The organism is Streptomyces sp. NPDC005925 (assembly GCF_040638805.1).
GTDB lineage: Bacteria > Actinomycetota > Actinomycetes > Streptomycetales > Streptomycetaceae > Streptomyces.
This window is the reverse complement of record NZ_JBEXVL010000004.1, coordinates 171,704-228,635: the sequence shown is the minus strand read 5'-3', so window position 1 is coordinate 228,635 and position 56,932 is coordinate 171,704. Positions and strand designations below refer to the sequence as shown.

Below are 56,932 nucleotides of genomic sequence, written 5' to 3'. Positions count from 1 at the left end.
GCGCGCCCGCCTCGTGGACGGGGACGAGTGGGGGGTCGACTGCACGCCGGGCCCTGTCGGCACACTCCCGTCGTCCCCGAAGGGCGGCCTCGCGGCGTCGGGCACGTGCTCTCGGCGGGCCCCGGGCCGTGCCCCCTTTCCCGTACGGGGCGTACGCGGGCCGGGGCCCGGTGCGGCGAGGGGGGACCTCCCCGTCCCGGGGCTGCGGGGGAGCGTGCGGGGCGGACGGGTGTGTCACGGGCAGGGCCTAGGGTGGTCGCTGCCCGTCGTGCGGGAGAGGCCGGCGGGCAGGGGCACCGAGCGGGCAACCAGGGGTCGTACGAAGGACGGGCAGGCAGTGGGGAACAGAAGACGCGTCGCCGAGCGGCGGTCCACGCGGTACAGGCAGTACATGAGGCAGCCGGCCGTGCTCGGCGGTGCCATCGCGGTGGTGGTCGTCGGCGCGGGCGCCGGCGGCTACGCGGTCTGGGCCAAGCACAACGAGCAGCAGACCGTGGCCGTGTTCAGGCCGGGGCCGGTGTCGCACGAGGAGGTCACCACCGTCGCGCGGCGCTTCCTCACCGCCTGGCAGGGCGGCAGGGTGGCGGAGGCAGCGGCGGTCACCGACGACCCGGAGGCGGCCGGCGCGATGCTGACCGGGTTCACGAAGGACGCCCACGTCAAGAACGCCGCGTTCACCACGGGCCGGGCCGCGGACGACACGATGCCGTTCAAGGTGAGAGGCACGGTGTCGTACCAGGACATCAGCAAGCCCCTCGGGTACGACAGCACGCTCACCGTCGTCCGCGCGAAGAACGGCAAGCCGGTCGTGGACTGGCACGCCTCCGTCGTCCACCCCGACCTGAAGGACGGCGACCGGCTGGCCACGGGCGAGGCCGGAACCCCGCCGGTCAAGGCTCTCGACCGGAACGGCGACGAGCTGACCGCCAAGAAGTACCCCTCGCTCGGCACGATCCTGGACGGCCTGCGGGAGAAGTACGGCAAGACCGCGGGCGGCAGCGCCGGCATCGAGCTGCGGGTGCTGCGCGGCAAGGCGTCCAAGGCAGCCGAGCTGGCCGACAAGACGCTGCTGGAGCTGAGCAAGGGCACACCCGGCACGGTGAAGACCACGCTCAGCCCGGACCTGCAGGCCGCGGCGGAGAGGGAGGTCGGCGAGCGCAAGCGCGCCTCGGTGGTCGTGGTGCGGCCGTCGACGGGCGAGATCCTGGCGGCGGCGAACTCCTCGCACGGCTTCAACGTCGCCTTCCAGGGCTCCCTGGCCCCCGGCTCCACGATGAAGGTCATCACGTCGTCGCTGCTGATCGACAAGGGCCTGGCGGCGGCGGACAAGAAGCACCCGTGCCCGAAGTACTTCACGTACGGCGGCTGGAAGTTCCAGAACGACGACAAGTTCGAGATCAAGGACGGCACGTTCACGGCGAGCTTCGCGCGCTCCTGCAACACCGCCTTCATCAGCCAGGCCCCCGAGCTGGAGAACGGCGACCTGACGAAGCAGGCCCAGGAGGTCTTCGGCCTGGGCCGCAACGACTGGGCGATCGGTGTGCCGTCGTTCGACGGGGCCGTGCCGGTGCAGTCGCAGGCGCAGATGGCCGCGTCCCTGATCGGCCAGGGCGGCGTCCGGATGAACCCGCTGAACATGGCGTCGGTGTCGGCGACCGTCCAGTCCGGCAGCTTCCGGCAGCCCTACCTGGTCTCTCCGGACGTCGACCACCGCACGCTCGCCACGGCCTCGCGCAAGCTGTCCGGGGACACGCTGCGCCAGTTGCGCGCGCTGATGGCGTATACGGCGTCGTACGGAACGGCCGCCGAGGCGATGGCGGGGATCAGCGGCGGTGGCGCCAAGACGGGCTCGGCGGAGGTCGACGGCCAGGAGAAGCCGAACGGCTGGTTCACCGCGTACCGGGGGGATCTCGCGGCGGCGGGCGTCGTCGAGCAGGGCGGGCACGGCGGCTCGACGGCGGGCCCGATCGTGGCGGCGCTGCTGAAGGCCGGCGGCTGAGCCGCCGGCCGCCAACCGCTCAGCCGGGCACGGGGTGCGCGGGTGGGGACGCGGGCGTCGGCGCGGTTTCGGCGACCGCGGGTTCGGCGACCGCGGGTTCGGCGACCGCGGGTTCGGCGACCGCGCCTTCGGTGGCCGCGTCCGCCAGGTGGGTGCGCCGCAGGAACCGCGTCAGCGTCTTCGTCTCGAACTGCACGACCGAGCACCCCTGCCCGGCGTGGAACTCGACCACGGTCTGCACGCGCCCGCAGGGCCACACCCGTATCGCTCCGCTCCGCGCGGGGGCGCGCAGGCCCCTTTCGAGGAGGGCCCGGGTGAAGGTCCACTCCCGGGTGCCCGGTCCCGGCGGCAGCGCCACCTGTACGGCGCGGGCGGCGGTCTCGGGGTCGTAGCGCAACGCCACCCGGACGGCGCCGCGTTCCTCACGGTCGTCGACGTTGGTGACGATGCGGGCTCGTGCGTACTGTTCGACTACCGGCATCGGACGGCCCTCTCACGCTGTGCCACCGCTGTGGATCTCCCTGAACTCCCGGATGGTTCCCGGGCGTCCCGGAGGGCGCTCCACCCTCCGCCCCTATCCAATGTCCCATATTTCCCAGAACATGCCCTCCTGTGCGGGGTCGATCCCCCACCCTCGGGCGGGACACCGCTCGACGCCGGCTTGATTGATGACTTCTCGCTCTTGCAAGAGGTTCGCAACAAGCCACTATCATCGAACGGTGCACGTACCTGACGGATTCATCAACGCGCCCACGTCCGCCGTGACCGGTGTCCTCGCCGCCGGCGCCGTCGCCGTGAGCCTGCGCGGCGCGCGCCGGGAACTGGACGAGCGCACCGCCCCGCTCGCGGGCCTGGTGGCGGCGTTCATCTTCGCGGTGCAGATGCTCAACTTCCCCGTCGCCGGGGGGACCAGCGGCCATCTGCTCGGCGGCGCGCTCGCGGCGATCCTCGTCGGCCCGTACACGGGCGTGCTGTGCGTGTCCGTGGTGCTGCTGATGCAGGGCATCCTGTTCGCGGACGGCGGTCTGACGGCCCTCGGCGTGAACATCACGGACATGGCGATCGTGACGACGGTCGTCGCGTACGCCCTGTTCAAGACACTGGTGAAGGTGCTCCCGCGCTCGCGCCGGTCGATCACCACCGCCTCCTTCGCCGCCGCCCTCGTCTCCGTGCCGGCGTCCGCGCTGGTCTTCACGCTGATCTACGCGATCGGCGGCACCACCGACGTGTCGATCGGCAAGGTCGCCACCGCGATGATCGGCGTGCACGTCCTCATCGGCCTGGGCGAGGCCGCGATCACCGCGCTGACCGTGGGCGCCGTCGTCGCCGTACGCCCGGACCTCGTGCACGGGGCGCGCGGGCTGGAGCAGAGGCTCAAGCTGCGGGTGAACGGCGAGCTGGTGGACGCGCCGGACACGGCCGGCGCCGGGCCGGCGGTGCCCGTGGCGGCCCGCGCCTCGCGCCGCACCTTCTGGATCACCGGCCTGGTGACCTCCCTGGTCCTCGCCGGATTCGTCAGCTTCTACGCCTCCGCCGACCCGGACGGCCTGGAGAAGGTCGCCGCCGACCAGGGCTTCGACAGGGGCGCCGAGGAGCACGCCGCCGCGGACTCGCCGCTCGCCGACTACGGCGTCAGGGACATCGAGGACGCCCGGCTGTCCGGCGGCCTCGCGGGCGTGATCGGCGTCGGCGTGACGGTCGTCGCCGGCACCGGCGTGTTCTGGACGGTCCGCAGGCGCCGTACGGCCGACCGCACGGGAGCCGTTTCCGCCGCCGCGAACACCGACGTCTGAGGCCGCTGCCATGGGCGCCGGACACGCGCACAAGCTCTATCGGCACGGGCACTCACCGGTGCACGCGCTGCCGCCGCACACCAAGCTCGCCGCCGTGTTCGCCTTCGTGGTGGTCGTGGTGTCGACGCCGCGCGAGGCGATGTGGGCGTTCGGTCTGTACGCCGCGCTCCTCGCGGGTGTCGCGTACGCGGCGCGCGTCCCCGCCGGCTTCCTGCTCAAGCGGCTGCTGATCGAGGTGCCGTTCGTGGCGTTCGCGGTGCTGATGCCGTTCGTGGCGGAGGGCGAGCGGGTCGGGGTACTGGGCGTGTCGCTGAGCGTCGGCGGACTGTGGGGTGCCTGGAACGTGCTGGCCAAGGGCACTTTGGGCATCGCCGCCTCCGTCCTGCTCGCCTCCACGACGGAACTGCGGGAACTGCTGCTCGGCCTCCAGCGCCTGAAGCTGCCGCCGCTGCTCGTCCAGATCGCGTCCTTCATGATCCGCTACGGCGATGTCATCACGGACGAGATGCGGCGCATGCGGATCGCGCGGGAGTCACGGGGGTTCGAGGCGAGCGGCGTCAGGCACTGGGGTGTCCTGGCGAAGTCGGCGGGCGCGCTGTTCATCCGCTCCTACGAACGCGGCGAGCGCGTGCATCTCGCCATGATCAGCCGCGGCTACGCCGGTTCGATGCCGGTGATCGACGAGGTGACCGCGTCCCGGGCGCAGTGGTCGTACGCCCTCACCCTGCCCGGTGCCGCCCTCGTCGTCTGCCTGTTGGGATGGGCCCTGTGACTGCTTCCCTGGAGGTCTCGGGCCTCGCGTTCGCCTACCCGGACGGGCACCAGGCGCTGTTCGGTGTGGACTTCACCGTCGGCCGCGGCGAACGGGTCGCGCTGCTCGGCCCCAACGGCGCCGGCAAGACCACCCTCGTACTGCACCTCAACGGCATCCTGTCCGGCGGGGCGGGCGCGGTGCGGGTGGCCGGGCTGCCCGTCGGCAAGCAGCACATGGCGGAGGTCCGCCGCCGGGTCGGCATCGTCTTCCAGGACCCCGACGACCAGTTGTTCATGCCGACCGTGCGGGAGGACGTGGCGTTCGGTCCGGCGGCGGCCGGGCTGAAGGGCCCGGAGCTGGAAGCCCGGGTGGACCGGTCCCTGGAGCGGGTCGGGATGCTCGACTTCAAGAACCGGCCCCCGCACCACCTGTCCTTCGGGCAGCGGCGCCGGGTGGCCGTGGCGACCGTGCTCGCGATGGAACCGGAGATCCTCGTCCTCGACGAGCCGTCGTCCAACCTCGACCCGGCCTCCCGCCGCGAACTCGCCGACATCCTGCGCTCGCTGGACGTGACGGTGCTGATGGTCACGCACGACCTGCCGTACGCGCTGGAGCTGTGCCCGCGTTCCCTGATCCTCAGTGACGGCGTGATCGCGGCGGACGGCCGGACGGCCGCGCTGCTCGCCGACGACGAGCTGATGCGCGCGCACCGGCTGGAGCTGCCGTTCGGGTTCGATCCCCGGTCTGTGACCATGGGTGCGTGAACGGGACCGTAAGAACGGTCGCGTACCGGGGGCAAGACCCAGGAATCGCAGGCGGGCGGGCGGTGTTGCACGCACTGTCGCAGGCGGTGGGTCGTGGGGCCCGGGCCGTGAGCCGCGGGAAGGGGCGTGGGACGTGAGTGTGGACGTGGGCGTGAGGGTGGACGTGCGCGGCACGGTGGCGGAGGGCTTCGAGCCGGTCCGGGAGGCGTTCGCGCGGAACTTCGCGGTGCTCGGGGAGCGGGGCGCGGCCGTCGCCGTGTACCGCGACGGGCGGCGGGTGGTGGACCTGTGGGGCGGCGCCAAGGACGTGGCCGGGGGCTTCCCCGAGGACGGTGACCGCGGCGGGGCGTGGCAGCGGGGCACCGCGCAGGTCGTGCGCTCCGCGACGAAGGGCGTCGCCGCGGCCGTACTCCTGCTGCTGCGTCAGCGCGGGGAGCTGGACCTGGACGCGCCGGTCGGCGAGTACTGGCCGGAGTTCAAGGCGCACGGCAAGGAGCGGGTCCTGGTCCGGCACGTGCTGAACCACCGGGCCGGGCTGCCCGTGCTCGACCGGCCGCTCACACCCGCCGAGGCGCTGGACCCGCTGCGCGGCCCCGAGGCGGTGGCCGCGCAGGCACCCGTGTGGGAGCCGGGCACCGGCCACGGCTACCACGCGCTGACGTACGGCTGGATGCTGGACGAGCTGGTACGGCGCGTCACCGGCCGCGGCACGGGCGAGTGGATCGCCGCCGAGATCGCCGCGCCGCTGGACCTGGACCTGTGGCTGGGGCTGCCCGCCGCGGAGGAGGCGGCGGGCCGCGCGGGACGGGTCGGCGACGTCGGGACGCCCGAGCCCGCCTCGCCCTCGTCCTCCGGGGTGCTCCGCGCCCGGCCCAAGCGCTCGGTCACCGAGGCCTACCAGGACCCGGACTCCCTCACGCGGCGCGCGTTCGCCGCGATCACGCCGTTCCCCGACCAGAACGACCCGGCGTACCGCGCGTCGGTCATGCCCGCGACGAACGGCATCGCCACGGCCGACGGGCTGGCCCGCTTCTACGCCGCGCTGATCGGCGACGTGCGCGTCGACGGCAGGGGCGGGCGCGGCGGGGTGCGGCTGTTCGACCCGGCCACGGTCGAGCTGGCACGCGCCGAGGAGTCGGCGGGTCCCGACCGGGTCCTGGTCGTGGGCACGCGCTTCGGCCTCGGCTACATGCTGCACGGAAGCGCCTCTCCCTTCCTCGGCCCCGGTTCCTTCGGCCACCCGGGCCGCGGCGGCACCCTCGGCTTCGCCGACCCGGAGACGGGCATCGCCTTCGGCTACGTCACCAACGGTTTCCGCAGGACGGTGACGGCGGACCCGCGGGCGCAGGCACTGGTCCGGGCGGTGCGGGGGTCGCTGGGCCGGTAGCCGGCACGGCCGTACGGGAGGAGGCGGTCCGGGAACCGGGCCGAACGCGCGGACGGCCGGGGGGACGGTCCGGGATGCCGCTACGATCGGAACAGTCGGACAAAAGCTACGTTTCGCTCAATGCTCATGAGTGATCACCACGGCCGGTCTCGGGCGGTCACCATCACCCCCACGGAGCGATCGATGTCCCGCAGGCGTCAACGTCAGGCGGACGACGGCGAAGCGTTGCTGGCCAGGCTCAGTTCGCTGACGGCCCAGGCACGCGAGCAGGCGGAACAGCAGCGCTCCCGGGTGGAGCTCGCCATCGCGCTCCAGCGCGGCATGCTCCCCAACGAGATGCCCACCGTGCCCGGCATCCACCTGGCGACGCGGTACTCCCCCGCCTTCTCCGGGCTGAACGTGGGCGGCGACTGGTACGACGCGTTCCGGCTGCCGGACGGCCGTATCGGGCTCTCGGTCGGGGACGTGCAGGGCCACACCATCGACGCGGCGGCGTTCATGGGACAGGTCCGGGTGGGCCTGCGGGCGCTGGCCTCCGTCACCGGCGACCCCGGGGACCTCCTCGGCCGCATCAACGACCTGCTGATAACGCTCGGCGGCGACCTCTTCGCCACCTGCACCTTCATGCGCCTCCACCCGACGACCGGGGTGCTGGAGAGCGCACGGGCCGGACACATCCCCTGCGTGTGGGCCACGGGCGACGGCGAGTCCGGCGTCTTCGAGGACGAGGGCGGCCCGCCGCTGGGCATCCTCGCGGACACGACGTACCCGGTCACCCGGTACCGGCTGACCACGGGCGGAGTCCTCGTCCTGGTGACGGACGGGGTGGTCGAGGGCCCGGCGCTGAGCATCGACGAAGGCCTCGGCCAGGTCGTACGCCTCGCCGGCACGGCTGCCGTGACCGGCCTGACGGCGGACTCGCTGGCCGCCGCCGTCATCAAGAACGCCGAACGCATCGGGCACGAGGACGACGCGGCCGTACTCGTCGTGGCGCACGACGGGTGAAAGGTTCAGCCGTAGGGCGGGACCCGGCCCCCTCCCGCCTCGCCGTCCCGGCGCCACCGGGGTCTGATGGCTGCTGTGGCGGGCATTCGAGCGTGGCCGCGGCCGGTCGTCCTCGCGCTGGAGACACTGGCCGTCGCGGCCGCGTACTACGCGAGCGGTCGACTCGGCCTGCTGCGGCAGCTGGAGGTCGAGGGCGGCGTCGTCACACCCGTCTGGCTGCCCGCCGGGCTGGCCGTCGCCTTCCTGCTGGTCCTCGGGCTGCGCGCCGTACCCGGCATCGTGCTCGGCGCCCTGTTCGTGATCATGTCGGTCACCTCGCTGCACGCGGGCGTCGTCCTCACCCTGTTCGCCAACGCCGCCGGGCCGGTCTGCGCGCTGTTGCTGCTGCGCCGCTTCGGCTTCCACACCGACCTCGGCCGGCTCCGCGACGCACTCGCCCTCGTCTTCCTCGGGGCACTGGCCGGCATGCTGATCACTGCGACCGTCGGCGTCGGCTACCTCCTCAACGCCGGCAAGATCGACGCGGACGGCTTCTGGCCGGTCTGGCTGGCCTGGTGGGTGGGCGACGCGGTGGGCGTCGTCATCGTCACGCCCCTGCTCCTGCTGCTCCGGCGGGTGCGGTGGCCTCCCGGCCTGCCGCGACGCTGGGTACAGGCGGTGGCGCTGCCGCTGATCACGGTCGTCCTGGTGTGGCTGGCCATGCACCGCTCCGAGAGCATGCTGTTCCTGGTGTTCCCGCTGCTGGCCTGGGGCGCCCTGACCTTCGAACACGCGGGCGGCATGCTGTGCGCGCTGTTCGCCTCCGTCATGGCGACGGTCGCGGCCACGGACCGCGTCGGCCCCTTCGCGAACCTGACGGACACCGAGGTGATGCTGAAGCTCCAGGCCTTCAACGGCTCCATGGCCCTCACCGCGCTGCTCCTGTCGACGGTCATCGCCGAGCAGCGCAACACCCGGCGCTCCGTGGAACTGGCCTGCCACGAACTGGTCGAAGTCCTCGAGCATCTGACGGGCACGGCGCCCGAGCGCGGCGCGCGGGACGGCCTGCCGGGGGACGGCGGGCCGTCGGTCTGAGGGGGCGGCGGGCGAGGGCCGGGTGCCCGCCCGAGCGGGCGGGCACCCCACGATCCCACCGGGTACGCGGTCGCCGAGGGCGAGGACCGGCGCGGGACCGGCTCACACGTGGATGGGGTGGGACGTCCGCCCGGACGCGGTGTCGATCTCGTCGTGCGCCTTGGTCAGCAACCGCATGGCCAGCTCGTTGAGGGCCCGGGCCCCGGCGATCTCCTCCCCGACCCGTGGCTGATTGGAGTCGGAGCCATGCCGGCTGGCATGCCCGTGCGCCCGTACCTCACTGCCGTCGGGCAGCCGGACCATGGCCACGGCGCGGGTGCGCTGGTCGTCCTCCTGGAACTCCATCTCGACATGCCATCCCACAGCGGTGCGCATCATGACGTTCACCTCCGGATTGCCTAGTTCCAGGGTGCGCCCCGGGCGGGGCAAACGCACGGCTGGCGGTGGCCGGGGGCCGGCCCCGCACGGGTGCTCCGCCGGCCGCCCGCCCGGAGCACAGGGAGCTGCGTACGGGTGGGTCTACGGCCTACGGTCTACGGCAGGAGGGCCACCCCCGGCCGGCCCGTGCCGCGCGGCGCACCCGCCCGGCAGGCTCACGGCCGGCGGGAGGCCACCGGAGTGGGCCCGTGTCCTCCCGGCGCGCCCACGGCTCCCACCCGCGGCCTAACCGGTGTGCAGCATCAGCCCGATCCCCGCCACCACCAGCACCGCCGCCGCGACTCTCGGCGCCCCGAAGCGCTCCCCGAAGAAGATCGCCCCTATCGCCGCGCCCACCACGATCGACGTTTCGCGCAGCGCGGCAACCGGGGCCAGGTCGGCCCTGGTCTGTGCCCACAGCACCAGCGCGTACGCGGTGACGGACATCGCCGCGCCGAGCAGGCCCAGCCGTGCGTGGGGCCGCAGTACCGCACCGGTCCGGCCGCGCAGGCGCCACAGCGCGCAGGCCGGGAGGATCGCGCCCTGGATCGTCATGAGCCAGGCGATGTAGCCGAGGGAGGTGCCGGAGGCCCGTACTCCCAGGCCGTCCACGACCGTGTACGCGGCGATGGTCAGGCCCGTCGCGAGGGCCGCGCCGACCGCCGCCCAGTCCGGACGGCGACCACGCAGGCCCCACAGGGCGACGCCCGTCAGCCCCGCGCAGGACACCGCGACGCCGGCCGCAGCCCACGCGTCGGGCACCTCGTGCGCGAACACGGCCGCGAGCACCGTGACGACCAGCGGTGCGCTGCCCCGCGCGATCGGATAGGCCTGGCCGAAGTCGCCCAGCCGGAAGGACGTCATGAGCAGCGCGTAGTACGCCATGTGGATCGCGGCCGACGCGAAGAGGTACGGCCACGCCTCCGTCGCCGGGAAGCCCGCGAACGGTGTCAGTGCCAGCCCGATCAGCAGTCCGCCGCCGGAGATCAGCGCGAAACCGGTGAGCTTGTCGGTGATGTGGTGGGCGATGGCGTTCCAGCCGGCGTGCGTCACGGCCGCGAGGAGGACCGCCGCGGTGACCAGGGGTGTCACGCGGTGCGCTCGCGCACGTCCACCACGGTGCCGCCCGCGTGCACGATCAGGTCCCGGGGCGCCACGGGGAAGACCGCGCGCGGGTTTCCCGCCGCCGCCCGGATCTCCTCGTGCTCCGGCAGGCCCCGGCCGTCCGGCACACGTGTCCTCGTCAGGTGCCCCCGGTCGTTGACGTCGTCCAGCCCCGACGTGCGGAGGGCTCCGGTGAGGCGGGGATGATGCGCGGCCGGCTCCCCGCCGGTCCCGGACCTCGTGCCGGCCCTGTCACTCGTGGTCATGCCCCGCACCGTAGCCGGGGTCCGCAGGGCGGGCCAGCGAGTTGGGGACGGGGAAGAACCATGGGGCCGGCGGGGCGCCCGCCCGCCCCCACAACGCCCGAAGAAGTGCCGCCGCCGGGAGGCGGAGCGGGCCGGGTGTGCGGAGGGCCGAGTGTGCGGAGGAACGTGGCCGCGAGGGCGTTCTCCCGGCCGGTCGTGGGTTCTTCGGGTCGGGGTGATCAGCCCGACGCGTGAGCGGTGACGTCAGGTGGCACGGGGCGGCGCGGGGAGCGTCAGCGAGCGGGTGAGGGGACGTGGGCGCAGAGCGCGGGGAGGACCACGGCGTCGACGTACGAGGTGAGGAAGTCCTGCGTGGGCGGCCGGTCCTCGATCAGCGCCCGCGTGGCGAACGCGCCGGGCAGCATGTGCGCCACGTCGGTGAAGACGTGTGGGGCGCCCGGCCGGAGACGGCCGCCGGGAGCCGTCCGCCCCGGGCCCGCGGGAGGCCGCGTGCCCCACGAGTTGCTGCGCCCCCGCCCCCGGCAAAGCATGGGGAGAGTGAGTTATCTGCGCCTGCCGCACCTCCAGGACGACTGGTTGTGCTTCGTGGCCGAGGACGACCTCTGGCTCGCCCCGCTCGACGGGCCGGGCCGTGCCTGGCGGCTCACCGTGGACCGTACGAAGCTCGGCCACCCGCGCTTCTCCCCCGACGGCCGCGGCATCGCGTACACGAGCTGGCGCAGCCTGGTCCCCGAGGTGCACCTCGTGCCGGTGGACGGCGGACCCGGGCGGCAGCTCACCTACTGGGGCAGCGCGGACACCCGGGTGTGCGGCTGGACCCCGGACGGGGACATCCTCGCCGTCGCCTCGCACGGCGCGCCGTTCTCGCACTTCACCTCGGCCTACAAGCTGACCACCGCCGGCGACCCGGGCCGCAAGCTGCCGTGGGGTCCGGTCAGCGACCTCCAGGTCGCCGACCCGGCCGGGGAACGCAGGACGCTGCTGCTCACCGGCACCCCGCCGCACGAGCCTGCCTCCTGGAAGCGCTACCGGGGCGGCGCCACGGGCCGGCTGTGGCTGCACGGGCAGCGGCTGCTGGCCGGGCTCGAAGGGCACCTGGACGCGCCCATGTTCGTCGGCGGGCGCGTCGCGTTCCTCTCCGACCACGAGGGGATCGGCAATCTGTACTCGTGCGCGTACGACGGCACTGACCTGCGGCGGCACACCGACCACGACGCCTTCTACGCCCGCAACGCCTCCAGCGACGGCACGCGCGTGGTGTACCAGTGCGCCGGTGAGCTGTGGATCGTCGACGATCTCGGGCCGGGCTCCGCACCCCGGCGGCTCGACGTGCGGCTGAGCGGGGCGCAGTCCGGGCGGCGCCCCTACCAGGTGCCGGCCGCGCAGCACGTGGGCGGTGTCTCCGTGGACGAGACGGGCCGCGCGAGCGCCGTCGTCGTACGCGGCAGCCTGTACTGGCTCACCCACCGGGACGGCCCGGCGCGCACCCTCACCGACACTCCGGGCGTGCGGGTGCGGCTGCCGGAGATGCTCGGCGCGAGCGGGCGGGTGGCGTACGTGACGGACGCGGAGGGCGAGGACGCCGTCGAGATCGCCCACCTGCCGCGGGCCTCCGGCGAACGGGAGCCGCGGCGGCCGGCGGCCGGGGGGCTGGGCCGGGTGCTGGAGATGGTCGCGGACCCGGAGGGCGAGCGGCTCGCGGTCGCCTCGCACGACGGGCGGCTGCTGCTGATCGACGCGACGGAGGACTCCGGCGGCGGGGTGACGGAGCTGATCCGGTCGGTCAACGGGCCGGTGCACGACCTCGCCTTCTCCCCCGACGGGTGCTGGCTGGCCTGGGCGCATCCCGGGATCGGCCGGTCGCTGCGGCAGATCAAACTGGCCCGGATCAAGGACCGGTTCGTGGTGGACGTGACCAACGGCCGGTTCGAGGACGAGAACCCGGTGTTCACCCGGGACGGCCGCTATCTGGCGTTCCTGTCCTGGCGCGGCTTCGACCCGGTGTACGACGTGCACACCGGGGACCTCTCCTTCCCGCTGGGATGCCGTCCCTACCTGGTGCCGCTGTCGTCGGCGACGCCGTCACCGTTCGCCCTCAGCCCGGAGGGCCGGCCGGCCGCGGGCGGACTCGACCCGGCCGAGGACGAGCCCGGCAACGGCGGGGCGGGTGCCGAGGGCAGCGCGGTCACCGTCGAGGTGGAGGGGCTGGAGAGCCGGGTCACGCCGTTCCCGGTGGCTGCCTCCAAGTACTCGGCGCTGCACCCGGTCGCGGGCGGTGGCCTGGTGTGGCTGCGCTGGCCGATCTCGGGCGCGCTGGGCGAGACGTTCGCCAACCCGGACGACACCAGCGGACGGCCGACCCTGGAGCACTTCAGCATCGTCAAGGCGAAGAAGTCCGAACTGGTCGAGGACCTCGACGCGTTCGCGGTCAGCGGGGACGGCAGCCGGCTGGTCGTGGTGGACGAGGGGGAGCTGCGGGCGGTGCCGTCCACCGAGCCGGGCGACAGCGACTCCACGGTGTGGATCGACACGCGCCGCATCCTGCACGTGGTGGACCCGGGCGCCGAGTGGCGGCAGTCCTACGCGGAGGCGGGCCGGCTGACCCGCGCCTACTTCTGGGACCCGGGCATGTGCGGCGTCGGCTGGGACGCGGTGCTGGAGCAGTACCGGCCGCTGGTCGACCGGGTCGCCTCCCCGGACGACTTCGCCGACCTGCTGCGCGAGGTGCTGGGCGAGCTGGGTACGTCGCACGCCTACGTGTCGGCGGCCCGCCGCAACGAGGGGCCGCCGCACTACCGGCGCCGGCAGGGCCTGCTGGGCGCCAACCTGGTGTGCCGGAACGGCGGGTGGACGGTGAAGCGGATCCTGCCGGGCGAGTCCTCCGACTCCAAGGCCCGCTCGCCGCTGGCCGGCGCCGGCATCCGCGAGGGCGCGGTCCTCACGCATGTCGACGGCCGCCCGGTGGACCCGGTGGCGGGCCCGTTCCCGCTGCTGGCCGGCGCGGGCGGGACGACCGTGGAGCTGACGTTCGACCCGGTCGGCGGCGAGGCCGGACGGGCCCGCCGCGTCGCCGTCGTCCCGCTCGCCGACGAACGGCCGCTGCGCTACCAGGACTGGGTGGCCAAACGCCGCGAGGTGGTGCGGGAGTTGAGCAGCGGCCGGTGCGGCTACCTGCACATCCCGGACATGGGCGGTTCCGGCTGGGCCCAGTTCAACCGCGACCTGCGCATGGAGGTCTCCCGGCCCGCGCTGATCGTCGACGTGCGGGGCAACGCGGGCGGCCACATCAGCGAACTGGTCATCGAGAAACTGACCCGCACGATCCTCGGCTGGGACCTCACGCGCGACGCGCAGCCGGTGTCGTACACCTCCAACGCGCCGCGCGGGCCGGTCGTGGCGCTCGCCGACGAGGCGACGTCGTCCGACGGCGACATGATCACGGCGGCGTTCAAGCTGCTGCGGCTGGGCCCGGTCGTCGGCCAGCGCACCTGGGGCGGAGTGGTCGGCATGACCGGCCGGCACCGCCTCGGGGACGGCACGGTCATCACGGTGCCGATGAACGCGGCCTGGTTCGACGCGTACGGGTGGTCGGTGGAGAACCGGGGCGTCGCCCCCGACCTGGAGGCCCTGCGCACTCCGCTGGACTGGGCGGAGGGCCGGTACGCCCAGCTGGACGACGCGGTACGGCTGGCGCTGGAGTTGCTGGTGACGACGCCGCCCGCGACCCCGCCGGACCACAGCGGTGTACCGGACCGGTCCCGGCCCGTGCTGCCGCCGCGGACGGCGGACTGACGGCGCACGGTGGCCACCCGCCCGCGCCGGAGGCGGGAACTGACGGTGCACGGTGGCCGCCCGCCCGCCCGCCCGCGCCGGAGGCGGGCGGGGGCACGACGAGAAGGGGTGCCCCCTCGGCCGCGGGGGCACCCCTTACGCGATACGCGACGTCAGGCACTCCGGGGAGGGCCGGCGTCCGAGCGCGAGGTCACCGTCGGTCAGGACTCGTAGTCCTGGTCGAAGCGCTCCTCGTTCTCCTGGTCCTGGCGCGAGCGCTCGGTGTCCTCGTCCTGGCGGCGGCCTCGGTTCTGGAGCTTGTCCTTGCCCTGCTCCATCCGCTCCTTGCCCTGCTCCATTCGCTGCTTGCCCTGCTGCTGCTGGAACTGCTCGGACTTTTCCTGGAACTGGTCCTTCATACCCATGCGGGTTCACTCCCGGTCAGGTAGGGAATCGGGCTCGACCAGATTCACACGCCCGGACATACTTCGCATGTCGAACCATCACGGGGCGTAATCCCGCCTGCTCAGCCCCACTTCCCGCAGTCCCGTCACCGCCCGCCGAACCCGTCCCGCCCGCCGCCCGGCGCCCGGCCCCGGCCACGTCCCGCCCGTCACGAGCCCGCCGTCGCCGGTCCCGCCCGCCGCTCAGTCGCGCCCGTCGGACGTCCGCGCGGCCGTCCGGCTCTGCTCGTCGGCCGCGCCGCCCGCCCCGACCAGGCCCGTGCGCATGCCCGCGAGGCGGTCCGCGAAGCGCCGCATCTCGCGCTGCCCCACGGTGCCGATGACGCCGGGCAGGTAGCCGCGGATGCCCTGCATGCCGCGCAGCCACCGCTGTCCGTACACGTGCGCGGCCCGCCGCTCGATGCCCTCCACGAAGCGGTCGACGGCCGGGCCCAGCGGGTACGTCTTGTTCGCCGGCCACGGCAGCCGCTGCCGCAGCTCCCGCATCACGTCGTCCTGGTCGGCGCCGCGCACCATGTCGGTGTCGGTCCACGACAGGTAGCCGACGCCGACCTTCACACCCCGGTACCCGACCTCGGCCCGCAGGCTGTGCGCGTACGCCTCGACACCGGACTTGGACGCGCAGTACGCCGTCATCATCGGCGCCGGGGTGACAGCGGCCAGCGACGCCACCTGGAGGAGGTAGCCGCGGCTTTCGATCAGCGCGGGCAGGAAGGCGCGGGCGGTGACCGCCGAGCCGATCAGGTTGACCTCGATGACCCGCCGCCAGGCCTGCGGGTCGGAGTCGACGAAGGGGCCGCCGGTCGCGACGCCCGCGTTGGCGACCACGATGTCCACCCGGCCGAAGCGCTCCTCGACCTCACCGGCCACCCGCGCCATGACCTCGGGGTCGGTGACGTCGGCGTGCCAGTGCCCGCTCTCGCTGTGCAGCCGCGCCGAGACCTTCTCCAGCTCGTCCGGTTCGAGGCCGACGAGGGCCACCTTCACGCCCCGCGCGGACAGCTTGCGGGCGAGCAGCTCGCCGACGCCACGCGCGGCCCCGGTGACGACCGCGACCTTGCCCTCCAGGCTCACCCTGCTCATGCGCCCTCCTTCACCTGACTGTTCGAACGGATGTACGTGTCGACGAGTTCCCGTATCTTCCCGCTGATCAGCTCGGGCGCCTCGACGGGCGTCATGTGGCCGATGCCGGGCAGCTCCGTCAGCCCCAGGCTCTCCGGCAGCGCGTCGGTCACGGCGCGCGCCGTGACGGGCGGGGTGAGCCGGTCGGCGGTGCCGACGACGACCGCGGCCGGCACCCGCAGTTCCCGCACCCCGTGGTCGAGGTCGAGCATCGCCAGCACCTTCGACCAGGTGTGCCGCACCCGGCGCGGGCAGGCGTGCACGATGCGGGCGCACGCCTCGACCATGTCCGGCTCCGAACCGGGGCCCATCGTCGCGTACTTGAGGATCCGTCGGGCGGCCGGGGTGACCGGGCCGAGCGGGGCGCGCGAGGCCAGGATCTTCCCGGTCAGCCAGGTGCGTATGCGCCCCGGACGCAGCGGCAGGACGGTGGAGGCGGCGACCAGTCCCGAACTGCCGGTGCTGCACAGCAGGACGGCCGCCGCGTGCTCCCGGAACGCGGCCCGCCCGGAGGCGGCCATGACGGTCATGCCGCCCATGGAGTGCCCCACCAGCACCGCCCGTTCGCCGGGCGCGAGGGTCGCGCCGAGGACGGCCTCGATGTCGTCGGCGAGCGCGTCGGTACTGCAGGCGGGGCTCGCGGCACTGCGGCCGTGGCCGCGCTGGTCGTAGGCGATGACGCGGTGGTCGGCGGACAGGGCGCGTATCTGGGCCGCCCAGAAGGCGGTCGAGCAGGTCCAGCCGTGCGAGAGGACGACGGCGGGCGCCGACTCGGGTCCGTGCACCTCGACGTGCAGCCGGGCGCCGTCGGCCGACACCGCGGTCAGCTCACGGGCGGGGACGGGCGGCGCGTACGGCCCGGACTCGACATGGGTCGGGCGGCTCACGCGCCCACCTCCAGCTGCGACTCGTTCACGGATGCGGCGGCGGGTGCCCGCAGCACCTCGTACTCGGCGAGATCCACCCGCCGGGTGGCCCGCCGGAACTCACTGGTCGTACCGGGCCAGATGGTGGTGTTGCGGCCGGCGGCGTCCAGGTACCAGCTGGTGCAGCCGCCGGTGTTCCACACGGTGCGCTTCATGCGCTCCTGCACGCGGTCGTTCCAGGCGTCGACGGCGGCGGGCCGGGCGTCGAGGGCGACGCGCCCGCCCAGGACAGTCAGTTGCCGCAGGTAGTCGGCCATGTAGTTCAGCTGGGACTCGATCATGAGGATCATGGAGGAGTTCCCCAGGCCGGTGTTCGGCCCGATGATCGTCATCCAGTTGGGGAACCCGGCGGCGGCGGCGCCCCGCAGCGCGGCCATCCCGCCCTTCCAGGCCTCGGCGAGGGTGTGCCCCCCGGCGCCGACGACCCGCTCGGCGATCGGCATGTCGGTGACATGGAAGCCGGTGCCGAAGATGATGGCGTCCACCTCGGCCTCGGTCCCGTCGGCGGCGACGAGCGTGGACCCGCGCACCTCGCTCAGTCCGCCGGCGACCACGTCGACGTTGGGCCGGGCGAGCGCCGGATAGTAGGTGCTGGACAGCAGGATCCGCTTGCACCCGATCCTGTAGTCGGGGGTCAGCCTGGCGCGCAGCGCCGGGTCCTTGACCGCCCGGTACATGTTGCGCCTGGCCAGTCGCTCGACGAAGCCGAGCTGGTCGGGATGCTTGGTGAACGCCTGGACCTGCAGCTCGCGGATGCCCCACAGCAGTCCGCGCCGCACCTTCGTGGTGAGGGGCAACGCCCGGTGCACCGACCGCTCCAGGCCGCTGACGGCCCGGTCCATGCGGGGCATCACCCAGGCGGGCGTGCGCTGGAAGAGGGTGAGCCGGCCGACCTCGGGCTGGATGGACGGCACGATCTGGATGGCGGACGCGCCGGTGCCGATCACGGCGACGCGCTTGCCGGTCAGGTCGTAGTCGTGGTCCCAGCGGGCGGAGTGGAAGACCTTGCCGGGGAAGGAGTCGAGCCCCTTGACGTCGGGGATCTTCGGATCGGACAGCGGCCCGGTGGCGGACACCACGACGTCGGCGGACAGCGACCCGCTCGCGGTCTCGATGTCCCACCGCAGCCGCTCGCGGTCCCACCGCATGACCGTGACCTCGGAGTTGAGGCGGATGTGCGGCCGGAGCCCGAAGGTGTCGGTGACGTGCTCCAGGTAGGCCCGGATGTGTTCCTGCCCGGAGAAGGTGCGCGGCCACTCGGGATTCGGGGCGAACGAGAACGAGTACAGATGGGACGGCACGTCACATGCGCACCCCGGGTAACTGTTGTCCCGCCACGTACCGCCCACGCTGTCGGCCCGCTCAAGGACGACGAAGTCGGTGATTCCCTCCCTCCGCAGCCGCACGGCGGCCCCCAGCCCACCGAACCCGGACCCGATCACCGCCACCCTGACATGCTCGTGCTCGGCCATCCCGACGCCTCCACGCATCACGACTCCGCCAGTGAACACTGGCGCAATGGGGAGAGTAGAGGAGGAACGTACCGACCGGTAGGGGCGGGGAAAGGAAAGTTACCGCCGGTACGCCCTAGGCTTCCCACGTGGCAGAAGACGGCGAGCGGCACGGACGGCGCGAATACCGCATGGAGGAACTGGCCGAGCTGGCCGGCATCACGGTGCGCACCCTGCGCTTCTACCGCGAGCGCAAACTGATCCCGCCACCCCGCCGCGAGGGCCGCATCGCCTGGTACGACGACCACCACCTGGCCCGCCTGCGCACCATCGCCGCCCTCCTGGAACGCGGCCACACCCTCAACGGCATCGCCGAACTCGCCGACGCCTTCGACCACGGCCGCGACGTCGGCGACCTCCTCGGCCTCGGCGAACCCACCGAGGAGGAACCGGTCCGCCTCACCCCCGAGGAACTCGCCGCCCACTTCGAGGGCGAGGTCACCCCGGAGAACCTGGCCGCCGCGATGGACCTCGGCTACCTCGGCACCGACGGCGAGCAGTTCGTCCACATCAGCCGCCGCCTGCTGGAGGTCTCCTCGGCCCTGGTCCGCGAGGGCGTCCCGCTCGCGGAGGTCCTCACGGCGGGCCGCCGAGTCCGCGACCACGCCGACGCTCTCGCCGAACTCTTCGCCGACCTGATCCTCCGCCACGCCCCGGAGGAAGACCTCCCCCGCCTGCGCCCCCTGGCCCGCAGCGTCGTGGAGGCGGAACTCTCACTGGCACTGGACCGACGGCTGCGGAAACGGGGCTGAACGGGCCGGCGTCGACCGGCGGCAGCGGAGGCAGGGCGGAACGGCGAGGCCCCTACCGCTCGTACACCACCGTCACCGGCGCATGGTCCGACCACCGCTCGGCATGTGCGGCGGCCCGCTCCACGTACCCCTTGACGGCGCGGCCGGCGAGCCCGGGCGTCGAAACGTGGTAGTCGATGCGCCATCCGCTGTCGTTGTCGAAGGCCCTCCCCCGATACGACCACCACGAGTACGGCCCCTCGACGTCCGGATGCAGACCGCGGACGACATCGACGTACCCCCCGTCGGCCGGGTCGAAGACCCGGTCCAGCCAGGCCCGCTCCTCCGGCAGGAACCCGGAGTTCCTGGTGTTGCCGCGCCAGTTCTTCAGGTCGGCCGGCCGGTGGGCGATGTTCCAGTCGCCGCAGACGAGGACCTCGCGCCCGTCGGCGGCGGCGCGCTCGCGCAGATCCTTTAGGTAAGCCAGGAACTCGCCCATGAAGCGGACCTTCTCGTCCTGCCGCCCGGTGCCGACCTCACCGGAGGGCAGGTAGAGGGAGGCGACGGTCACACCCGGCAGGTCGGCCTCCACATACCGTCCGCTCCCGTCGAACTCCGCCGACCCGAAGCCGATCCGGACCCGGTCGGGTTCGCGGCGGGTGTAGAGGGAGACGCCGGCGCGGCCCTTGGCGGCGGCGGGGGCGTGCACGACGTGCCAGCCGCCGGGCGACCGGACGGGCTCGGGCAGCTGCTGCGGCTCGGCGCGCACCTCCTGGAGACAGAGCACGTCGGCGGAGGTGTCGGCGAGCCACGGGACGAAGCCCTTCTTCGCGGCGGCCCGCAGTCCGTTCACATTCACAGAGGTCACAGTCAGCACCCGGGCACGATACCGGCACACTGGACAGGATCCTGTCCTGGAACGACTTGAATGAATTGATATACGGTGCCCAGCATGAACATTCGCCGCGTCGCCTTCGATCACCCCGACGCCGTCAAGCTGAACGACGAGGTTCAGTCCGAGTACGCCGCCCGCTACGGCGACGAGGGCGACGCCACCCCGCTCGCCCCGTCCGACTTCGCCCCGCCGAACGGGCTCTACCTGATCGCGTACGACCCGCACGACTCCCCCGTCGCCACGGGCGGCTGGCGTGCCCAGGACGCGAGCGAGGAGGGCTACCTGGACGGTGACGCCGAACTGAAGCGGATGTTCGTGATCGAGGTGATGCGCGGGCGCGGCCTGGCCCGGCGCATCCTGGCCGCCCTGGAGGAGGACGCCCGCGCGACCGGCCGCACCCGCATGATCCTGGAGACCGGCACCAGACAGCCGGAGGCGATCGCCCTCTACACCTCCAGCGGGTACGAGCCGTGCGAGAAGTTCGGCTACTACCGCTTCCACGAGGACAGCCGCTGCTACGCGAAAACCCTCTGAGCTGCCGCCAGCTAGCTAGACCTCTTTCAGGAACTCCAGCAGAACGGCGTTGAACCGGCCGGGCTGCTCGGCCGACGGCAGGTGACCGGCGTCGTCGACCACGCGCAGCACGGAGTGCGGGACGAGCCGGCAGATGTCCTCCGCCTGAGCGACCGGCGTGTACGCGTCGTCGGCGCCCACGACGACCAGCGTCGGTACGCCGACGGCCGGCAGGCTGTCCCGGTAGTCGGGGCGTTCGGCCCGCCCGCGCACGGCGGCGGCGGCGCCGCGCGGGTCGGTGGCGCGCATCATGGCGAGGACCCTGGCGGCCACCTCCGGCAGGGCCGTGACGTTGTAGGCGGCGAGCATCTTGTCGATGACCTCGTCGGCGTAGCCGCCCATGCCCTCGGCGAGCAGCCGGTCGGCGAGGCGGTTGCGCGACTCCCGGCCCTCGGCGGTCTCGGCGGGGGCGGAGGTGTCGGACAGGACGAGCGCCCGGACCCGCTCCGGGTGGCAGCGGTGGAACTGCATGGCGATCTGCCCGCCCATGGAGACACCGCCCACGACGGCGCGTGCGACGCCCAGGTGGTCCAAAAGGGCGGCGAGGTCGTCGGCGAAGCCGGACAGGAAGACCTTGCCGGGGGTGACATCACTGTCTCCGTACCCGCGCAGATCGGGCAGCACCACCCGGTACCCGGCCGCCACCAGCGCCTCGGCCTGCGGCGCCCACAGGCTGCGGTCGAAGGGATGGCCGTGGACCAGGGCGACCGGGACGCCGTCGGAGGGGCCGAGGTCGTCGTAGTGCAGCGTGGCGCCGTTCACGGTCGTACTGCTCATCTCGGCTGTCCCTCGTGTCGTCGTCGGGCGTGACGGGTGGAGTACTGCGACCCCTGGGGAACAACAAAGATCCCGCCCGATCTTCCGATCGGACGGGATCTTCTCAACTGCCTCGGCAGTTGTTGCGGTGGACCTGAGGGGATTCGAACCCCTGGCCCCCTCGATGCGAACGAGGTGCGCTACCGGACTGCGCCACAGGCCCTTGCAACGAGTGGAACTTTAGCACTCCCGTCGGCCTGCTTGGAAATCCGTTCTCGGCGGGCCGGAAGGGAAGGGGCGCTGGTGGGGCCTCTGCGGCTTCACCGGGCCGCACCGTCCGAGGGCTACTCGTTGGCTGCGCGCGGCCGGCGGCCGCCGTCCTCGTACTGGTCGAACAGGGGCGTCCGGCCCCGCTCGCGTGCCCGGCGGGCGGAGGCGGCGCGGCGGGCGTCGCTGCGGTCGTGGCCGTCGCCGCGGTCCTCCGCGGGAGGGTCGGCGTCCGGGGCCGTGGTGCGGGCCGGGGGGTCCTGCGGGTCGGCGGCGGCGTCCGGTGCGGCGGGGTCGTCCTCGGGTTCCCGGGCGACGGTGCTGGAACGGGCCGAGCTCCACGCGTCCGGCCCCGTCAGGTCCACGTCGGCCGTGGCGCGCGGGGCGACCGGCGCGGTGACGTACGTCGGCAGGGGCACCGGCACCGGGTCCCAGCTCTCGCCCTGACCGGGCAGCGGCTGCCGCTCGCGCTGCTGGTCGACCCACTCGGCGTGGTCGGTCTGCTCGACGAGGGCACGCCGGTCGGCGGCCAGCGCCGACAGGCCCGGGTCGGGTGCCGCCTCCGGGGCGGGGCCCTCTTCCGGTTCGTCGGCCACGGACTCGGCGGCCGGGCGGCGCCGGGGCTGGCGGTGCCGCTCGCGCAGCCGCTGCGCGGCGGCCTCGGCGCGGCGGCGGTCCATCTGGTAGGTGAAGCGGCGGCGCTCCTGCGAGCGCAGGTAGGCGATGTAGCCGCTGAGCAGCAGGGCGGGCACGGCGGGCGCCCAGAGGAACGCGAGGCCACCGACGGCGGCGACGATCGCGCCCAGGGTGAAGGCGAGGAACAGCATGACCGTGGTGCGCCGGCGACGCGCGAGGACCTTGGAGCGCCGGGCGCGTGCGGCGGCGGCCTGTGCCTGCGCCGACGCTGCGCGTCGGTCGGCCGGGACGCGTCCGCGGGGCGGGGCGGTGGTGACCGGGTCGGGTGCCTGGGCAAACGCGCGTTCGTGCACCGGTCCGGGTGGCGGGGCGGACGCGTGTTCGCGCGCCGGTCCGGGGGTCCGTTCCCGCTTATCCCGGGCCGGTTCCGGCCGTTCGGGGGCGTGCGGGGGTACGGGCACCTGGGTCTGCGGGCGCGTCCTGGACACGGCGAAGGCCCGGACGTCCACCGAGTCGGTGACGGCGTCCGGGTCCACGACGTCGTACTCCACCTCCTCGGCGGAGCGCGCCTGCAGGTCCTTGGCGTACCGGCGCTCCATGGCCGCCCGTCCGGACAGCAGCCGGATGGCGGTACTGAAGCGTTCCGTCGGACGGGCCTCGTTCAGCTCGTCCTGCCTACGGAGCCACATGGGCACCAAGTAGGCGGCCCAGGCCCCGACGATGACTGCGTAGATGAGGCCGCTGCTGCTCACGCCTCACACGGTAGAGGGGTTTGCACGAGGGCATCCGCCAATTGCGCCGGTGTGTCGCACGATCTGGCTGATATTTCGAACATTTTTTGTGAGGCGTACGATCAGCCGACCTCACGAGACACGAATTTCCCGCCCCGAGCCGGTCGTCCGCCGATCACATCGATCCCAGCGGCCAATTTCGAACGTGTATTCACATACCGGGTCCCCGGGTGATTCCCGGGTTGTGCGGCTCGTTCCGCGAGCGTGTGCGGTGCCACCGTCTGAGCAGGCCTTCCGGTACCTCTTCGGTGGTGAGGGCGAAGACGAGATGGTCGCGCCAGGCCCCGTCGATGTGGAGATATCGCGGACGGAGGCCTTCTTCGCGGAATCCGAGTTTTTCGACGACCCGGCGGCTGGGCGCGTTCTCCGGGCGAATGCAGACCTCGACGCGGTGCAGGCCGACGGTGCGGAAACAGTGGTCCACGGCCAGTGCCACGGCGGTCGGCATCACCCCGCGGCCGGCCACCGCCCGGTCCACCCAGTAGCCGACGTGGCCCGAGCACATCGAGCCCCAGGTGATGCCGGCGACCGTCAGCTGCCCGGCCAGCCGCCCCCGGTACTCGATGACGAACGGCAGCATCCGGCCCGCGTTCGCCTCCGCGCGCAGGTGCCGGACCATCTGCCGGTAGGTCGGCCGGTGCGTGTACGGGCCGCCCGGCATGGGCGGCGGTACGGTCGCCTCCCACGGCCGCAGCCAGTCCCGGTTGCGCCGGTTGACCTCGCGCCAGGCCCGCTGGTCGCGCAGCTTTATCGGCCGCAGACGGATGTCGCCGTCCACCAGCTCGGCCGGCCAGGAGGGCCTGTTCAGCTCGCACCCCCCAAGGGCCTGGGGTGGTCGCCGCCGCGGATCTGGTCCACGGCGTGGATCAGCAGGGGCTCCAGGACGGCCAGACCGTCCTTCACGCCGCCGGTGGAGCCGGGCAGATTCACGATCAGCGTGGCGCCGGCCACTCCCGCCAGGCCCCGGGACAGCGCCGCCGTCGGCACCTTGTCCCGGCCGTACGCCCGGATCGCCTCCGCGATGCCCGGGACCTCGCGCTCGATCACCGCGCGCGTGGCCTCGGGGGTGCGGTCGGTGGGTGAGACACCGGTGCCGCCGGTGGTGACGATCGCGTCGTAGCCTGCCTCCACGCCCGCGCGCAGCGCGGCCTCCACGGGATCACCGTCCGGCACCACCCGCGGGCCGTCGACCGCGAGGCCGAAGCGCCCGAGGGCCTCGGCGATCAGCGGGCCGCCCTTGTCCTCGTAGACACCGGCGGCGGCCCGGTTGGACGCCGTGACGACCAGAGCCCGGTACGGGGCGCGGCCCGTCGGCGGGTCCTGTGTCATGACCGGCTCCAGGCGCCCGACGTGCCGCCCGTCTTCTCCTCCACCCGTACGTCCGTGATGACCGCTCCCTTGTCGACCGCCTTCACCATGTCGATCACGGTGAGCGCGGCGACCGAGACCGCGGTGAGCGCCTCCATCTCGACGCCCGTGCGGTCCGTGGTCCTCACCGTGGCCAGGATCTCCACGGCGTCGTCCGCGACCGACAGGTCCAGTTTCACACCGGACAGCGCGAGGGGGTGGCACAGCGGGATCAGGTCGGGGGTCCGTTTGGCGCCCATGATGCCCGCGATGCGCGCCGTGGCGAGCGCGTCGCCCTTGGGGACGCCCTCGCCGCGCAGCAGTTCCACCACGCGGGGCGAGACCAGGACGCGGCCGGAGGCGCGGGCGGTGCGCGCGGTGACGTCCTTGCCGGACACGTCGACCATACGGGCGGCGCCCGCCTCGTCGATGTGCGTCAGCCTGTCCCGCGGGGGCTGTTCCTGAGGGGGTCGGTCCTGCGTACTCATGCGTGCGGCGCTCCCGGTCCTCGGCCCCCGGCGGTGCGGCGCGCGGGCCTGTTGTGCGCGACACGGTACCGCCAAGGCGGGGCACTCAGCCGAGCAGGACCACCTCGACGTCGGCACCCGGCGACACCGACTCGACGCCCTCGGGGACGACGATCAGCGCGTCGGCCTGCGCGAGGGCCGCGACCAGGTGGGAACCCGCGCCGCCGACCGGGGTGACCGTGCCGTCGGCGTATCTGCCGCGCAGGAACTGGCGGCGGCCCTTCGGCGAGGTGAGCGCCTTGGCCGTGGCCAGCTTCGCGCGGGTGCGCGGCCGGTGGACGTCGGCGAGGCCCATGAGCCTGCGGATCGCGGGGCGGACGAACAGCTCGAACGACACGTACGACGACACCGGGTTGCCGGGGAGCGCCAGCAGCGGGGTGTGGTCGGGGCCGACGGTGCCGAAGCCCTGGGGTTTGCCGGGCTGCATGGCGAGTCTGCGGAACTCCACGCCGCCGCCGGGCTGGTCCTCCTCGTCGCCCAAGGACGACAGGGCCTCCTTGACGACGTCGTACGCGCCGACGCTGACGCCGCCCGTGGTGACCATCAGGTCGGCGCGCACCAACTGGTCCTCGACGGTGGACCGCAGGGTCTCGGCGTCGTCGGTGACGGCGCCCACGCGGTAAGCGATGGCGCCGGCGTCACGGGCGGCGGCGGTGAGGGTGAAGCTGTTGGAGTCGTAGATCTGGCCGCTGCGCAGCTTCTCGTCGGGCTGGACGAGCTCGCTGCCGGTGGACAGTACGACCACGCGCGGGCGCGGGCGCACCCGGACCGTGCCGCGGCCGATCGCCGCGAGCAGCCCGATCTGCGGCGGGCCGAGGACGGTGCCGGCGTCCAGGGCGCGGTCGCCCGCCTTGACGTCGCTGCCCCTGGCGCGCACGTGCGCGCGTGCCGCCGCCGGGCGGTACACGTGCACCTCGCCGGTGGCGCCCTCCGGGGCGAGGCTGCTCGCGCGCATGCCGGACACGCCGGGGCCCTCGCCGAGGCCGCCGTCGGTCCACTCGACGGGGACGACGGTCTCCGCGCCGGGCGGCAGCGGGGCGCCGGTCATGATGCGGGCGGCCTGGCCGGGGCCGACGCTCGGCAGGTCGGCGTGGCCCGCGGCGACGTCCCCGACCACCTCGAGGACGGCCGGGAACTCCTCGCTGGCGCCCGCGACATCGGCGACCCGGACCGCGTACCCGTCCATGGAGCTGTTGTCGAACGGCGGCAGGGAGAGCGGCACCGTGATGTCCTCGACGAGGACGCAGCCGAGGGCGTCGAGAAGGTGCAGCTCAAGGGGTTCGAGAGGGCGGACGGTGGCGAGGACGTCCTCCAGGTGCTCGTCCACGGACCAGAAGGGGTCCTCGACGGTGACACGGGGCGCGGCGCTGCTCAACGTGCTGCATCTCCTCTCACGGCGGCTGCGTCTACTCTCAGCGTGCTACATCTCCTCGGCCACGAAACCGCGGAGCCAGGTCCGGAACTCCGGTCCCAGATCCTCACGTTCGCACGCGAGTCTGACAATGGCACGGAGGTAGTCGCCGCGGTCGCCGGTGTCGTAGCGGCGGCCCTCGAAAACGACGCCGTGCACCGGGCCGCCGACCTTCTCGTCGACGGCGAGCTGCTGGAGGGCGTCGGTGAGCTGGATCTCGCCGCCGCGGCCGGGCTCGGTCTTGCGCAGTATGCCGAAGACGTGCGGGTCGAGGACGTAGCGGCCGATGACGGCGTAGCGGGAGGGGGCGTCGGCCGCGTCGGGCTTCTCGACCAGGCCGCTGACCTTGACGACGTCGCCGTCCTCGGTGGCCTCGACGGCGGCGCAGCCGTAGAGGTGGATCTGCTCGGGGGCGACCTCCATGAGGGCGACGACGCTGCCGCCGCGCTGCTCCTGGACCTCGACCATGCGTGCCAGCAGCGGGTCGCGGGGGTCGATCAGGTCGTCGCCGAGGAGGACCGCGAAGGGTTCGTCGCCGACGTGCGGGGCGGCGCACAGGACGGCGTGGCCCAGGCCCCTGGGGTCGCCCTGGCGGACATAGTGCATCGTGGCCAGGTCGCTGGACTCCTGGACCTTGGCGAGGCGGTCGGCGTCGCCCTTGCTGGCCAGGGCCGACTCGAGTTCGTAGTTGCGGTCGAAGTGGTCCTCCAGGGGGCGCTTGTTGCGGCCCGTCACCATGAGGACGTCGTCGAGACCCGCGGCGACCGCCTCCTCGACCACGTACTGGATCGCCGGCTTGTCCACGACCGGCAGCATCTCCTTGGGAGTGGCCTTGGTGGCCGGCAGGAACCGGGTGCCGAGGCCCGCTGCGGGGATGACAGCCTTGCTGATCCTGGGGTGCGACTGAGTCATGTCCGCCACCTTAACCGGTGACTTTGCGTGGAATCTGTAGGTCCGGTTATTTATCTCTCATATGAGCACAAAAGAGATGGTACGGGGGTTGTCCATGAGCCACGGCGGTCGCACGGCCGAGCCTGACAAGCGAACGTTGCGGCGCGAGTTCCTCACGGTGAGGAGCAGGTTGACGGCCGATGACGTGCGGGAATCGGCGGCGGCGCTGGCCGGGCGGGCGCTCGCGCTGCCCGAGTTGGCCGGGGCGGGCACCGTGGCGGCGTACGTCTCCGTGGGGAGCGAACCCGGCACGCTCGCGCTGCTGGACGCCCTGCGCGCGCGGGGCGTCCGCGTCCTGCTGCCGGTGCTGCTGCCCGACAACGACCTGGACTGGGGCGAGTACGCGACGCGGGCCGCCCTCGCGCGTGTGCGGCGCGGCGGGCGCATGACCCTCCGAGAGCCCGCCGGGGAGCGACTCGGCCCGGACGCGGTGACCGGCGCGGACGTCGTGCTGCTGCCGGGCCTGGCGGTCGACGCGCGCGGCATGCGGCTGGGGCGCGGCGGCGGCTCCTACGACCGGGTGCTCGCCCGGCTGGAGCACGCCCGGGCCGATCCGGCGCTGGTGGTGCTGCTGTACGACGGCGAGGTCGTCGAGCGGATCCCGGCGGAGCCGCACGACCGGCCGGTGCACGCGGTGGTGACGCCGTCGGGGGTGCGGCGCTTCGGCTGACGGCGGGATGGGGGGCCACGGCCGCCTCGCGCGTGAACGCGGAAACGGCCTCCGCGCGTGCGCGGAGGCCGTTTCCGTCAGGGCGGGGTCGACGCTTACGGCTTGAGCAGCAGCGTGTCGCTCGTGCCCGCCTCGACCGCCTTGTCGGAGAAGGACCAGGTCAGCAGGTCGCCCTTGACCCATTTGCCGGTCTGGTCGGTGTAGTGGGCGCTGTAGACGTGCCCGGAGGCGCCGGTGAGGTTGATCCAGCGCGACTTGTCGAGGTCGCCGAGGTTGACCACCATCCGCATCGACGGCACCCACACGACGCCGTAGCCGCCCGCGGCGTTCCAGCCCGTCGCGTTGACCGCCGCCTCGCCGCCGCTGAGCTTCCACGGGCCGCGGTTGAGGATGTACTGGACGAAGCCGGGGCCCTCGGTGCCCAGGGTCTGGTTCTTCAGGAACAGGCGGTGCAGCCGGCCCCAGCTCCAGGATTCGATGTCCTTGCCGAGCTTGGCGGTCAGCTCCCAGCGGGCGTCGACCATGGCGCGCTTGAACAGGTCGTCCCGGTTGTGGTCGGCGCCGTCACGGGTGCCGGAGTCGGGCGTCGTCCACCAGCGGCCCTTCGGCTTGTCCATCAGGGAGCGCACGACCTCGAACCAGCGGTCGCCGCCGTCCGGCTGGGCCTGCTCGGCGTCGCGCCGGCCGCACTCGCGGACCTTGTCGGCCTCCTCGGCGGGGCCGGTCGTGTTGACCGGTTCCACCCACAGGCACTGGCTCCTGACCCGCAGTTCCTTGGGCAGCTTGTTGCCGAAGGCGTGCTTGAGGACGTTGCGCCACACCGCGTTGAAGTAGGCGGCGGCAGCGGAGTCGGCGTCCTGGGTGTAGTCCCAGCCCTCCAGCAGCTTCTGCGCCTCGCGGACGTCCGGGTCGCCGACGTCGATCTTCAGCATCTGGGGCACCAGCAGCTTGGCGATCTCGCTGCTGTTGTCCATCTGCATCTGCCGCATGTCGTCGGTGGAGATCTTGCCGCCGTCCTTGGTCTTGGCCTGGATCAGGTCGGTGATCCGCTGGCTGCGGGTGCCGTAGCCCCAGTCCGTGGTCAGCGTGTGCGGGTAGTCCTTGCCGACGACGGCCTGGTTGGCGGTGACGATGTAGCCGCGCTTCGGGTCGTACTCGTAGGGCAGCTCGTCCTGCGCGACGTACCTGCCGGTCCAGCGGTAGTCGGCGTCCCAGCCGGGCGCCGGGATCGAGCCGTCGTGGCCGTCGGCGCGCACCGGGATGCGGCCCGGCAGGGTGTAGCCGATGTGGTTCGCGGTGTCGGCGTAGACGAGGTTCTGCGACGGCACGTCGAACAGGGTGGCGGCCTTGCGGAAGTCGCTCCAGCCGCGGGCCCGGTCCATCGCGAAGACGGCGTCCATGGTGGTGCCTGGGTCCAGCGCGGTCCAGCGCAGGGAGACGCCGTAGCCGTCGCCGCGGTCGGGCGCGGCGGTGTCGACGGTGGCCCGCTTGCCGACCCCGACGAGCTCGTTGTCGCGGTCGGAGAGCAGGGGCCCGTTGTTGGTCTCGCGGACGACGATCTTCTCGTGGCCGCCGCCGGCGACCTCGATGGTCTCCTCGCGCGTGGTGAAGGGGCGGATCTTGCCGTCGTAGAGGTAGCCCTCGCCGGTGATCTTCTCCAGGTAGAGGTCGGTGACGTCGACGCCGGAGTTGGTCATGCCCCAGGCGATGTCGCCGTTGTGACCGATTATCACGCCGGGCATGCCCGCGAAGGTGTAGCCGGCGACGTCGTACTGGCACGTGGCGGACACGCTGCGGCAGTGCAGGCCCATCTGGTACCAGACGGACGGCAGCGAGGCCGACAGGTGCGGGTCGTTGGCGAGCAGCGGCTTGCCGGTGATGGTGTGCGCGCCGGAGACGACCCAGGCGTTGGAGCCGATGCCGTTGCCGTTGACGCCGACGGCGGTCGGGAGGTCGTCCAGGATCTCGTACAGGCCGCCGAGCTGGCTCTCCAGGCCCGCCGCCGCGTCGGCGGAGGTGCCCGTCGCGGTGCCGCCCTGCGCGGTGCCCGTCGCGGTGGCGCCACCGGTCGCGGTGCCGCCCGCCTGCGTGCCCGTGCCCGTGCCCGTGCCGCCTCCCTGCCGGAAGGTCCGGGTCAGCTCGTCGTACTGGCCCTCCTGCACGATCGCCTTGTTACGGCTGTACGGGTACCGCGGGTACAGGTCGGCGATCTGCTTCGGGTCGAGGCGGCTGGTCATCAGGGCGCGGTCGATCTCGTCCTGCATGTTGCCGCGCAGGTCCCAGGCCATCGCCTTCAGCCAGGCGAGCGAGTCGACCGGGGTCCACTTCTGCGGCGTGTAGTCGTGGGTGAAGGCGAGCGCCGCGTACTCCAGGGAGATGTCCTTGCCGTCCTTGCCGGCCAGGTACGCGTTGACTCCGGCGGCATACGCCCGGAGGTACTTCTTGGTGGCGGCCGACAGCTTGGTGTCGTACTCCCGCTGCGCGACGCGGTGCCAGCCCAGGGTGCGCAGGAACTCGTCGATCCTGACCTGGTCCTTGCCGAACATCTCGGACAGGCGGCCCGCCGTCATGTGGCGGCGTACGTCCATCTCGTAGAACCGGTCCTGCGCCTGGACGTACCCCTGCGCCATGAACAGGTCGGCGTCGGAGGAGGCGTAGATCTGCGGGATGCCGTGGTCGTCGCGTTTGACGTCCACGGGGCCCGACAGGCCGTCCAGGGTGGCCGAGCCCTTGGTCTGCGGGAAGGAGGCGCGGACCGTGCTGATGGACCAGTACGCGCCGTAGGCGACGCCGCCCACGATCGCCAGCACCAGAACGAGCACGAACAGGCGGGCTCTGCGCCCCTTCTTCCTGCCGGACTTGCCGGGCTGCTGACCCGTGGAGGCGGTGGTGTTCGGGGGCATCGCTGTCCTTGCTGTCCTAACGCGAGCGGCAGGTCGGGCTGTGCTTTTAACTGAACGCTGGAGCAACGATAGGCGCAGGGCCCACCGGCCCTTGACGCGGAGTCGGCAACGGGTGCGGACGAACGTTCGCCTTTGTCGCCCAAGAGCGTCAAGAAAACGTCAAGAGTTAGGTAAGGTAACGAAGTAGTTGGGCCGCGGTCCGCCGCGGTTCCGTGTGCGTCGTACGTGTTCACGCGTGCGTCCACGCCGCCAGATGTACGTGCTCACGCGCTCTCGCGCGGAGCCAGGGGAAGGAACGGCCGCTGACTGTCCACGACCTCAACCAGCTCCTGCTCGTCTGCTCGCTCGTGCTGCTCGTCGCCGTGGCGGCGGTCCGTGTCTCCTCGCGCAGCGGGCTCCCCAGCCTGCTCATCTACCTGGCGATCGGCATCGCCATGGGCAAGGACGGCATCGCCGACGTCCACTTCGCCAACGCCGAACAGGTCACCCAGGTCATCGGGTACGCGGCCCTGGTCGTGATCCTGGCGGAGGGCGGACTCGGCACGAAGTGGTCCGAGATCAAGCCGGTGCTGCCCGCGGCCTCCGCGCTGGCACTGGTGGGCGTCGCCGTGAGCGTCGGGGTCACGGCGGCGGGCGCGCACTACCTGGTCGGTCTCGAATGGCGGCAGGCGCTCATCATCGGGGCGGTGGTGTCCTCCACGGACGCCGCGGCCGTCTTCTCCGTGCTGCGCAAAGTGCCTCTCCCCGCGCGGGTGCGGGGCACGCTGGAGGCCGAGTCGGGCTTCAACGACGCTCCCGTGGTCATCCTGGTCGTCGCCTTCTCCAGGCCCGGCCCCGTGGAGCACTGGTACCTACTGATCGGCGAGATCCTCCTGGAGCTGGCCATCGGCGCGGCGATCGGCCTCGCGGTCGGCTGGCTCGGCGCCTGGGGGCTGCGGCACGTGGCCCTTCCCGCCTCCGGCCTCTACCCGATCGCCGTCCTCTCCATCGCCGTCGGGGCGTACGCGGCGGGCGCCACCGTGCACGGCAGCGGCTTCCTGGCCGTCTACCTCGCCGCGATAGTCATGGGCAACGCGAACCTGGCGCACTGGCCCGCCACCCGCGGCTTCGCCGAAGGGCTCGGCTGGATCGCGCAGATCGGCATGTTCGTCCTGCTCGGCCTGCTCGTCAGCCCACGGGAACTGGGCGACGACATCCTGCCCGCCATCGTCATCGGCCTGGTGCTGACCATGATCGCGCGGCCACTCAGCATCGTCCTCGGACTCCTGCCGTTCCGGGTGCCCTGGCAGCAGCAGGCGCTGCTGTCCTGGGCGGGCCTGCGCGGCGCCGTACCCATCATTCTGGCGACCATCCCCATGGTCGAGGGCGTCGAGGGCAGCCGCCGGATCTTCAACCTCGTGTTCGTGCTGGTCGTCGTCTACACCCTGGTCCAGGGTCCGACGCTGCCGTGGCTGGCCCGCAAACTGCGCCTGGGCGAGGACGCGGACACCGCCGCCGACCTCGGCATCGAGTCGGCGCCGCTGGAGCGGCTGCGCGGACATCTGCTGTCGTTCTCGATCCCGCGGGATTCACGCATGCACGGCGTCGAGGTGGCCGAGCTGCGGCTGCCGCCCGGCGCCGCCGTCACCCTCGTGGTGCGCGACGGTGAATCGTTCGTGCCGCTGCCGGCGACCGTGCTGGAGCGCGGCGACGAACTGCTGGTGGTCGCCACCGACGCCGTGCGGGACACCGCCGAGCGCCGCCTGCGCGCGATCAGCCACGGCGGCAAGCTGGCCGGCTGGCTCGGCACGAACGGCGCCGCGCGCCGCTGAAACCCCCGGCACGGCCACGGCCACGGCCACCGTTACGGCCACCGTCGTCCGCCGCCGCCCCGCATCACCGCAGGCGGGGCCCCTGATCGTGGCCGTTCTCACAGCGGCCGCACCGACCGGTACCTGTACGATGAAAGCGTCACCCAAGATCGACCAACTCTGCCTGACGCAGAGCTGGCGCGACCGTATGGCGGCCGGTACGCCCCCTGAAGCGGGCCCTGGTATCCACCGCAGTTCCGCGCAGAAGGACAGCTCTCGGCGCCGCCCCGCCCGACGGGGCCGCGCTACCAGGCGGCAGAAAGGCACGGGCCGTGGCAACCACGGTCACCTCGTCGGACCATTCCGCGTCCGCCTCCCGCCCGGGATACCTCCCGCTGCTGCGCACCCGCGGCGCCTGGACGTTCCTGCTCCCCGGCTTCGCCGCACGCCAGCCGTTCGCGATGCTCACCATCTCCATCGTGCTGCTCCTGCGGCACACCACCGGCTCGTACGGCGTGGCCGGCGGTGCCGCGGCCGTCACCGGCGTCGCCATGGCACTGTTCGCACCCCTCACCGGCCGCCTCGCCGACCGCCACGGACAGCGCGCCGTACTGCTCCCCGGCGTCCTCCTGCACGCCCTGTCGGTCCTGGCGCTCACCGCTCTCGCCCTCGCGGACGCGCCCCTGTGGGCGCTGTTCGCGGCGGCCGTCCCGACCGGCGCCTCCGTGCCGCAGGTCGGCCCCATGGTCCGCGCCCGGTGGGGCGTCACCCTGAAGGACTCCCCCCTGATGACGACGGCGGCGGCCTTCGAGTCCGTGACGGACGAGCTGACCTTCGTCGTCGGACCGCTGCTGGCCACCGCCCTGTGCACGGCCGTCCACCCCGCGGCCGGTCTGGTCACCGAGGCCGCGCTGAGCCTCGTCGGCGGTCTGCTGTTCGCCGCCCAGAGGACCACCCAGCCGTCGGTCGCCGCCCGCGGGCAGGCACCCGTGCGGCACGGCTCCGCACTGCGGGTGCCCGGCGTGCGCGTGCTGATCGTGACGTTCCTCGGCATCGGGTCCGTGTTCGGCGGCATGCAGGTCTCGCTGGCCGCGTTCAGCGAATCGATCGGCGAGCCCGGCCTGACCGGCGTCCTGTACGGCGTCTTCGCCGCGGGCAACATGCTCTCCGGCATCGCCTGCGGTGCCATCGCCTGGAAGACCGCCCCGCACCGGCGCCTCGTCCTCGGTTACACCGCGCTCGCGCTGGCCGCGTCCGGGCTGTGGACCGCCCACTCGGTGCCGCTCCTCGCCGGGCTCGGCCTGCTGGTCGGCATGTGCGTCGCACCCGCCCTGATCACGGGCTACACCCTGGTCGAAGGCCTCGTCCCGGCCGGGGCGCGCACGGAGGCGTTCACCTGGCTCACGGGCGCCGTGGCACTCGGGCAGGCGGCGGCCGTCACGCTCGCCGGACAACTCGAGGACCACTACGGGAACGGTGCCGGTTTCCTCGTGCCGGCGGCCGGCACCCTGCTCGCCCTGTGCACCCTGCTGGCGCTGCGCGCCCACTTGGTGGCACGCTCCCCCGGGCGCACGGTCGCACGTGGCGTGGGTCACCGCGTACCGGTGGCAGTGGACTGAGCGGCCGGAATACGTCACTATGGAGCGTCGTTAGCACTCATCGAGTGAGAGTGCCAGGAGGAAGACAGTGCCGACCTACCAGTACCAGTGCACCGAGTGCGGCGAGGGCCTCGAGGCGGTGCAGAAGTTCACCGACGACGCCCTGACCGAGTGCCCGAACTGCCAGGGCCGCCTGAAGAAGGTGTTCTCGGCGGTCGGCATCGTCTTCAAGGGTTCCGGTTTCTACCGCAACGACAGCCGCGGCTCCTCGTCGAGCAGCACGCCGGCGTCGTCGTCGTCGAAGCCGGCGTCCTCATCGTCGTCGTCCTCCTCGTCCTCCTCGGGGTCGGGCTCCTCGGGGTCGGGCTCCTCGTCGTCGGGCTCCGGCAGCTCGACGAGCAGCAGCACCGCCGCGTAGGCGGGCGCGCAGGCGCTTCGCGCGGACGCGGAATCTTCTACGGGACCCTGTCGCCATGGGGCGGTGGGGTCCTCGGCGTTCCCGGCCTTCGCGGCCTTCGCGGCCTTCGCGGCATCGCGGCATCGCGGCATCGCGGCATCGCGGCATCGCGGAGCGTCTTCCGAAGGTGTTCCTGTGAGGACGTTTCCGAAGGCCTTCCTGGGGCACTTCCGAGGACGTTCATAGGGGCGTTCCCGACGGTGTTCTCAAGGGCGTTTCCGAGAGCGCTTCCGTAGACGTTCCCGAGGGCGTTCCCAAGGGCATTCCCAAGGCTGCTTCCGAGGGCGTTCCCGAGGGCCGGGTATGGCCAGGCGCAGGAGGGGCGCGGCGCGGCTAGGGTCGGGGCATGGTGAACAAGGCGAACGCCGAGATCGGCGTGATCGGCGGCTCCGGTTTCTACTCGTTCCTCGACGACGTGACCGAGCTTCAGGTCGACACCCCCTACGGGCGGCCCAGCGACTCCCTCTTCCTCGGAGACGTCGCCGGCCGGCGGGTCGCCTTCCTCCCCCGGCACGGCCGCGGCCACCATCTTCCGCCGCACCGCATCAATTACCGGGCCAACCTGTGGGCGTTGCGGTCGGTCGGCGTACGGCAGGTGCTCGGCCCATGCGCGGTGGGCGGGCTGCGTCCCGAGTACGGGCCCGGCACACTGCTCGTGCCGGACCAGCTGGTCGACCGCACGAAGTCCCGGGCCAACTCATACTTCGACGGGCTGCCGCTGCCCGACGGCACGGTGCCCAACGTGGTGCACGTGTCCCTGGCCGACCCCTACTGCCCCACCGGACGCACGGCCGCCATGAAGGCGGCGCGTGGCCGGGACTGGGAGGCGGTGGACGGCGGGACCCTCGTCGTGGTCGAGGGGCCGCGCTTCTCGACTCGCGCGGAATCGCTGTGGCACCAGGCGCAGGGCTGGTCCGTGGTGGGCATGACCGGACATCCGGAGGCCGCGCTCGCCCGTGAGCTGGAGCTCTGCTACACCTCGCTGACCCTGGTCACCGACCTCGACGCGGGCGCCGAAACCGGCGAGGGCGTCTCGCACGACGAGGTGCTGCGGGTGTTCGCCGCGAACGTGGACCGGCTGCGGGGCGTGCTCTTCGACGCGGTGGCGGCGCTGCCGACGGCGGACGAACGGGACTGCCTGTGCAGGTCGGCGCTGGGCGGGATGGAACCGGGCTTCGCGCTGCCGTAGGGGGACTTCGTGGGGCGGCTCCGAGGGGCGGCTCCCGAAGGCGGCGGCCGGGGCGGGGGGACGGTCGGGGCGGTCGACGGTGGGTCGGGTGGACGGTCGGGGAGGTCGACGGTCGGGAAGGGTGGAGCGGCTCGTTCGGGTGAGCGAGTTGTCCACAACCCGTGGGTAACGCACGGGCTCCGGCGGGCGGCTGCGCGGGGCCCCATGGTGGACCCGATAGCCGAACGCCTCGTCGCTGGTGGTGGTCCCCGTGTCCTTCGTCCCGTCCCCGTCCCCGTCTCAGCAGCCGCAACCCGGCCCCTCCCGGTACTCGTCCCCGTCTCAGCAGCCGCAGCTCGGCCCTTCCCGGTACTCGTCCCCGTCGCCGGCCGCCGTCCCTCCGTACGCGCCGGGTGCCGAGGCCCCGCCCACCCGGGAGGTGCCGCTCTTCGCTCCGGTGCGGGTGCGAGGCGACCGCTTCGGGCCGAGCCGACTCGTACGGCACCGGCGGCGGGCGGTGGCGGCCGGTCTCGCCGTCACGGCGGCCGCTCTGGTGGCAGCGGGTCCCGGGGGCATCGAGCGGGCCCGCGGCCGCCCCGGCGATCCGGTGCCGCCTCCTCGCGCGACCGCGCCGCCTGCGGATCGTCCGGTACGTACGCGCCGCACGGCCGGTTTCATGACGGCACCGGTGCGGATCGCCGACGCGGCGACGGTACGGCTGCTGCGGCCGGGCGACCGGGTCGACGTCATCGCTACCGGGGACGACGCGACGGACGGCGGCGCCGCACGGGTGATCGCACGCGGGGCGCGCGTGACGAAGGTGCCGCGGGCCCTGGCCGACGACCCGGCCGGGAGCGGGGCGCTGGTCGTGCTGTCGGTGCCGCCCTCCACAGCGGCACGCCTCGCGGGAGCGAGCGCCACGGCCCGACTGGCGGTGACCCTGTGGTGAGCGGCGCGCCGCGAACAGCGAGGGCCGGACCCTGACCCTCACGGGTCAGTACAGCTGGACGCCCTCTACGGGTGCCGCGCGCTCTACAGGTGGTGGGGCGGCTTCTCGTCGAGGAAGCGCTTGAGGTCGGCCGCGCCGTCGCGGTCCCGGTCGCTCCGCTCGCCCCAACCGCGGTCGGTGTCGTCCGACGACTGCTGGTCCAGCGGGTCGTCGAAGATCAGCGCGGGCTTCGGCACGCGCGGCTCGGGACCGGGGAGGGTACTCATGCCTCCAGAGTACGGCTCCGCCCCGGCGCCCCGGCGGGGCGGCAGCGGCGACTCCCGCGGGACACATCCGGCCCTCTTGTCTGTGCTGGACCCATACCTCTGGGGTCGGCCGACCGGGCGGTGCTCGCGACGGCATCGTGGCGGCGCCGGCGGTGGCGCTGGCGGTGGCGGTGGCGGTGGCGGTGGCGGTGGCGGTGGCGGTGGCGGCCGGGACGACGTCGACGGCCCTGACGGTGGCCCGGGAGACCGCGACGCCCGTCACAGCGAGTCGAGAGGCATCTGACGTGGCGACCACCGGTTGGACGAGAAGCCGTAATGGCGGGCGGGCGCAGTCTGCCCCTCCCCTGTCGGCGGCTCGACGAGACTGGGGATCATGACACTTGACGCATTGACGGATGTGGCCGGGGTGCGGGTCGGGCACGCGGCGCGCGCAGGGGACGGCTGGCTCACCGGCACGACAGTCGTGCTGGCCCCGGAGGGCGGGGCGGTCGCCGCGGTGGACGTGCGCGGCGGCGGCCCCGGCACCAAGGAGACCGACGCTCTGGACCCGCGCAACCTGGTGCAGAAGGTCGAGGCGATCGTGCTCACCGGCGGCAGCGCCTACGGGCTGGACGCGGCGTCCGGCGTGATGGCCTGGCTCGAGGAGCGCGGGCGGGGGGTGTGGGTCGGGCCCGGCCCGGCCCACGTGGTGCCCGTGGTGCCGGCGGCCTGCGTCTTCGACCTGGGCCGGGGCGGCGAATTCCGGGCCCGGCCGGACGCCGCCATGGGGCGGGCCGCGGTCGAGTCGGCCGCGGCGAGCGCGCCGGGCGCGGCCGTGCCGGAGGGATGCGTGGGCGCGGGCACGGGTGCGGTGGTCGGGCAGATGAAGGGAGGAATCGGCACCGCGAGCACGGTCCTCGACTCGGGGATCACGGTGGCGGCACTGGTGGTGGCCAACGCGGCGGGGTCGGTGACCGACCCGGAGACGGGGGTGCTGTACGGGGAGTTGTTCCAGGGCCGGGCGACGTATCCGGAGGGTCCGGTCCACGAAGCGGCGAACCGGCGCCTGGCGGACGTCGCGGCCGACAACGGCCCTCCCCCGCTGAACACCACGCTGGCCGTGGTAGGCACGGACGCGGACCTGTCCAAGGCGCAGGCGCAGAAACTGGCGGGCACGGCGCACGACGGCATCGCCCGCGCGGTGCGCCCGGTGCACCTGCTCCACGACGGGGACACCGTGTTCACGCTGGCGACCGGGCGACATCCGCTCGACGCCGGCGACCTGCTCGCCCTGAACGCGATTCTCGCGGCGGGCGCGGACATGGTGACCCGGGCGATCGTGAACGCCGTACGGGCGGCCGAGTCGGTGGCGACACCGGGCGGGACGTGGCCGTCGTACGGAGAGCTCTACGGCGCGCGGTGACCGGCAGGACGCGACCGGGGGGCGGCGACCCACGACGGTGACCAGCGGCCGTGACCACCAGACCGTGAACCAGGGGGCGGTGACCGGCGGGCAGTGCCCCGCCGCGACGCCCGCGCGCGCCGGTGACCGACGGCCGTGACCAGTCGAGGTGAGCAGTCGGGGGTGAGCAGTCGGAGGTGAGCAGTCGGGGGTGACCGGCGGGCAGTGAAACAGGGGGGAGTGACCCGGGCGCGCCGGTGACCTGGGCCGTAACCCGAAGGTCGTGACCAGTGGCGGTGACCGGCGGGGCGGTGGCCCGCGCGCGGCGAGCGGCGCGTCGGGCGTGGGCGCCGTCCGGGAACACCACGGATGAGTGCCAAACCCCTTGGCACCAGTGTTTTTTGACGGTATGCCGGACGTCGCGGGAACATCTCGCGCGTGTGAAGCGTTTTTCGAGCGTACGTTTTCTCAGTTACTGGACATGATGTCCGGTCGAGGGGCTACGGTATGCACCCACAGGGTGACATGTAGCAACGCCGGGAGAAACCTTGAGCGTTCCGTACGAGACAGCAGCGTACGAACCACCCGAGTCGCCGGAGTCTCCGGAGGAGCACCTCGCGCGACTCCTGGGACGTGCTTTGAACTCCTTCGAGCTGCCCGACGAACTGCTGTGGCAGCTCGACTGCGCGCTGGCCCACGACAGCTCGTTGCACTCCGCGCACCACAGCGCGGGCCTGCACCGGGAGACATACCGGCACACCTGGCTGCTCGTGGACGGTTCGGTGCTCACGCTCTGGGAGCTCGTCCACAACACGGTGCCGGGCGGTGAGGCGCAGCACGAGATCTACACGGACGACGAGGAGCTGCGGTCCGCCACCGCGCGGCTGCCGCTCCCGCCCGACAGCCCCGACTTCGAGCTGCCGGTGCTGGTGCAGATCGCTCCGCTGTCGGCGCCCCGCCACGCGTATGTCTCGGACGGTTCCGCGGACCACGCCCGCCGGCTGCTGCGGCGCGCGGAGAACACGGACCGGCCGGGCGGGGACACGGCCGAGTTATTGACGACGGCGTTGGCTCACCAGATCTCGCAGGCCTTCGGGCGCCCCCGCCGGGCGGCGCGCGCCGGGCTGTGCTTCGCGCTGTACGAGCACGCGTTCCTGCTGCGCGACGGCATGGAGATCTCGCTCTGGGAGGTCGAGCACACGGCGACGCCGGACGGCCGGCACATGTGCGAGGTGTACGTCTCCGAGGACGCTGCGCGGGACGCCATGGAGCAGCGCGCTGCGCAGGTCTCCTGATCCTCCGGCCCCGCGCTTGACCCCTGTTCTCCGTTCCCCGCTCTCGTCCCTGCCTTCCGTTTCCCGGCGCCGGTCCCGGTTCCCCCTTCCTCGCCCCTCCCTTACGCCACCGACTGTTCGTTCCGAGCCGTCGGAGAGGACGCCGTACCCTCACCGGTGCCCAGGGCCGGACCGCCCGGACGCGGTGGCCTGCAAAGGCCCTTGAGCAGGACGACCAGCGCGGTGCTGACGCAGACTCCGGCCGCGACGGCGATCAGGTACGGGAACGGGTTGCCGATCAGCGGGACGACGAAGATGCCGCCGTGCGGGGCGCGCAGCGTCGCGTCGAAGGCCATCGACAGCGCGCCGGTGACCGCGCCGCCCGCCATGGACGCGGGGATGACGCGCAGCGGGTCGGCCGCGGCGAAGGGGATGGCGCCCTCGGAGATGAAGGAGGCTCCGAGGACCCAGGCGGCCTTGCCGTTCTCCCGCTCGGTCCGGTCGAAGAGCCTGCCGCGTACGGTCGTCGCCAGGGCCATGGCCAGCGGCGGGACCATGCCGGCCGCCATCACCGCGGCCATGATCTGCATCGCGGAGTCGCTCGGGTCGGCGACGGCGATGCCGGCGGTGGCGAAGGTGTAGGCGACCTTGTTGACCGGGCCGCCGAGGTCGAAGCACATCATCAGGCCGAGCAGGGCGCCGAGCAGGAGGGCGTTGGTGCCGGTGAGGCCGTTCAGCCCGTCGGTCATGCCCTTCTGGGCGGAGGCGATGGGCTTGCCGATGACGACGAACATCAGGAAACCGACGATCGCCGAGGAGATCAGCGGGATCACCACCACGGGCATGATGCCGCGCAGCGCCACCGGTATCCGCACCCTCTGCATGCCCATCACCACGGCACCGGCGAGCAGACCGGCCACGAGGCCTCCCAGGAAGCCCGCGTTGATCGTGAAGGAGATCGAGCCGCCGACGAAGCCGGGGACCAGTCCCGGGCGGTCCGCCATGCCGTAGGCGACGTAGCCGGCGAGTACGGGGACGAGGAAGGCGAAGGCGACGCCGCCGATCTGGAACAGCAGCGCGCCCCAGCTGTCGGCCTGCGACCACACGAAGTGTTCCGTCACCGACGGCGCCTTGTTGATCTCGTAACCGCCGATCGCGAAACCGAGGGCGATCAGGAGGCCGCCCGCCGCGACGAACGGGACCATGTGACTGACGCCGGACATCAGCCAGTTGCGCAGCGTGGAGCCGTAGCCGTCGCCCGCGCCGCCGCCGCGTCCGGCCGGCGTGGGCGCTCTGCCGGGGGTTCCCGGGATACCGGGGGTGCCGGGGGTGCCGGGGATGCCGGGGGTGGTCTCGCCGCGTGCGGCCCTGTCCCGTACGTCGGCGATCAGCTCGGCGGGGCGGTTGATCCCGGCCTTCACGCCGACGTCGACGGTCGGTTTCCCGGCGAAGCGGTGCTTCTCCCGTACGGGGAGGTCGTGGGCGAGGATCACGCCGTCCGCCGCCGCGATCACGGCCGGGTCGAGCCGGGTGAAACCGGCCGAGCCCTGCGTCTCGACGACGATCTCGACGCCGGCCTCGCGGCCCGCGTTCTCCAGGGACTCGGCCGCCATGTAGGTGTGGGCGATGCCGGTGGGGCAGGAGGTCACGGCGACGATGCGGAACGGGCGGTCGCCGGTAGCCGACGCGGCGCCCGGAGCGGGGGCGGCGGTGGTGGGGGCGGCGCCCGGGGCGGTGGCGGAGGCGGTGGGGGTGCCTGTGGCAGGGGTGTCCGTGGCAGGGATGTCCGTGACGGCACCGGCGGAGGCCGCCACCGGTGACGTCACGGAGTCTGCGGGTGCGTCGGCGGACGAGGCGGCGGATCCCACCGGGCCCGCGACCGACTCCACCGGCACCGCGAATGACTTCCCCGGGCACGCGACCGGCCCACCCGGGCCAACGACCGACTCCCCCGGACCAGCGGCCGGCCCAACCGTGTCCGTGACCGACTCCCCCAGGCACGCGACCGGCCCACCCGGGCCAACGACCGGCTCTCCCGGACCAGCGGCCGGCCCAACCGTGTCCGCGACCGACTCCCCCAGGCGCGCGACCGGCCCACCCGGGCCAACGACCGGCCCACCCGGGCCAACGACCGACTCCCCCGGACCAGCGGCCGGCCGAACCGGGCCAGTGGCCGGCCCCGGCGGGCCCGCCGCGTCGCGGGGTTGTCCGGTCGGCCCGGTGGAGCCTGTCGCCGTCTCCTGTTGCTCGTCGCCGCGGATCAGCCGCGCGGCGTCGGCCGCGTCCCGCACCGACCGCAGGGACGCCGTGAACTCGGCGTTCATCAGTTGCCGGGCCAGTGACGACAGGATCGTCAGATGGGCGTCGTCGGCACCCGCGGGTGCGGCGATCAGGAAGATCAGGTCGGCGGGTCCGTCCGCCGCCCCGAAGTCGATCCCGGCGGCGCTGCGCCCGAAGGCGAGCGTCGGCTCGGTCACATGCGTGCTGCGGCAGTGCGGGATGCCGATGCCGCCGTCGAGCCCGGTCGGCATCTGCGCCTCGCGGGCGGCGACGTCGGCGAGAAAGCCGTCGAGGTCGGTCACCCGGCCCTGGGCCGCCATGCGTGCGGCGAGCGCGCGGGCCGCGGCTTCCTTGGTGTCGGCGGACAGGTCGAGGTCGACCAGTCGCGCGGTGATCATGTCGCTCATCGCGGGCTCCTTCACTCGCGTATCGCCCGGCGAGAACCGTGGGCGGTGGGGGGGGGAGGAGAAGAGAAGGGCGGGACTGTCGGGTGCGCGGGGGCGCGTGGAGGTGCGCGGGTTCGAGGGATGCGGGGGTACGCCGGAGGGCTGGAGGTCCGGGTGACCGGGCGGGGGGTCATGGCACCGGCTCCTTCAGCGCGCGGTTCACCGGTACGTCTCTCGTGACCGTCACCGCCGCCGGGTCGAGGTCGGCCGGGGACGGCATCTCGCTGCCGGGCAGACCGACGGCCGCCGCGCCGTGGGCCACGGCCGACGCGAGCGCCTCGGGTCCGGTGCCGCCGCCGATCAGGAAACCGGCGAGGGAGGAGTCGCCCGCTCCGACGTTGCTGCGTACGGCGGTCACGCGGGCGTGCCCGAACCAGGCACCGGCGTCGTCCACGAGCAGTTGGCCGTCGACGCCGAGGCTGGCCAGCACGGTACGGGCGCCCCGTTCCCGGAGTTCCTCGGCGGCCCGCACGGCGTCGCCGACGGTCGACAGGGGGCGTCCGACGGCCAGGGCGAGTTCCCCGGCGTTGGGTTTCACCACGTCGGGCCGCTCGCGCAACGCCCGGAGCAGCGCGGGCCCGGAGGTGTCGAGGGCGATGCGGGCACCGGCGGTGTGGGCGCGGGCGACCAGCGCGGCGTACCAGGAGGGGGCGAGGCCGCGCGGGAGGCTGCCGCAGCAGGCGATCCAGGTGGCGTCTCGGGACTGTCGCCGCACGGTCTCCAGCAGCAGTTCCCGCTCGGCGGCGGACAGTTCGGGACCGGGCGCGTTGATCTTCGTGAGGACCCCGTCCGCCTCCGCGAGCGCGATGTTGGAGCGGGTGGCCCCGGCGATCGGCACGGGAGCGACCTCGATGCCCTGCGCGTCGAGCAGGCCGGCGACGAGCGCGCCGGGCGCACCGCCCAGGGGCAGCACCGCGACCGTGCGCCGGCCGGCGGCGGCGACGGCCCGCGAGACGTTGACGCCCTTGCCGCCCGGGTCCACGCGCTCGCCGGTGGCGCGGACGACCTCGCCGCGGTCGAGCGAGGGCACGTCGTAGGTGCGGTCGAGGGACGGGTTCGGGGTGACGGTGAGGATCATGGGCGTACCGGGGATCGCGTGCGCACTGAGGGTCTTGGGCCCTCTGCGGTTCTTTCGTCGCCCCTGGGGTTCCTGGGGTTCCTGGGCCCCCTGGGGTGCTGGGGCGTACCGCTGTCACGGTCACGTGGTGCGAACCGGGTCATGCGCGGACGACTTCCGTGCCGCCGCGCTCGATGGCGGCGGCGGCCTCGGCGCTCAGCCCGCTGTCCGTGATCAGCAGGTCCACGTCGCTCCAGCCGCCGAAGCGGGCGAAGTGCTCCTGGCCGTGCTTGGAGGAGTCGGCGAGCAGCACCACGCGGCGGGCCGCGGCCAGGGCCGCGCGTTTCACCGCGGCCTCGGCGAGGTCGGGGGTGGTCAGTCCGTGCTCGACGGAGAAGCCGTTCGCCGCGACGAAGAGGACGTCCGCGCGGATTTCCTCGTACGCGCGCAGCGCCCAGGCGTCGACGGCGGCGCGGGTGCGGTGCCGGACCCGGCCGCCCACCAGGTGGAGCTGGATGCCGGGGTGGTCGGCGAGGCGGGCCGCGATGGGCAGGCTGTGCGTGACGACGGTGAGCGCGGACTCCAGCGGGAGGGCCGCTGCCATGCGCGCCACCGTCGTGCCGGCGTCGAGGATCGTCGTACCGTCGGCGGGCAGTTCGGCGAGGGCGGCCCTGGCGATGCGGCTCTTCTCGTCGGCCGCGGTGGACTCGCGCTCGGCGAGATCCGGCTCGAAGTCGAGGCGTCCGGCGGGGATGGCGCCGCCGTGCACCCGGCGTACGAGCCCCGCGCGGTCGAGGGCCTTCAGATCACGGCGGATGGTCTCCGCCGTCACCTGGAACTCCTCGGCCAGCGACAGTACGTCCACCCGGCCGCCGTCCCGGGCGAGCCGGAGGATCTCCTGCTGCCGCTCCGGTGCGTACATGTCCGTTCGCCTCCGGGGTGGTGCCCGAATCTGTGGTTTCAGGGGGAGGCTAGGCCTCGTCTTCCGGAAAGTAAACAGGTTCGGACTCAATCGGGCATGAACAGGCGTGGCTCGCGCGGGCGGGTGTGTGCGGTGGCCGGGCATGCGTAAGGACCCGGCACCCCACGTGCCGGGCCCTTACGCCGACCCGGCGTACGTGCCGCCGCCCACGTCGGCGGCAGCACGTACGCCGGGGACGGATCGTCAGACCAGCTCGGCCGCCCGGCCCGACGCCTCGCTCTCCCCGGGGCCCCCCGCGGACCCCGTGTCCCCCTTGGAGTCCACGTCTCCCTTGGAGTCCGTGTCCCCCGCGCCGGACGGCGCCGCGCCCTCCACGTGCTGGGCCGGGCGCCTCGGCAGGGCGAACATCAGCAGGAAGATGGCGCCGAGCACGGCGGCCACCCAGCCCAGCGCGTACTCGAAGGCGTCCACGAAGGCCGGCCCGACCTGCTCGGGCCGCAGCCGGTCGCTCATCGTGCCGAAGAAGACCACGGAGACCAGCCCGAGGCCGAGCGCGTTGCCCATCTGCTGCACCGTGTTGATCAGCCCCGAGGCCGAACCGGCGTGCTCGCGCGGCACCTCGGAGAGCACCGCGTCCGTCAGCGGCGCGACGATCAGGCCCATCCCGACGCCCATGACGATGAGCGGCAGCGCCATCTGCCAGGCGTCGATACCGAGGCCGTACCGCTGGGACTCCCAGATGTAGATCAGGACACCGGCGGCCATCACCAGCGCGCCCGCCTGGAGCACGCCGCGGCCGAAGCGCGGCACCAGCTTCTGCACCGACAGTCCTGCGGCCACGGACACGGCGATCGAGAACGGCACCCCGGTCAGGCCGGCCTTCAGCGGGCTCCAGCCCAGGCCGGTCTGCATGTACAGCGTCCACACCAGGAAGAAGATGCCGAGGCCGAGCCCGAAGACGGTCTGTACGGCGATGCCCGCGGCGAAGCTCTTGACCCGGAACAGCGACAGCTCGACCAGCGGGGAGCCGTCCCGCGCCGCCTTGCGACGCTCGTACGCCACCAGTCCCGCGAGGACGACGAACGCGCCGGCCATCGACACGTACCCCCACAGCGGCCAGTCCAGCTCACGGCCGCGGGTCAGCGGGTAGAGCAGCATGAGCAGGCCCAGCGTGACCAGCGCGACGCCCACCAGGTCCAGTTTGAGGGCGCGCGGCGCCCTGGACTCGGTGATGAAGCGGGCGCCAAGGATCAGGCCCGCGATGCCGACCGGCAGGTTGATGAGGAAGATCGGGCGCCATTCGAGGCCGAACAGGTTCCACTCGGTCAGCAGCGCGCCGAGCAGCGGACCGGACACCGCGCCGAGCCCCACGATCGCGCCGAACAGACCGAACACCTTGCCGCGTTCGTGCGCCGGGAAGGTGGCGTGCACGATCGACAGCACCTGCGGCACCATCAGCGCCGCCATACCGCCCTGCAGGATGCGGGAGGCGACCAGCATCTCCGGGTTCACGGCGAGACCGCACAGCGCGGAGGCGAGCGTGAAGCCGCCTATCCCGAGCAGGAAGAGCTTCTTGCGGCCGTGGATGTCGCCGAGGCGCCCGCCGGTGATCAGGCCGGCGGCGAAGGCCAGGGCGTATCCGGCGGTGATCCACTGGATCTGGCTGAAGGTGGCGCCCGCGTCCCGCTGGATGGACGGGATGGCGATGTTGACGATCGTGACGTCGACGAGGTCCATGAAGGCCGCGGTCATCACGATCGCCAGGGCGAACCAGCGGCGCCGGTCGGCAGCGGTGCCGGCACCGGTGCCAGAGCCGGTGCCGGGCTGGGTGCCCGTAGGGGTCTCGGTAAAGGTCATACCATCAAGCTAGAACCCCTCTAGGTCAGATCATGTCCTAGATCTGCGGCATCCTCGGACTCATGACGACCGACACCCCGGCGCGCATCCTCCAGCTCCTCTCCCTCCTCCAGACGCCCCGCGAATGGCCCGGCGGCGAGCTCGCCGAACGGCTCGGGGTGTCGCGGCGCACCGTCCGGCGCGACGTCGACCGGCTGCGCGAACTCGGCTACCCCGTGCAGGCGACCAAGGGCTCCGACGGCGGCTACCGGCTCGTCGCGGGCAAGGCCATGCCGCCCCTCGTCCTGGACGACGAGGAGGCGGTCGCCATCGCGGTCGGGCTGCGCGCCGGCGCCGGGCACGCGGTCGCGGGCGTGGACGAGGCGTCGGTGCGGGCGCTCGCCAAGCTGGAGCAGGTCCTGCCCAGCAGGCTGCGGCACCGCGTGTCCACGCTCCAGTCCGCGACCATGCCGCTGACCAGCGGAGACGGCCCGACCATCGCGCCCGAGACGCTCACCGTGATGGCGTCCACGGTGGCCGGGCAGGAGCGGCTGCGGTTCGCCTACCGCGCCGGCGACGGCACGGAGTCACGGCGCCTGACCGAGCCGTACCGGCTGGTGTCGACCGGCCGCCGCTGGTACCTCGTCGCGTACGACCTCGACCGCGCCGACTGGCGCACGTTCCGCGTGGACCGCGTCAGCGAACCCCTCGCGACGGGCGCCCGCTTCACACCGCGCGAGCTCCCCACCGGCGACGCGGCCGAATACCTGCGCCGCTCGATGCAACGGCGGCACGAGTCGTACGCGTTCACGGTCACGTTCGAAGCACCGGCCGACGTCGTCGCCGCCCGGATACCGGCCTGGCTCGGCGCACCCGAGCCGCTCGGCGAAGACCGCTGCCGGCTGCGGGCCACGACCGGCGACGCGATGCCGTGGGTCGCGGTCCGGCTGGCCATGCCGGGCCTGGACTTCACGGTCGAGGAACCCGCGGAACTCGTGGACGCGGTACGGGAGCTGGGGGCACGGCTGTCGCGGGCGGGACGGGAGAGGGACCAGCAGGAGCATGAGCAGGACGCCGGCCAGCCCGCGCCCTCACCGTGAGGCGACGGCCGCTCCGGTCCTGAGGGCGCCGCCGCGTGCGTGTTCCGTGCGCTGTGCGCGGGATGTCGGCGCGGGACCGGTCAGTGGGGCCGGCGGGCGTTGAGCCGGGCGGCCTGGCGTGTGAGGTGGTCGCGTTCGGCGAGGTTGGGTGCCTTACGGGCCGCCTCGGCGTACAGCCGCGCCGCCGTCACCGGGTCGCCGTCGCGTTCGTGGAGGTACGCCGCCACCGCGTCGTGGCGGGGCAGTGCCGCGTCCAGCGCGGCGAGTGCCGCCAGACCGGCGCGCGGTCCGTCGGCCTCGCCGACGGCCACGGCGCGGTTGAGCCGGACGACGGGATTGTCCGTCAGGCGCGTGAGCTCGTCGTACCACTCGACGATCTGCACCCAGTCGGTCTCCTCGGCGGTGGGCGCGTCGGCATGGAGGGCGGCGATGGCCGCCTGAACCTGGAACTCGCCCAGCCGGTCGCGGGCCAGGGCCGTCTGCAGGATCGCGACGCCCCCGGCGATCGCGTCGGTGTCCCACCGGCCGCGGTCCTGCTCGGCGAGCGGCACCAGGCTGCCGTCGGGCGCGGTCCGGGCCGCGCGCCGGGCGTGGTGGAGCAGCATGAGGGCGAGCAGCCCCGACACCTCGGGGTGGTCGATCGCGGTGGCGAGCTGCCGGGTGAGCCGGATGGCCTCGGCGGCGAGGTCGACGTCGCCGGAGTAGCCCTCGTTGAAGACCAGGTAGAGCACGCGTAGCACGGTGGCAACGTCGCCGGGCCGGTCGAACCGCACACCGGAGACGGTGCGCTTGGCCCGGCTGATGCGCTGCGCCATGGTCGTCTCGGGCACCAGGTAGGCCTGGGCGATCTGGCGGGTGGTCAGCCCGCCGACGGCGCGCAGCGTGAGCGCGACCGCGGACGACGGCGTCAGCGACGGGTGGGCGCACAGGAAGTAGAGCTGCAGCGTGTCGTCCACCGCGGGCGCGGGCCCGGGCGCCGGCTCCTCGTCGACGAGGCCTTCACGCCGCCGTCGGGCGGTGTCCGCACGGGCCCTGTCGAGGAACTTGCGCCAGGCCACCGTGACCAGCCAGCCCTTCGCATCACGCGGCGGGTCGGCGGGCCAGACGCGGACCGCCTCGACGAGTGCGTCCTGCACGGCGTCCTCGGCCGCAGCGAAGTCGGCTCCGCGGCGGACGAGGACGGCGAGCACGCTCGGTGTGAGGCTCCTCAGCAGGGCCTCGTTCATCGGCGAGGTCACTCCGTGATGGTGGGCGGCGCGGCCAGGAACGGGCGCACCTCGAGCCACTCGTGGATCGGCTTCCCGCCCGCCCCGGGGGCGGCCGACAGTTCCCCGGCCAGTGCGACGGCGCGCTCGTGGCTGTCGACGTCGATCACCATCCAGCCGGCGATGAGGTCCTTGGTCTCGGCGAACGGCCCGTCGGTGACCGGCGGGCGCCCCTCGCCGTCGTACCGGACCCACGACCCCTCGGGGGCGAGCGCCTGGCCGTCGACGAACTCGCCGGTCTTCTCCAGCCGGGCCGCGAAGTCGTTCATGTACTGCACGTGCGCCGAGATCTCCTCCGGCGTCCACCGGTCCATCGGCACGTCGTTGACCGCCGCCGGGGCGCCGCGGTAGTGCTTGAGCAGCAGGTACTTCGCCATGGTGTCTCTCCTGGTACTGGTGCGACCCGTTCCATTGTGGTCGCGTTCACCCCGGGGACGGAGCGGGCCACGGGTTCTCGACATCACCGCCCAGGATTTTCTGAGCTTTCGTGGACGAGCCGATGATGAGCCCGGATGAGCGGGGATGAGCGGGGACGCGCCCCGGCGAGCCGTCTCGCCGTGTCCGGGGCGCACGGCGTGACAGCCCGAGCCGGGTCCCTCTCACCCGGTTTCCCTGTGCCGGTGCCGCACCTCCGCGCAGCCGGTCACCGCCTCCCACGGGGAGTTCCGCAGCGCGTCCAGGTTCCGCAGCGCCAGTTCCACCGGCCCGCCGGGTCCCTCGGCGGGACCGTCGCCGTCGGCCCAGGTCTCCATGGCCACGCGTACGGCGGCACTCGCGACGACCGCGGCGAAGCGCAGCTCGGGCGGGACGACGGCAACGTTGTCCATGTCGTCGTGCCTCGGAGCCGGAACTGCCACCTGTCGGCGGCTCGGTCCCTGGTCCTGGTCGTGCTTCTGGCTCGGTCCCTGGTCGCGGTCGTGCTCCTGGCCCGGTCCCTGGTCCTGACTCGGCGCCTGGTCCTGACTCGGTGCCTGGTCCTGACTCGGTGCCGGAGCCGGGACCTGGGCCGGGACTGGGTCCTGAGCCTGGTCTTGGGCCGGGACCTGATCTTGGGCTGGGGCCTGATCCTGACCCAGGGCCCGATCCTGACCCGGAGCCCGATCCTGACCCGGAGCCTTGTGTTGGCCCGGAAACCGGCCCGTCCTCGGTGCCGGCCGGTCCTGCTCCGGGCCCGGAACCGCTGCCTGGTCCTGTGCCGGCTCCGAATCCGCCCTCAGTGCCAGCCGGTCCGCGAGGGCCTCCAGCAGTGTCTGCTCGGAGGCGTGACACACCTCCGCCCACACCTTCCGCAGGGCCGGGTGGGATCGGGCCAGGCGGATCAGGGCGCGCACGTACGTCCAGGACGTCGAGGAGACTCCGGAGCCCGGCGTGAGCGTGTGGCGTACCGCCTGTTCCAGGGCCTCGGCCAGGGACAGGTCTTGGGGGGCGGCGCGCACGGCCGCCGCCCAGCGCTCGGCGCCCGCCGCGTAGAGCGGGGCGACGGCCTCCTCCTTGCTGGCGACGTAGCGGTAGAAGGTGCGCGGCGCGATACCGGCGGCCTGGGCGATGTCCTCGGCACGAGTGGCGCGCACGCCCTGCCGCATGAAGAGACCTGCCGCCGCTCTGGCGATCTCCATCCGGGTCTCGGTCTTGCGGCGCTCGCTCAGGGAGGGCGCGGCCGACGGGGCGGGTACGGGGGTGGTGCTGCTCACCTGCGGCAGGCTATGCCCCTGTGGCACAATCTGCCATCTGCGGGCCACCCCGGGGTTCAGGTTCGGGGTGGCCCGCGCCGGAACAACCGTGCGCCGCAGCCTCGTTCGCGGCTCGCGCACAGGCAGGCGGACCCGCAGGCCGCGCGCTCCCTCGCCCCGGCCGCGCGCAAACCAGGCCGGGCCCCGACGCCTGGGGGGGGGAAGGCGTCGAAGCCCGGCTGGGGGAAGTCCCGGCACCGGGGGGAGTGCGTCGGGACCTGGTCGGTTCCTGGTCGTTGTTCGGTCTCTGTTCGGTACTTGCCCGCGGCTCCGCGAGTTGAAGCGGCGTTACATCGCCATGTTTGCGCCGTCTTTCGACACCCGGCGCACGCGGTCACCGTACGGCGCACGCCGGTTGCGCCTCAGCGTGTCTTCGCACCCCACATCGCGCGGTGGCAGCTCGCGGCGTCGTCACACCCCACATCGCACGGTGGCAGTCGCGGCGTCGTCACACCCCATATCGCACGGTGGCAGTCGCGGCGTCGTCACGCCGCCGCGTCGAACCCGGTGTCACGGGCGAGCTTCTTCAGCTCCAGCAGCGCGTGCTTCTCGATCTGGCGGATGCGCTCGCGCGTCAGGCCGTGCTCCTTGCCGACCTCGGTGAGCGTGCGCTCCCGGCCGTCCTCGATGCCGTACCGCATCTTGATGATGGAGGCCGTGCGCTGGTCGAGGCGGCCGATCAGGTCGTCGAGCTCCTCGCTGCGCAGCAGGGTGAGGACCGACTGCTCGGGCGAGACCGCGGAGGTGTCCTCCAGCAGGTCGCCGAACTGGGTCTCGCCCTGGTCGTCCACCGACATGTTCAGCGAGACGGGGTCGCGGGCCCAGTCGAGTACGTCCGTCACGCGCTCCGGCGTGGAACCGAGCTCGGCGGCGACCTCCGCGGGCTCCGGGTCCCGGCCGTGCTCGCGGTTGAACTCACGCTGCACGCGCCGGATCCGGCCCAGCTCCTCCACGAGGTGGACGGGCAGCCGGATCGTGCGCGACTGGTCCGCGATCGAGCGGGTGATCGCCTGGCGGATCCACCACGTCGCGTACGTCGAGAACTTGAAGCCCTTGCGGTAGTCGAACTTCTCGACGGCGCGCACCAAGCCCGCGTTGCCCTCCTGGATCAGGTCGAGCAGGGGCAGGCCGCTGCGCGGGTAGCGCCGGGCGACGGCGACGACCAGACGGAGGTTGGAGCGGATGAAGACGTCCTTGGCCCGCTCACCCTCGGCGATCAGGGCCTCGAGCTCTTCGCGGCTGGCTTCGGCAGTGGTGTCCTCGTAACCGTCCAGGACCTGCTGAGCGAAGACGCCCGCCTCAATGGTCTGGGACAGCTCGACCTCCCTGGCGGCGTCCAGCAGCGGCGTACGCGCGATCTCGTCGAGGTACATGCCGACCAGGTCGCGGTCGGCGATTTCGCCGCCGTGGGCGCGAACACTGACTGCCGCGTTCGTCTCGCCGGAGGCGGACTGACGACGGGCGACGGCACGGGTTGCCATGCGTGCTCCCTTGCGGTGGTGGGTGGCGGGTGCTTCTTCAGGTGCTCGGCACTCTCGCCGAGTGCCCGGCATCCGATGGAAACAACGACTGGAATCGGGACAGAATTCCCCACCCGCCCTCCGACTTTTCTGATCATGCAGTATCCTGCCCGCCCGCATGGGGCGACGCCCCGCCTGTGAACGGCACGGAGGTCCAGGTCAGGCCCTGCCCGGGACCCGACCGGCCCTGCGTCGCGGGCTCCCCCCACGACTCCCCTCGACTGCCCACGACTGCCCACGGTTGCTCACGTCGCGGCCGACTGCCCGGCCTCCGCGATCCCCCCGTGCACGAGGCGGAGAGCACCCCGTGCAGGAGGTGCGATCACCCGTGCAAGAGGTTCGATCGCCTGGTGCCAGGAGGTTCGATGGCCCGTGCAGGAGGTGGCGCTCCCGTACGGTGCGGCCGTCCGGTCCAGCCGCACGGGTCCCGCCGCACCAGTCCTGCCGCCCGGTCCCGGAGAGGGGGCTCCGTTGCCCCCTCACCCGGAAAGACGAATCGCGCGGCCCGAAAGTTGCCGACCGGCCCGATTGGCCGGATCCCCCCGGCCGCCCCGCCCGTCAGCCGAACTGCACCGACCTCTTCGCCAGCCCCATCCAGAAGCCGTCGATCACGGACCGCTGAGCGTCCAGTTCGCCGGCCGCGTCCGCCGCACCCATGGTCACGAACAGCGGGGCGAAGTGCTCGGTACGCGGGTGCGCCAGCGGACCGGCGGGCGAGGTGTGCGTGAAGTCCAGCAGCGTGTCCACGTCCCCGGCCTCCAGCGCCCGTTTCCCCCAGTCGTCGAACTCCTCCGACCAGGCGGGAATGCCACCCTGCCGCAGCGCGGCCAGGTTGTGCGTGAAGAAGCCGGAGCCGACGAGCAGCACGCCCTCGTCGCGCAGCGGCGACAGCTTCCTGCCGATCTCCATGAGCCGCACCGGGTCGAGGGTCGGCATGGAGACCTGGAGGACGGGAACATCGGCGTCCGGATACATCTCGACGAGCGGGACGTACGCGCCGTGATCGAGGCCCCGCTCGGGGATGTCCTGCACGGGCATGCCGGGCGCACGCAGCAGCTTGCGAACCGACTCCGCGAGCTCGGGGGCGCCGGGGGCGTCGTAGCGGACGCGGTAGTAGTGCTCGGGGAAGCCCCAGAAGTCGTGGACGAGGGGGACGGGCCGGGTGGCGCCGAGGGCGAGCGGGGCCTCCTCCCAGTGGGCGGAGACCATGAGGATCGCCGTGGGACGGGGCAGCCGCGCGGACCAGGCGGCGAGTTCGCCGGGCCAGACGGGGTCGTCCGCCAGCGGCGGGGCACCGTGACTGAGGTAGAGAGCGGGCATGCGCTCCCGGGGCGTACGCCCCCGGACGGCACGGCCCTCGGGCGCGTAGTCCTCGGTGGCGTGATCCTGGGGAGTGGCACGGTCCTGCTGGGCGGCGCGGTCCTGGGGGGCGGCGGACATGACGGCGGCTCCAGGTGGAATGAAGTGCTGGAAAACTCAATGCGACGAACCGGGGCAGGTTAAGGGTAAGCAGTTTTTGTTTAATGTTCAAGTAGCGAGGTCGTAAGGTGGATGCATGAACAGGGCACCCGCTTCCGCTCCGGCCGGCGAACCCCGCTGGCTCACTTCCGAAGAACAGCACGTCTGGCGCTCGTACATAGAGGCCAGCACGCTGCTGGAGGACCATCTCGACCGCCAGCTGCAACGTGACGCGGGCATGCCGCACATCTACTACGGCCTGCTCGTCAGGCTCGCCGAGTCCTCGCGCCGACGGCTCCGTATGACGGAACTGGCCAAGCTCGCCAAGATCACCCGCTCCCGTCTCTCGCACGCCGTCGCCCGCTTGGAGAAGCAGGGCTGGGTGCGCCGCGAGGACTGCAGCTCCGACAAGCGGGGCCAGTTCGCGGTGCTGACGGAGGAAGGCTTCGAGGTGCTGCGGCAGACGGCGCCGGGTCATGTGGACGCCGTACGGCAGGCGGTCTTCGACCGGCTCTCCGCCGAACAGCTCAAGTCCCTCGGCGAAATCATGCGCATTGTCGCCGAGGGACTCCAGCCCAACGAAGCGGGCGCGGACCTGCCCTGGCGCCGCTGACCCTCCGAGAGACCAGAGGCCGAACGGCCGAACGGATGGAAGGCCGAAAGGCTGGAAGATCGGAAACCGGGAGACCCGGAGACCCGGAGACCGGGAGACCGGGAGGCCGGGAGACCGGGAGACCGGGAGACCGGGAGACCCGGAGACCGGGAGACCGGGAGACCAGGAGACCAGGAGACCAGGAGACCGGGAGACCGGGAGACCGGGAGACCGGGAGACCGGAGCGAGGGAACCGGAGGGCGGGCGGGGCCGGAGCGGGTTTCGGGGCAGGTCGGGGGCAGGTCAGGGGCGGGGCAGGGGGCGGGGGCAGGGGGTAGGTCCCGGGGATTCACGGACGGGGCGTCCTCTCCCCGTCCGTGAATCCCGCCCGGCACCTCCGTAGTGGGGTGTGTCCCCGTTCCCCGGTGGGGCTGGCCGGTCTCAGTGGGCGAGCACCGGCACCGGCACCTCGTCCACGGCGCCGTCACCGTCGCCGGCGCCGGAGGCCACCGTCATGCCGCCCGGGCGGCCGGCGTCGACCAGGGTCAGCGCGATGGCCGCGGCCGCGACCAGGATGCCGACGGCGAACCCGATCGCGCTGGTGTAGCCCTCGACCATGCCCTCCAGCTGCACCAGTTGCCGCTGGGAGCGGGAGGCCGCCGAGCCGATGTGGCCGGTGATGTACGACGTCGTCGCCGAGGCGGCGATCGTGTTCAGCAGGGCCGTGCCGATCGCGCCGCCCACCTGCTGCGAGGTGTTGACCATCGCGGAGGCGACACCGGCGTCCCGCGGTTCGACGCCCTGCGTGGCCATCGACATCGCCGGCATGAACGCCGTACCCATGCCGAGGCCGAGCAGCAGCATCGCCGGCAGCAGCAGAGCCGCGTACGAGGAACCGATCTCCAGCCGGGTCAGCAGCGCCATGCCGAGGGCGGCGACCAGGAAGCCGGGGCCCATCAGCAGCCGCGGCGCGACCCGGGTCATCAGACGGGCGCCGATCTGGGTCGAGCCCGTGATCATGCCCGCGATCATCGGCAGGAAGGCGAAGCCCGTCCTGACCGGCGAGTAGCCCTTCACGATCTGGAGGTAGTAGGTCAGGAACAGAAACAGGCCGAACATCGAGATGATCGCCAGGCCGAGCGAGAGGTAGATGCCGCCGCGGTTGCGGTCGGTGAGGACGCGCAGCGGCAGCAGCGGGGCCTTGACCTTGGCCTCCACCAGTACGAACGACGCCAGCAGCACCACCGACGCGACGAACATGCCGACGGTGACGGAGTCGCTCCAGCCGTCGGACTCGGCGCGGGTGAAGCCGTAGACGAGCGCGACCAGGCCGAGGGTGGACAGGACCACGCCGGGGACGTCGAGCGGGGAGCGGTTGCGGCTGCCCCGCGGCTCACGGATGACGAACCAGGCACCGGCCGCCGCGACGATCGCGAACGGGACGTTGACGAAGAACGTCCAGCGCCAGTCCAGGTACTCGGTGAGGAAGCCGCCGAGGATCAGGCCGACGGCACCGCCGCCACCGGCGATCGCGCCGTAGATGCCGAACGCCTTGGCGCGCTCCCTGCCGTCCGTGAACATCACGGCCAGCAGGGACAGCGCCGCGGGCGCGAGCAGCGCGCCGAACGCGCCCTGCAGGGCCCGGGAGCCGAACATCATCGCCTCATTGGTGGCCGCGCCACCCAGCGCGGAGGCGGCGGCGAAGCCGGCCAGGCCGAGGACGAAGGTGCGCTTGCGGCCCCACAGGTCGGCTATGCGCCCACCGAACAGCAGCAGACCGCCGAAGGCGAGGGCATAGGCCGTGACGACCCACTGCTTGCTGCCGTCCGAAATGCCCAGGTCGTGCTGGGCGGAGGGCAGCGCGATGTTCACGATGGTGGCGTCGAGGACGACCATCAGCTGCGCGAGCGCGATGAAGACGAGCGCCTTCCAGCGGCCGGCATCGGGGCCGGCGTCGGAGAGGCGCGGAACGGTCTGAGACATGGAGGTACCCACTTCGGACTACGGGGCGAAAAATGATGATGAAGTGATGACGAAATGACGGTGGTGGCAGGACGGAGAAAGACGAAGAAGAGGGAAAGGGCGTGACGGCACGTCGGCCCGTCGTCGTTGACGGCCGGTGAGGTGAGGCGGAGAACCTGTCAGCCTGTCAGCCGGTGCCCGGTGGGGCGCGGTGGCCCCGTGGGGTTCATGCAGTTCATGCAGTTCATGCAGTTCGTGAGGCTGCGAGTGAGGACCGGAGCCCGACCGGGAACTAATCGGCCCGCTCGGTGCTGATGAACGTACGGACGAAGGTACGGGTGCCGGTACGGATGAAGGTGTGGGTGAAGGTACGGGTGAAGGTACGGGTGAACGTCAGGACCGGCGGCAGGGCCGGCGCAGTTCCTCCAATGTCGCGGCCGTACCCGGCAGGGCGGAACGGGCCGGGGCCCGCAGTCCGTCCAGGAACAGTTGCAGATGGCGGTGGACGAAGCGGTCGGCGCTCAGGCACTCCGTACCGGCCGGCGGCCGGCTGAGCTGCGCCACCGCGACCATCAGGTCACCGACACGCACGTCGGGGCGGAGCTGCCCGGCCGCCCGGGCCCGCTCCATGATCCCGGCGATCAGTTCCTCGACCCGTACGCGGGCCGCCTCCAGGTCGGCGTGGTGCTGGTCGAAGGTGCTGGAGATCATCGGGCACAGGGCGCTGATGCGTTCGTCGGCGGCGGTGTGCACGAAGCGCTCCAGTGCCTCGAAGGCGTCACCGCTTTCCGTGAGTGCGGACTCGGCGGCGCGCGCCGTGCGGTCCATGACGGAGCAGACGACCTCGCGGACCAGGGCGTCGCGGTCCGGGAAGTTGCGGTACACCGTGGCGTTGCCGACGCCGGCCCGGCGGGCGATCTCGTCGAGCGGCACGTCGGGGCCGTACTCGACGAACATCTCTCGGGCGGCGGTGACGATCCGCTCCCGGTTGCGCAGGGCGTCGGCGCGGGGCCGGGGCTCCTTGCGCTGTGCGGGGGGCGCGGTCTGCACGGCGTACTCCTGACTC

46 protein-coding genes, 1 tRNA gene and 5 pseudogenes (1 of these 52 only partly in view) are annotated in these 56,932 nt (G+C 72.8%); 20 read left to right on the top strand and 32 right to left on the bottom strand.

The genetic code is table 11. From position 1 onward, the window contains the following. The first annotated feature begins 337 nt into the window (after positions 1 to 337). Positions 338 to 1,999: a penicillin-binding transpeptidase domain-containing protein gene (locus ABZ354_RS07920; protein ID WP_358654099.1), complete on the top strand. Its 1,662-nt coding sequence runs from the start codon at positions 338 to 340 to the stop codon at positions 1,997 to 1,999. Between the two features lie 136 nt (positions 2,000 to 2,135). On the opposite strand, the pseudogene ABZ354_RS07915 reads toward ABZ354_RS07920, so the two are convergent. Then, positions 2,136 to 2,480: pseudogene (locus tag ABZ354_RS07915) on the bottom strand (SsgA family sporulation/cell division regulator); the annotation flags it as partial. Positions 2,481 to 2,718: 238 nt separating this feature from the next. Between ABZ354_RS07915 and ABZ354_RS07910 the strand changes: the two are divergent. The 6 genes from ABZ354_RS07910 to ABZ354_RS07885 all read left to right on the top strand — a co-directional run bounded on the left by ABZ354_RS07910 (position 2,719) and on the right by ABZ354_RS07885 (position 8,776). Next, positions 2,719 to 3,792, top strand: coding sequence for an energy-coupling factor ABC transporter permease (locus tag ABZ354_RS07910; RefSeq protein WP_358654097.1), 1,074 nt, complete (start codon positions 2,719 to 2,721; stop codon positions 3,790 to 3,792). 10 nt (positions 3,793 to 3,802) lie between these two features. Then, positions 3,803 to 4,564, top strand: coding sequence for a cobalt ECF transporter T component CbiQ (gene cbiQ / locus ABZ354_RS07905; RefSeq protein ID WP_358654095.1), 762 nt, complete (start codon positions 3,803 to 3,805; stop codon positions 4,562 to 4,564). Next, positions 4,552 to 5,310, top strand: a complete 759-nt coding sequence (locus tag ABZ354_RS07900) for an ABC transporter ATP-binding protein (RefSeq protein WP_358654093.1) — start codon at positions 4,552 to 4,554, stop codon at positions 5,308 to 5,310. Before cbiQ ends, ABZ354_RS07900 begins: the two co-directional genes overlap by 13 nt. Before the next feature lie 157 nt (positions 5,311 to 5,467). Further along, positions 5,468 to 6,697, top strand: coding sequence for a serine hydrolase domain-containing protein (locus tag ABZ354_RS07895; protein WP_358654349.1), 1,230 nt, complete (start codon positions 5,468 to 5,470; stop codon positions 6,695 to 6,697). Positions 6,698 to 6,880: 183 nt separating this feature from the next. Continuing rightward, positions 6,881 to 7,702, top strand: coding sequence for a PP2C family protein-serine/threonine phosphatase (locus ABZ354_RS07890; protein WP_358654091.1), 822 nt, complete (start codon positions 6,881 to 6,883; stop codon positions 7,700 to 7,702). A gap of 66 nt (positions 7,703 to 7,768) precedes the next feature. Further along, on the top strand, positions 7,769 to 8,776 hold the full coding sequence (locus ABZ354_RS07885; RefSeq protein ID WP_358654089.1) for an MASE1 domain-containing protein: 1,008 nt from the start codon (positions 7,769 to 7,771) through the stop codon (positions 8,774 to 8,776). A 102-nt stretch (positions 8,777 to 8,878) separates the two neighbouring features. Here ABZ354_RS07885 and ABZ354_RS07880 read toward each other — a convergent pair whose 3' ends face one another. The 4 genes and pseudogenes from ABZ354_RS07880 to ABZ354_RS07865 all read right to left on the bottom strand — a co-directional run. Continuing rightward, positions 8,879 to 9,154, bottom strand: a complete 276-nt coding sequence (locus ABZ354_RS07880) for a DUF1876 domain-containing protein (protein ID WP_358654087.1) — start codon at positions 9,152 to 9,154, stop codon at positions 8,879 to 8,881. Between the two features lie 285 nt (positions 9,155 to 9,439). Beyond that, on the bottom strand, positions 9,440 to 10,285 hold the full coding sequence (locus tag ABZ354_RS07875) for an EamA family transporter (protein ID WP_358654085.1): 846 nt from the start codon (positions 10,283 to 10,285) through the stop codon (positions 9,440 to 9,442). After that, a pseudogene (locus ABZ354_RS07870) lies at positions 10,282 to 10,446 on the bottom strand (YbaK/EbsC family protein); the annotation flags it as partial. The pseudogene ABZ354_RS07870 and the gene ABZ354_RS07875, both read right to left, overlap by 4 nt. Before the next feature lie 389 nt (positions 10,447 to 10,835). Beyond that, a pseudogene (locus tag ABZ354_RS07865) lies at positions 10,836 to 10,976 on the bottom strand (TetR family transcriptional regulator); the annotation flags it as partial. A 124-nt stretch (positions 10,977 to 11,100) separates the two neighbouring features. Here ABZ354_RS07865 and ABZ354_RS07860 point away from each other — a divergent pair. After that, the gene (locus ABZ354_RS07860; protein WP_358654083.1) at positions 11,101 to 14,355 is read left to right on the top strand and encodes a S41 family peptidase; all 3,255 of its coding nucleotides are present in this window, start codon (positions 11,101 to 11,103) and stop codon (positions 14,353 to 14,355) included. Positions 14,356 to 14,555: 200 nt separating this feature from the next. Here the strand turns inward: ABZ354_RS07860 and ABZ354_RS07855 are convergent, their stop codons facing one another. The 4 genes from ABZ354_RS07855 to ABZ354_RS07840 form a co-directional block, all read right to left on the bottom strand. Next, positions 14,556 to 14,759 (bottom strand): hypothetical protein, encoded by a 204-nt coding sequence (locus tag ABZ354_RS07855; protein ID WP_358654081.1) that lies wholly within the window; start codon positions 14,757 to 14,759, stop codon positions 14,556 to 14,558. A gap of 222 nt (positions 14,760 to 14,981) precedes the next feature. Then, the gene (locus tag ABZ354_RS07850; RefSeq protein WP_358654079.1) at positions 14,982 to 15,881 is read right to left on the bottom strand and encodes an SDR family oxidoreductase; all 900 of its coding nucleotides are present in this window, start codon (positions 15,879 to 15,881) and stop codon (positions 14,982 to 14,984) included. Beyond that, a complete protein-coding gene (locus ABZ354_RS07845) occupies positions 15,878 to 16,807 on the bottom strand; it encodes an alpha/beta hydrolase (protein ID WP_358654077.1) in 930 nt (309 codons plus the stop codon). The genes ABZ354_RS07850 and ABZ354_RS07845 overlap by 4 nt, the downstream gene beginning before the upstream one ends. Further along, positions 16,804 to 18,318, bottom strand: coding sequence for an NAD(P)/FAD-dependent oxidoreductase (locus tag ABZ354_RS07840; RefSeq protein ID WP_358654075.1), 1,515 nt, complete (start codon positions 18,316 to 18,318; stop codon positions 16,804 to 16,806). The genes ABZ354_RS07845 and ABZ354_RS07840 overlap by 4 nt, the downstream gene beginning before the upstream one ends. 170 nt (positions 18,319 to 18,488) lie before the next feature. Between ABZ354_RS07840 and ABZ354_RS07835 the strand changes: the two genes are divergently transcribed. After that, the gene (locus ABZ354_RS07835; protein ID WP_358654347.1) at positions 18,489 to 19,109 is read left to right on the top strand and encodes a MerR family transcriptional regulator; all 621 of its coding nucleotides are present in this window, start codon (positions 18,489 to 18,491) and stop codon (positions 19,107 to 19,109) included. A gap of 52 nt (positions 19,110 to 19,161) precedes the next feature. Here the strand turns inward: ABZ354_RS07835 and ABZ354_RS07830 are convergent, their stop codons facing one another. After that, positions 19,162 to 19,965: an exodeoxyribonuclease III gene (locus tag ABZ354_RS07830; RefSeq protein ID WP_358654073.1), complete on the bottom strand. Its 804-nt coding sequence runs from the start codon at positions 19,963 to 19,965 to the stop codon at positions 19,162 to 19,164. A gap of 75 nt (positions 19,966 to 20,040) precedes the next feature. On the opposite strand from ABZ354_RS07830, the gene ABZ354_RS07825 reads away from it, so the two are divergent. After that, positions 20,041 to 20,517, top strand: coding sequence for a GNAT family N-acetyltransferase (locus ABZ354_RS07825; protein ID WP_358654071.1), 477 nt, complete (start codon positions 20,041 to 20,043; stop codon positions 20,515 to 20,517). Positions 20,518 to 20,532: 15 nt separating this feature from the next. On the opposite strand, the gene ABZ354_RS07820 is transcribed toward ABZ354_RS07825, so the two are convergent. The 8 genes from ABZ354_RS07820 to galU form a co-directional block, all read right to left on the bottom strand. Beyond that, positions 20,533 to 21,333 carry an alpha/beta fold hydrolase gene (locus ABZ354_RS07820; protein ID WP_358654069.1) on the bottom strand — a complete coding sequence of 267 codons (801 nt, stop codon included), beginning with the start codon at positions 21,331 to 21,333 and terminating at the stop codon, positions 20,533 to 20,535. 128 nt (positions 21,334 to 21,461) lie between these two features. Then, positions 21,462 to 21,535: transfer RNA gene (locus tag ABZ354_RS07815), tRNA-Ala, on the bottom strand. 121 nt (positions 21,536 to 21,656) lie between these two features. Continuing rightward, positions 21,657 to 22,967 carry a gephyrin-like molybdotransferase receptor GlpR gene (glpR, locus tag ABZ354_RS07810; protein WP_358654067.1) on the bottom strand — a complete coding sequence of 437 codons (1,311 nt, stop codon included), beginning with the start codon at positions 22,965 to 22,967 and terminating at the stop codon, positions 21,657 to 21,659. Positions 22,968 to 23,157: 190 nt separating this feature from the next. Then, positions 23,158 to 23,784, bottom strand: a complete 627-nt coding sequence (locus ABZ354_RS07805) for a GNAT family protein (RefSeq protein ID WP_358654065.1) — start codon at positions 23,782 to 23,784, stop codon at positions 23,158 to 23,160. 26 nt (positions 23,785 to 23,810) lie between these two features. Beyond that, positions 23,811 to 24,335: a MogA/MoaB family molybdenum cofactor biosynthesis protein gene (locus ABZ354_RS07800; protein ID WP_358654063.1), complete on the bottom strand. Its 525-nt coding sequence runs from the start codon at positions 24,333 to 24,335 to the stop codon at positions 23,811 to 23,813. After that, the gene (gene moaC / locus ABZ354_RS07795) at positions 24,332 to 24,841 is read right to left on the bottom strand and encodes a cyclic pyranopterin monophosphate synthase MoaC (protein ID WP_358654061.1); all 510 of its coding nucleotides are present in this window, start codon (positions 24,839 to 24,841) and stop codon (positions 24,332 to 24,334) included. The genes ABZ354_RS07800 and moaC overlap by 4 nt, the downstream gene beginning before the upstream one ends. 85 nt (positions 24,842 to 24,926) lie before the next feature. Next, the gene (gene glp / locus ABZ354_RS07790; protein WP_358654059.1) at positions 24,927 to 26,255 is read right to left on the bottom strand and encodes a gephyrin-like molybdotransferase Glp; all 1,329 of its coding nucleotides are present in this window, start codon (positions 26,253 to 26,255) and stop codon (positions 24,927 to 24,929) included. A 45-nt stretch (positions 26,256 to 26,300) separates the two neighbouring features. Continuing rightward, complete coding sequence (galU, locus tag ABZ354_RS07785; RefSeq protein ID WP_358654057.1) at positions 26,301 to 27,203, bottom strand: UTP--glucose-1-phosphate uridylyltransferase GalU; 903 nt, start codon at positions 27,201 to 27,203, stop codon at positions 26,301 to 26,303. A 94-nt stretch (positions 27,204 to 27,297) separates the two neighbouring features. Here galU and ABZ354_RS07780 point away from each other — a divergent pair, with 94 nt between their 5' ends. Continuing rightward, entirely contained in the window at positions 27,298 to 27,912 is a 615-nt protein-coding gene (locus ABZ354_RS07780; protein ID WP_358654055.1) for a 5-formyltetrahydrofolate cyclo-ligase, read from the top strand. 95 nt (positions 27,913 to 28,007) lie between these two features. On the opposite strand, the gene ABZ354_RS07775 is transcribed toward ABZ354_RS07780, so the two are convergent. After that, a complete protein-coding gene (locus ABZ354_RS07775) occupies positions 28,008 to 30,815 on the bottom strand; it encodes a penicillin acylase family protein (protein ID WP_358654053.1) in 2,808 nt (935 codons plus the stop codon). 302 nt (positions 30,816 to 31,117) lie between these two features. On the opposite strand from ABZ354_RS07775, the gene ABZ354_RS07770 reads away from it, so the two are divergent. The 5 genes from ABZ354_RS07770 (at position 31,118) to ABZ354_RS07750 (ending at position 36,777) form a co-directional block, all read left to right on the top strand. Beyond that, positions 31,118 to 32,626 (top strand): potassium/proton antiporter, encoded by a 1,509-nt coding sequence (locus tag ABZ354_RS07770; protein ID WP_358654345.1) that lies wholly within the window; start codon positions 31,118 to 31,120, stop codon positions 32,624 to 32,626. Positions 32,627 to 32,937: 311 nt separating this feature from the next. Continuing rightward, entirely contained in the window at positions 32,938 to 34,224 is a 1,287-nt protein-coding gene (locus ABZ354_RS07765) for an MFS transporter (RefSeq protein WP_358654051.1), read from the top strand. Positions 34,225 to 34,291: 67 nt separating this feature from the next. Next, entirely contained in the window at positions 34,292 to 34,621 is a 330-nt protein-coding gene (locus tag ABZ354_RS07760; RefSeq protein WP_358654049.1) for an FmdB family zinc ribbon protein, read from the top strand. Between the two features lie 385 nt (positions 34,622 to 35,006). Continuing rightward, complete coding sequence (locus ABZ354_RS07755; RefSeq protein ID WP_358654047.1) at positions 35,007 to 35,849, top strand: S-methyl-5'-thioadenosine phosphorylase; 843 nt, start codon at positions 35,007 to 35,009, stop codon at positions 35,847 to 35,849. Between the two features lie 418 nt (positions 35,850 to 36,267). Continuing rightward, positions 36,268 to 36,777: an RcpC/CpaB family pilus assembly protein gene (locus ABZ354_RS07750; protein WP_358654045.1), complete on the top strand. Its 510-nt coding sequence runs from the start codon at positions 36,268 to 36,270 to the stop codon at positions 36,775 to 36,777. An 83-nt stretch (positions 36,778 to 36,860) separates the two neighbouring features. Here the strand turns inward: ABZ354_RS07750 and ABZ354_RS07745 are convergent, their stop codons facing one another. Further along, on the bottom strand, positions 36,861 to 37,043 hold the full coding sequence (locus ABZ354_RS07745) for a hypothetical protein (protein ID WP_358654043.1): 183 nt from the start codon (positions 37,041 to 37,043) through the stop codon (positions 36,861 to 36,863). A gap of 373 nt (positions 37,044 to 37,416) precedes the next feature. Between ABZ354_RS07745 and ABZ354_RS07740 the strand changes: the two genes are divergently transcribed. Continuing rightward, positions 37,417 to 38,445, top strand: a complete 1,029-nt coding sequence (locus tag ABZ354_RS07740) for a P1 family peptidase (protein ID WP_358654041.1) — start codon at positions 37,417 to 37,419, stop codon at positions 38,443 to 38,445. Between the two features lie 527 nt (positions 38,446 to 38,972). Then, on the top strand, positions 38,973 to 39,719 hold the full coding sequence (locus tag ABZ354_RS07735; protein ID WP_358654039.1) for a DUF6227 family protein: 747 nt from the start codon (positions 38,973 to 38,975) through the stop codon (positions 39,717 to 39,719). Positions 39,720 to 39,820: 101 nt separating this feature from the next. On the opposite strand, the gene ABZ354_RS07730 is transcribed toward ABZ354_RS07735, so the two are convergent. From ABZ354_RS07730 to ABZ354_RS07715, 4 genes are all read right to left on the bottom strand, one after another. Continuing rightward, positions 39,821 to 42,385, bottom strand: coding sequence for a fructose-specific PTS transporter subunit EIIC (locus tag ABZ354_RS07730; RefSeq protein WP_358654037.1), 2,565 nt, complete (start codon positions 42,383 to 42,385; stop codon positions 39,821 to 39,823). A gap of 169 nt (positions 42,386 to 42,554) precedes the next feature. Next, positions 42,555 to 43,502: a 1-phosphofructokinase gene (pfkB, locus tag ABZ354_RS07725; RefSeq protein WP_358654035.1), complete on the bottom strand. Its 948-nt coding sequence runs from the start codon at positions 43,500 to 43,502 to the stop codon at positions 42,555 to 42,557. A 139-nt stretch (positions 43,503 to 43,641) separates the two neighbouring features. Beyond that, entirely contained in the window at positions 43,642 to 44,403 is a 762-nt protein-coding gene (locus ABZ354_RS07720; RefSeq protein ID WP_358654033.1) for a DeoR/GlpR family DNA-binding transcription regulator, read from the bottom strand. A gap of 243 nt (positions 44,404 to 44,646) precedes the next feature. After that, complete coding sequence (locus ABZ354_RS07715) at positions 44,647 to 46,155, bottom strand: MFS transporter (protein ID WP_358654343.1); 1,509 nt, start codon at positions 46,153 to 46,155, stop codon at positions 44,647 to 44,649. A 167-nt stretch (positions 46,156 to 46,322) separates the two neighbouring features. Between ABZ354_RS07715 and ABZ354_RS07710 the strand changes: the two genes are divergently transcribed. Then, a complete protein-coding gene (locus ABZ354_RS07710) occupies positions 46,323 to 47,339 on the top strand; it encodes a YafY family protein (RefSeq protein WP_358654031.1) in 1,017 nt (338 codons plus the stop codon). An 80-nt stretch (positions 47,340 to 47,419) separates the two neighbouring features. Here the strand turns inward: ABZ354_RS07710 and ABZ354_RS07705 are convergent, their stop codons facing one another. From ABZ354_RS07705 to ABZ354_RS07680, 6 genes and pseudogenes are all read right to left on the bottom strand, one after another. Further along, positions 47,420 to 48,565, bottom strand: coding sequence for a DUF6596 domain-containing protein (locus ABZ354_RS07705; protein ID WP_358654341.1), 1,146 nt, complete (start codon positions 48,563 to 48,565; stop codon positions 47,420 to 47,422). An 8-nt stretch (positions 48,566 to 48,573) separates the two neighbouring features. Continuing rightward, positions 48,574 to 48,981, bottom strand: a complete 408-nt coding sequence (locus ABZ354_RS07700) for a YciI family protein (RefSeq protein WP_358654029.1) — start codon at positions 48,979 to 48,981, stop codon at positions 48,574 to 48,576. A 222-nt stretch (positions 48,982 to 49,203) separates the two neighbouring features. Continuing rightward, positions 49,204 to 49,413: pseudogene (locus ABZ354_RS07695) on the bottom strand (hypothetical protein); the annotation flags it as partial. Between the two features lie 414 nt (positions 49,414 to 49,827). After that, positions 49,828 to 50,295: pseudogene (locus tag ABZ354_RS07690) on the bottom strand (helix-turn-helix domain-containing protein); the annotation flags it as partial. Positions 50,296 to 50,819: 524 nt separating this feature from the next. Next, a complete protein-coding gene (locus ABZ354_RS07685; protein ID WP_358654027.1) occupies positions 50,820 to 51,815 on the bottom strand; it encodes a sigma-70 family RNA polymerase sigma factor in 996 nt (331 codons plus the stop codon). Between the two features lie 597 nt (positions 51,816 to 52,412). Beyond that, positions 52,413 to 53,174: a class III extradiol ring-cleavage dioxygenase gene (locus ABZ354_RS07680; RefSeq protein ID WP_358654339.1), complete on the bottom strand. Its 762-nt coding sequence runs from the start codon at positions 53,172 to 53,174 to the stop codon at positions 52,413 to 52,415. A 235-nt stretch (positions 53,175 to 53,409) separates the two neighbouring features. On the opposite strand from ABZ354_RS07680, the gene ABZ354_RS07675 reads away from it, so the two are divergent. Beyond that, on the top strand, positions 53,410 to 53,925 hold the full coding sequence (locus ABZ354_RS07675; protein ID WP_358654025.1) for a MarR family transcriptional regulator: 516 nt from the start codon (positions 53,410 to 53,412) through the stop codon (positions 53,923 to 53,925). A gap of 420 nt (positions 53,926 to 54,345) precedes the next feature. Here ABZ354_RS07675 and ABZ354_RS07670 read toward each other — a convergent pair whose 3' ends face one another. Together ABZ354_RS07670 and ABZ354_RS07665 are read right to left on the bottom strand one after the other, a co-directional pair. Continuing rightward, positions 54,346 to 55,887 (bottom strand): MFS transporter, encoded by a 1,542-nt coding sequence (locus tag ABZ354_RS07670; protein WP_358654023.1) that lies wholly within the window; start codon positions 55,885 to 55,887, stop codon positions 54,346 to 54,348. Positions 55,888 to 56,259: 372 nt separating this feature from the next. Continuing rightward, positions 56,260 to 56,932 carry the 3' portion of a helix-turn-helix domain-containing protein gene (locus ABZ354_RS07665; protein ID WP_358654021.1) on the bottom strand. It continues 11 nt past the right edge of the window, so the window shows 673 of its 684 coding nt (coding positions 12-684); its start codon lies beyond the right edge, outside the window; it ends in the stop codon at positions 56,260 to 56,262.

Bases quoted from the DNA above. Each gene is read 5' to 3' on its own strand.
- ABZ354_RS07890 (WP_358654091.1), top strand. From the start codon at position 6,881: ATGTCCCGCAGGCGTCAACGTCAGGCGGACGACGGCGAAGCGTTGCTG.
- ABZ354_RS07780 (WP_358654055.1), top strand. From the start codon at position 27,298: ATGAGCCACGGCGGTCGCACGGCCGAGCCTGACAAGCGAACGTTGCGG.
- ABZ354_RS07670 (WP_358654023.1), bottom strand. From the start codon at position 55,887: ATGTCTCAGACCGTTCCGCGCCTCTCCGACGCCGGCCCCGATGCCGGC.
- galU (WP_358654057.1), bottom strand. From the start codon at position 27,203: ATGACTCAGTCGCACCCCAGGATCAGCAAGGCTGTCATCCCCGCAGCG.
- ABZ354_RS07755 (WP_358654047.1), top strand. From the start codon at position 35,007: ATGGTGAACAAGGCGAACGCCGAGATCGGCGTGATCGGCGGCTCCGGT.
- ABZ354_RS07710 (WP_358654031.1), top strand. From the start codon at position 46,323: ATGACGACCGACACCCCGGCGCGCATCCTCCAGCTCCTCTCCCTCCTC.
- ABZ354_RS07680 (WP_358654339.1), bottom strand. From the start codon at position 53,174: ATGCCCGCTCTCTACCTCAGTCACGGTGCCCCGCCGCTGGCGGACGAC.
- ABZ354_RS07840 (WP_358654075.1), bottom strand. From the start codon at position 18,318: ATGGCCGAGCACGAGCATGTCAGGGTGGCGGTGATCGGGTCCGGGTTC.
- ABZ354_RS07685 (WP_358654027.1), bottom strand. From the start codon at position 51,815: ATGGCAACCCGTGCCGTCGCCCGTCGTCAGTCCGCCTCCGGCGAGACG.
- ABZ354_RS07745 (WP_358654043.1), bottom strand. From the start codon at position 37,043: ATGAGTACCCTCCCCGGTCCCGAGCCGCGCGTGCCGAAGCCCGCGCTG.
- moaC (WP_358654061.1), bottom strand. From the start codon at position 24,841: ATGAGTACGCAGGACCGACCCCCTCAGGAACAGCCCCCGCGGGACAGG.
- ABZ354_RS07880 (WP_358654087.1), bottom strand. From the start codon at position 9,154: ATGATGCGCACCGCTGTGGGATGGCATGTCGAGATGGAGTTCCAGGAG.
- ABZ354_RS07825 (WP_358654071.1), top strand. From the start codon at position 20,041: ATGAACATTCGCCGCGTCGCCTTCGATCACCCCGACGCCGTCAAGCTG.
- ABZ354_RS07900 (WP_358654093.1), top strand. From the start codon at position 4,552: ATGGGCCCTGTGACTGCTTCCCTGGAGGTCTCGGGCCTCGCGTTCGCC.
- ABZ354_RS07820 (WP_358654069.1), bottom strand. From the start codon at position 21,333: ATGAGCAGTACGACCGTGAACGGCGCCACGCTGCACTACGACGACCTC.
- ABZ354_RS07715 (WP_358654343.1), bottom strand. From the start codon at position 46,155: ATGACCGCGGCCTTCATGGACCTCGTCGACGTCACGATCGTCAACATC.
- pfkB (WP_358654035.1), bottom strand. From the start codon at position 43,502: ATGATCCTCACCGTCACCCCGAACCCGTCCCTCGACCGCACCTACGAC.
- ABZ354_RS07850 (WP_358654079.1), bottom strand. From the start codon at position 15,881: ATGAGCAGGGTGAGCCTGGAGGGCAAGGTCGCGGTCGTCACCGGGGCC.
- ABZ354_RS07730 (WP_358654037.1), bottom strand. From the start codon at position 42,385: ATGAGCGACATGATCACCGCGCGACTGGTCGACCTCGACCTGTCCGCC.
- ABZ354_RS07720 (WP_358654033.1), bottom strand. From the start codon at position 44,403: ATGTACGCACCGGAGCGGCAGCAGGAGATCCTCCGGCTCGCCCGGGAC.
- ABZ354_RS07675 (WP_358654025.1), top strand. From the start codon at position 53,410: ATGAACAGGGCACCCGCTTCCGCTCCGGCCGGCGAACCCCGCTGGCTC.
- cbiQ (WP_358654095.1), top strand. From the start codon at position 3,803: ATGGGCGCCGGACACGCGCACAAGCTCTATCGGCACGGGCACTCACCG.
- ABZ354_RS07855 (WP_358654081.1), bottom strand. From the start codon at position 14,759: ATGGGTATGAAGGACCAGTTCCAGGAAAAGTCCGAGCAGTTCCAGCAG.
- ABZ354_RS07740 (WP_358654041.1), top strand. From the start codon at position 37,417: ATGACACTTGACGCATTGACGGATGTGGCCGGGGTGCGGGTCGGGCAC.
- ABZ354_RS07835 (WP_358654347.1), top strand. From the start codon at position 18,489: ATGGAGGAACTGGCCGAGCTGGCCGGCATCACGGTGCGCACCCTGCGC.
- ABZ354_RS07775 (WP_358654053.1), bottom strand. From the start codon at position 30,815: ATGCCCCCGAACACCACCGCCTCCACGGGTCAGCAGCCCGGCAAGTCC.
- ABZ354_RS07885 (WP_358654089.1), top strand. From the start codon at position 7,769: ATGGCTGCTGTGGCGGGCATTCGAGCGTGGCCGCGGCCGGTCGTCCTC.
- ABZ354_RS07705 (WP_358654341.1), bottom strand. From the start codon at position 48,565: ATGAACGAGGCCCTGCTGAGGAGCCTCACACCGAGCGTGCTCGCCGTC.
- ABZ354_RS07700 (WP_358654029.1), bottom strand. From the start codon at position 48,981: ATGGCGAAGTACCTGCTGCTCAAGCACTACCGCGGCGCCCCGGCGGCG.
- ABZ354_RS07800 (WP_358654063.1), bottom strand. From the start codon at position 24,335: ATGACACAGGACCCGCCGACGGGCCGCGCCCCGTACCGGGCTCTGGTC.